The 57,671-nt window shown below is 62.7% G+C and carries 46 protein-coding genes (1 of these 46 running past the window's edge); 16 read left to right on the top strand and 30 right to left on the bottom strand.

Annotated features, from left to right (window positions below; translation table 11 throughout):
* Nucleotides 1-552, top strand: the 3' portion of a protein-coding gene (locus tag ACX80E_RS04355; protein ID WP_459300687.1) for a DnaJ C-terminal domain-containing protein. The gene continues 438 nt to the left of window position 1, outside the view; the window shows 552 of its 990 coding nt (coding positions 439-990); its start codon lies beyond the left edge, outside the window; its stop codon occupies nucleotides 550-552.
* A gap of 36 nt (nucleotides 553-588) precedes the next feature.
* Nucleotides 589-1,029: a heat shock protein transcriptional repressor HspR gene (locus ACX80E_RS04350; RefSeq protein WP_459300686.1), complete on the top strand. Its 441-nt coding sequence runs from the start codon at nucleotides 589-591 to the stop codon at nucleotides 1,027-1,029.
* Between the two features lie 93 nt (nucleotides 1,030-1,122).
* Here the strand turns inward: ACX80E_RS04350 and ACX80E_RS04345 are convergent, their stop codons facing one another.
* The 7 genes from ACX80E_RS04345 to trmB form a co-directional block, all read right to left on the bottom strand.
* Entirely contained in the window at nucleotides 1,123-4,542 is a 3,420-nt protein-coding gene (locus ACX80E_RS04345; protein WP_459300738.1) for a DEAD/DEAH box helicase, read from the bottom strand.
* 236 nt (nucleotides 4,543-4,778) lie between these two features.
* Entirely contained in the window at nucleotides 4,779-6,008 is a 1,230-nt protein-coding gene (locus ACX80E_RS04340) for an MFS transporter (RefSeq protein WP_459300685.1), read from the bottom strand.
* A gap of 19 nt (nucleotides 6,009-6,027) precedes the next feature.
* Nucleotides 6,028-6,774, bottom strand: coding sequence for a respiratory nitrate reductase subunit gamma (gene narI / locus ACX80E_RS04335; RefSeq protein ID WP_459300684.1), 747 nt, complete (start codon nucleotides 6,772-6,774; stop codon nucleotides 6,028-6,030).
* Nucleotides 6,775-6,777: 3 nt separating this feature from the next.
* Nucleotides 6,778-7,398 carry a nitrate reductase molybdenum cofactor assembly chaperone gene (gene narJ, locus ACX80E_RS04330; protein WP_459300683.1) on the bottom strand — a complete coding sequence of 207 codons (621 nt, stop codon included), beginning with the start codon at nucleotides 7,396-7,398 and terminating at the stop codon, nucleotides 6,778-6,780.
* 8 nt (nucleotides 7,399-7,406) lie between these two features.
* Nucleotides 7,407-9,125 (bottom strand): nitrate reductase subunit beta, encoded by a 1,719-nt coding sequence (gene narH / locus ACX80E_RS04325; protein ID WP_459300682.1) that lies wholly within the window; start codon nucleotides 9,123-9,125, stop codon nucleotides 7,407-7,409.
* Nucleotides 9,125-12,838, bottom strand: a complete 3,714-nt coding sequence (locus ACX80E_RS04320; RefSeq protein WP_459300681.1) for a nitrate reductase subunit alpha — start codon at nucleotides 12,836-12,838, stop codon at nucleotides 9,125-9,127. The genes narH and ACX80E_RS04320 overlap by 1 nt, the downstream gene beginning before the upstream one ends.
* Before the next feature lie 250 nt (nucleotides 12,839-13,088).
* Nucleotides 13,089-14,021, bottom strand: a complete 933-nt coding sequence (gene trmB / locus ACX80E_RS04315; RefSeq protein WP_459300680.1) for a tRNA (guanosine(46)-N7)-methyltransferase TrmB — start codon at nucleotides 14,019-14,021, stop codon at nucleotides 13,089-13,091.
* Nucleotides 14,022-14,399: 378 nt separating this feature from the next.
* Between trmB and ACX80E_RS04310 the strand changes: the two genes are divergently transcribed.
* On the top strand, nucleotides 14,400-16,118 hold the full coding sequence (locus ACX80E_RS04310; protein ID WP_459300679.1) for a DEAD/DEAH box helicase: 1,719 nt from the start codon (nucleotides 14,400-14,402) through the stop codon (nucleotides 16,116-16,118).
* 118 nt (nucleotides 16,119-16,236) lie between these two features.
* Here ACX80E_RS04310 and ACX80E_RS04305 read toward each other — a convergent pair whose 3' ends face one another.
* A complete protein-coding gene (locus tag ACX80E_RS04305; RefSeq protein ID WP_459300678.1) occupies nucleotides 16,237-17,019 on the bottom strand; it encodes a hypothetical protein in 783 nt (260 codons plus the stop codon).
* Between the two features lie 173 nt (nucleotides 17,020-17,192).
* On the opposite strand from ACX80E_RS04305, the gene ACX80E_RS04300 reads away from it, so the two are divergent.
* Nucleotides 17,193-18,560 (top strand): sensor histidine kinase, encoded by a 1,368-nt coding sequence (locus ACX80E_RS04300; protein WP_459300677.1) that lies wholly within the window; start codon nucleotides 17,193-17,195, stop codon nucleotides 18,558-18,560.
* On the top strand, nucleotides 18,544-19,233 hold the full coding sequence (locus tag ACX80E_RS04295; protein WP_459300676.1) for a response regulator: 690 nt from the start codon (nucleotides 18,544-18,546) through the stop codon (nucleotides 19,231-19,233). Before ACX80E_RS04300 ends, ACX80E_RS04295 begins: the two co-directional genes overlap by 17 nt.
* A 116-nt stretch (nucleotides 19,234-19,349) precedes the next feature.
* Here ACX80E_RS04295 and ACX80E_RS04290 read toward each other — a convergent pair whose 3' ends face one another.
* The 5 genes from ACX80E_RS04290 to ACX80E_RS04270 all read right to left on the bottom strand — a co-directional run bounded on the left by ACX80E_RS04290 (nucleotide 19,350) and on the right by ACX80E_RS04270 (nucleotide 22,168).
* Entirely contained in the window at nucleotides 19,350-19,943 is a 594-nt protein-coding gene (locus ACX80E_RS04290) for a HutD/Ves family protein (RefSeq protein ID WP_459300675.1), read from the bottom strand.
* Entirely contained in the window at nucleotides 19,943-20,176 is a 234-nt protein-coding gene (locus ACX80E_RS04285) for a hypothetical protein (protein WP_459300674.1), read from the bottom strand. The genes ACX80E_RS04290 and ACX80E_RS04285 overlap by 1 nt, the downstream gene beginning before the upstream one ends.
* A 26-nt stretch (nucleotides 20,177-20,202) precedes the next feature.
* Nucleotides 20,203-21,210, bottom strand: a complete 1,008-nt coding sequence (locus ACX80E_RS04280; protein ID WP_459300673.1) for an aldo/keto reductase — start codon at nucleotides 21,208-21,210, stop codon at nucleotides 20,203-20,205.
* Nucleotides 21,207-21,662, bottom strand: coding sequence for a MerR family transcriptional regulator (locus tag ACX80E_RS04275; RefSeq protein ID WP_459300672.1), 456 nt, complete (start codon nucleotides 21,660-21,662; stop codon nucleotides 21,207-21,209). The genes ACX80E_RS04280 and ACX80E_RS04275 overlap by 4 nt, the downstream gene beginning before the upstream one ends.
* Before the next feature lie 104 nt (nucleotides 21,663-21,766).
* Nucleotides 21,767-22,168 (bottom strand): YccF domain-containing protein, encoded by a 402-nt coding sequence (locus tag ACX80E_RS04270; protein WP_459300671.1) that lies wholly within the window; start codon nucleotides 22,166-22,168, stop codon nucleotides 21,767-21,769.
* 138 nt (nucleotides 22,169-22,306) lie between these two features.
* On the opposite strand from ACX80E_RS04270, the gene ACX80E_RS04265 reads away from it, so the two are divergent.
* Both ACX80E_RS04265 and ACX80E_RS04260 read left to right on the top strand, forming a co-directional pair.
* Nucleotides 22,307-22,882 (top strand): hypothetical protein, encoded by a 576-nt coding sequence (locus ACX80E_RS04265; RefSeq protein ID WP_459300670.1) that lies wholly within the window; start codon nucleotides 22,307-22,309, stop codon nucleotides 22,880-22,882.
* A 9-nt stretch (nucleotides 22,883-22,891) separates the two neighbouring features.
* Complete coding sequence (locus ACX80E_RS04260; protein ID WP_459300669.1) at nucleotides 22,892-23,395, top strand: PspA/IM30 family protein; 504 nt, start codon at nucleotides 22,892-22,894, stop codon at nucleotides 23,393-23,395.
* Here ACX80E_RS04260 and ACX80E_RS04255 read toward each other — a convergent pair.
* The 4 genes from ACX80E_RS04255 to ACX80E_RS04240 form a co-directional block, all read right to left on the bottom strand.
* Nucleotides 23,392-24,051, bottom strand: coding sequence for a pentapeptide repeat-containing protein (locus ACX80E_RS04255; protein WP_459300668.1), 660 nt, complete (start codon nucleotides 24,049-24,051; stop codon nucleotides 23,392-23,394). The two genes, ACX80E_RS04260 and ACX80E_RS04255, sit on opposite strands and share 4 nt — an antisense overlap.
* Before the next feature lie 69 nt (nucleotides 24,052-24,120).
* A complete protein-coding gene (locus tag ACX80E_RS04250) occupies nucleotides 24,121-24,546 on the bottom strand; it encodes an ASCH domain-containing protein (RefSeq protein WP_459300667.1) in 426 nt (141 codons plus the stop codon).
* On the bottom strand, nucleotides 24,543-25,451 hold the full coding sequence (locus ACX80E_RS04245) for a DUF4031 domain-containing protein (RefSeq protein ID WP_459300666.1): 909 nt from the start codon (nucleotides 25,449-25,451) through the stop codon (nucleotides 24,543-24,545). Before ACX80E_RS04245 ends, ACX80E_RS04250 begins: the two co-directional genes overlap by 4 nt.
* A gap of 214 nt (nucleotides 25,452-25,665) precedes the next feature.
* Entirely contained in the window at nucleotides 25,666-26,424 is a 759-nt protein-coding gene (locus tag ACX80E_RS04240; RefSeq protein WP_459300665.1) for a MerR family transcriptional regulator, read from the bottom strand.
* Nucleotides 26,425-26,586: 162 nt separating this feature from the next.
* On the opposite strand from ACX80E_RS04240, the gene clpB reads away from it, so the two are divergent.
* Nucleotides 26,587-29,217 carry an ATP-dependent chaperone ClpB gene (gene clpB / locus ACX80E_RS04235; RefSeq protein ID WP_459300664.1) on the top strand — a complete coding sequence of 877 codons (2,631 nt, stop codon included), beginning with the start codon at nucleotides 26,587-26,589 and terminating at the stop codon, nucleotides 29,215-29,217.
* On the opposite strand, the gene ACX80E_RS04230 is transcribed toward clpB, so the two are convergent.
* Complete coding sequence (locus ACX80E_RS04230; RefSeq protein ID WP_459300663.1) at nucleotides 29,203-30,951, bottom strand: hypothetical protein; 1,749 nt, start codon at nucleotides 30,949-30,951, stop codon at nucleotides 29,203-29,205. The genes clpB and ACX80E_RS04230 overlap by 15 nt on opposite strands.
* A gap of 328 nt (nucleotides 30,952-31,279) precedes the next feature.
* Between ACX80E_RS04230 and ACX80E_RS04225 the strand changes: the two genes are divergently transcribed.
* A complete protein-coding gene (locus ACX80E_RS04225; protein ID WP_459300662.1) occupies nucleotides 31,280-31,510 on the top strand; it encodes a DUF3073 domain-containing protein in 231 nt (76 codons plus the stop codon).
* A 111-nt stretch (nucleotides 31,511-31,621) separates the two neighbouring features.
* Here the strand turns inward: ACX80E_RS04225 and ACX80E_RS04220 are convergent, their stop codons facing one another.
* Both ACX80E_RS04220 and ACX80E_RS04215 read right to left on the bottom strand, forming a co-directional pair.
* Complete coding sequence (locus ACX80E_RS04220; RefSeq protein WP_459300661.1) at nucleotides 31,622-32,122, bottom strand: LytR C-terminal domain-containing protein; 501 nt, start codon at nucleotides 32,120-32,122, stop codon at nucleotides 31,622-31,624.
* Nucleotides 32,119-33,051: a D-alanyl-D-alanine carboxypeptidase family protein gene (locus ACX80E_RS04215; protein WP_459300660.1), complete on the bottom strand. Its 933-nt coding sequence runs from the start codon at nucleotides 33,049-33,051 to the stop codon at nucleotides 32,119-32,121. The genes ACX80E_RS04220 and ACX80E_RS04215 overlap by 4 nt, the downstream gene beginning before the upstream one ends.
* A 163-nt stretch (nucleotides 33,052-33,214) precedes the next feature.
* On the opposite strand from ACX80E_RS04215, the gene ACX80E_RS04210 reads away from it, so the two are divergent.
* Together ACX80E_RS04210 and ACX80E_RS04205 are read left to right on the top strand one after the other, a co-directional pair.
* Nucleotides 33,215-33,907, top strand: coding sequence for a winged helix-turn-helix domain-containing protein (locus ACX80E_RS04210; RefSeq protein WP_459300659.1), 693 nt, complete (start codon nucleotides 33,215-33,217; stop codon nucleotides 33,905-33,907).
* Nucleotides 33,907-35,385, top strand: a complete 1,479-nt coding sequence (locus ACX80E_RS04205) for a sensor histidine kinase (RefSeq protein ID WP_459300658.1) — start codon at nucleotides 33,907-33,909, stop codon at nucleotides 35,383-35,385. The genes ACX80E_RS04210 and ACX80E_RS04205 overlap by 1 nt, the downstream gene beginning before the upstream one ends.
* A gap of 72 nt (nucleotides 35,386-35,457) precedes the next feature.
* Here ACX80E_RS04205 and purM read toward each other — a convergent pair whose 3' ends face one another.
* Both purM and purF read right to left on the bottom strand, forming a co-directional pair.
* Nucleotides 35,458-36,606 (bottom strand): phosphoribosylformylglycinamidine cyclo-ligase, encoded by a 1,149-nt coding sequence (gene purM, locus ACX80E_RS04200; RefSeq protein ID WP_459300657.1) that lies wholly within the window; start codon nucleotides 36,604-36,606, stop codon nucleotides 35,458-35,460.
* A 25-nt stretch (nucleotides 36,607-36,631) separates the two neighbouring features.
* Nucleotides 36,632-38,197, bottom strand: coding sequence for an amidophosphoribosyltransferase (purF, locus tag ACX80E_RS04195; protein ID WP_459300656.1), 1,566 nt, complete (start codon nucleotides 38,195-38,197; stop codon nucleotides 36,632-36,634).
* 334 nt (nucleotides 38,198-38,531) lie between these two features.
* On the opposite strand from purF, the gene ACX80E_RS04190 reads away from it, so the two are divergent.
* The 3 genes from ACX80E_RS04190 (at nucleotide 38,532) to ACX80E_RS04180 (ending at nucleotide 45,864) form a co-directional block, all read left to right on the top strand.
* Nucleotides 38,532-40,943, top strand: coding sequence for a LuxR C-terminal-related transcriptional regulator (locus ACX80E_RS04190; protein WP_459300655.1), 2,412 nt, complete (start codon nucleotides 38,532-38,534; stop codon nucleotides 40,941-40,943).
* A gap of 125 nt (nucleotides 40,944-41,068) precedes the next feature.
* Nucleotides 41,069-43,699 carry a glycosyl hydrolase family 18 protein gene (locus ACX80E_RS04185; RefSeq protein WP_459300654.1) on the top strand — a complete coding sequence of 877 codons (2,631 nt, stop codon included), beginning with the start codon at nucleotides 41,069-41,071 and terminating at the stop codon, nucleotides 43,697-43,699.
* Nucleotides 43,700-43,971: 272 nt separating this feature from the next.
* On the top strand, nucleotides 43,972-45,864 hold the full coding sequence (locus ACX80E_RS04180; protein WP_459300653.1) for a glycosyl hydrolase family 18 protein: 1,893 nt from the start codon (nucleotides 43,972-43,974) through the stop codon (nucleotides 45,862-45,864).
* 169 nt (nucleotides 45,865-46,033) lie between these two features.
* Here ACX80E_RS04180 and ACX80E_RS04175 read toward each other — a convergent pair whose 3' ends face one another.
* The 5 genes from ACX80E_RS04175 to ACX80E_RS04155 all read right to left on the bottom strand — a co-directional run bounded on the left by ACX80E_RS04175 (nucleotide 46,034) and on the right by ACX80E_RS04155 (nucleotide 50,962).
* Nucleotides 46,034-46,357, bottom strand: coding sequence for a hypothetical protein (locus tag ACX80E_RS04175; RefSeq protein ID WP_459300652.1), 324 nt, complete (start codon nucleotides 46,355-46,357; stop codon nucleotides 46,034-46,036).
* A gap of 47 nt (nucleotides 46,358-46,404) precedes the next feature.
* Complete coding sequence (locus ACX80E_RS04170; protein WP_459300651.1) at nucleotides 46,405-46,767, bottom strand: sterol carrier family protein; 363 nt, start codon at nucleotides 46,765-46,767, stop codon at nucleotides 46,405-46,407.
* A gap of 53 nt (nucleotides 46,768-46,820) precedes the next feature.
* On the bottom strand, nucleotides 46,821-47,825 hold the full coding sequence (locus tag ACX80E_RS04165) for an asparaginase (protein WP_459300650.1): 1,005 nt from the start codon (nucleotides 47,823-47,825) through the stop codon (nucleotides 46,821-46,823).
* A gap of 36 nt (nucleotides 47,826-47,861) precedes the next feature.
* Entirely contained in the window at nucleotides 47,862-48,389 is a 528-nt protein-coding gene (locus ACX80E_RS04160) for a hypothetical protein (protein ID WP_459300649.1), read from the bottom strand.
* 164 nt (nucleotides 48,390-48,553) lie between these two features.
* Nucleotides 48,554-50,962 (bottom strand): S1 family peptidase, encoded by a 2,409-nt coding sequence (locus tag ACX80E_RS04155; RefSeq protein WP_459300648.1) that lies wholly within the window; start codon nucleotides 50,960-50,962, stop codon nucleotides 48,554-48,556.
* Nucleotides 50,963-51,297: 335 nt separating this feature from the next.
* Between ACX80E_RS04155 and purD the strand changes: the two genes are divergently transcribed.
* Both purD and ACX80E_RS04145 read left to right on the top strand, forming a co-directional pair.
* A complete protein-coding gene (gene purD / locus ACX80E_RS04150) occupies nucleotides 51,298-52,590 on the top strand; it encodes a phosphoribosylamine--glycine ligase (protein ID WP_459300647.1) in 1,293 nt (430 codons plus the stop codon).
* A gap of 13 nt (nucleotides 52,591-52,603) precedes the next feature.
* On the top strand, nucleotides 52,604-53,527 hold the full coding sequence (locus tag ACX80E_RS04145; protein ID WP_459300646.1) for a phosphoribosylaminoimidazolesuccinocarboxamide synthase: 924 nt from the start codon (nucleotides 52,604-52,606) through the stop codon (nucleotides 53,525-53,527).
* A 144-nt stretch (nucleotides 53,528-53,671) separates the two neighbouring features.
* Here the strand turns inward: ACX80E_RS04145 and ACX80E_RS04140 are convergent, their stop codons facing one another.
* From ACX80E_RS04140 to ACX80E_RS04130, 3 genes are all read right to left on the bottom strand, one after another.
* A complete protein-coding gene (locus tag ACX80E_RS04140; protein ID WP_459300645.1) occupies nucleotides 53,672-54,913 on the bottom strand; it encodes a helix-turn-helix domain-containing protein in 1,242 nt (413 codons plus the stop codon).
* A gap of 130 nt (nucleotides 54,914-55,043) precedes the next feature.
* On the bottom strand, nucleotides 55,044-57,038 hold the full coding sequence (locus tag ACX80E_RS04135) for a DUF6541 family protein (protein ID WP_459300644.1): 1,995 nt from the start codon (nucleotides 57,036-57,038) through the stop codon (nucleotides 55,044-55,046).
* A 32-nt stretch (nucleotides 57,039-57,070) separates the two neighbouring features.
* Nucleotides 57,071-57,421 carry a zinc ribbon domain-containing protein YjdM gene (locus ACX80E_RS04130; RefSeq protein ID WP_459300643.1) on the bottom strand — a complete coding sequence of 117 codons (351 nt, stop codon included), beginning with the start codon at nucleotides 57,419-57,421 and terminating at the stop codon, nucleotides 57,071-57,073.
* Nucleotides 57,422-57,671 lie beyond the last annotated feature (250 nt).

Below are 57,671 nucleotides of genomic sequence, written 5' to 3'. Positions count from 1 at the left end.
CCACCCACCAAGGGTGCGGACCGTACGGCGTCGACCTCCATCTCCTTTGGCGGCTCCATCAACGGCACCAAGATTGCCTTGCGCGAACCCAACGGCGAGGTGGTTGAGGTGCGCATTCCTGCCGGGATCAAAGACGGCCAGAAGGTCCGGGTCAAGGGCAAGGGCCAGCCAGGCGCTGCCGGAGCCGGGGACTTGATGGTTACCGTCAACGTCAAGGCGCACGATTTCTTTGTCCGCGATGGCAACAACATCCGCGTCCACGTCCCCGTGACATTCCCCGAAGCGGCCTTGGGCGCAGACATCAGCGTCCCCACGCTGGCCGGGGACACTGTCAGGGTTCGGGTGCCGGCCGGGACCCCGTCTGGGCGCACCTTGCGCGTCAAGGGTGCTGGTGTGAAAACGTCCAAGGGCGACGGCGACCTGCTCGTCACCATTGACGTTGCCGTGCCGCAGAAACTCAGCAAGGAAGCCGAAGAGGCCGTCCGTGCCTTCGCGGCGGCCACCGCCGACGGCGACCCCCGGGCCGCGTTGAAGGACAAGGCCAAACTGTAACCCCTGGCCCGACCCGCTGCTCGGAAGGAGATCACAGTGACTGTTGACCCGTATGCGCCCATCTTTGTGATCTCCGTTGCCGCGGAGTTGGCCGAGATGCATCCGCAAACGCTGCGCCAGTACGACCGTTTGGGGATCGTCATGCCAACCCGCGCCCCCGGCCGGGCCCGGCGGTATTCACAGCATGATGTGGACATGCTCCGGGAGGTGCAAAGGCTCTCCCATGCCGGGGTGTCCCTGGAGGGCATCCGGCGCATCATGCAGTTGGAGAACCAGGTGGAGTTGCTGCGGTCTCAGGTGCTCGAACTGGGCGAGCGACTGGAAGCCGCCACGGCGGCCATGCAGTCGAGTCCGCAGCGCTCCAGCAGCCGTGTTTTTGCTGCGGGACTGACGGGCGATGACATTGTGGCCCTGGCGCGTGGCCAGCGTCCGCGCCCGCGCAGCCAGGCCATGGTGGTCTGGCGTCCGCAGCGCTAGCCCCGGTTAATTCGAACTGACCCGCAGAAAACGCCGAAAATTCACGGTTTTACCGTGATTTTCGGCGTTTTCTGCGGGTCAGCTGTTTAAGGGCTAGTCGCGGAACAGGCCCGCAAGGTCGGTGGCCGTCAGCGCGCCGCTGGAGAGTGAATCCCCACTCATGACATCGGAGAACAGTTGGGACTTTTTCGCCTTGAGCGCCATGACCTTTTCCTCGATGGTGTCCTTGGCAACCAGACGGTACACCATAACGTTTTTCTTCTGGCCGATGCGGTGCGTACGGTCCACAGCCTGCGCCTCCGATGCGGGGTTCCACCACGGGTCCAGGATGAACACGTAGTCGGCCTCGGTAAGGTTCAAACCAAAGCCACCGGCCTTGAGGCTGATGAGGAACAACGGTGCAGTTCCGGTCTTGAATTCATCGACGACGGCGGCCCTGTTGCGGGTGCTGCCATCCAGATAGGTGAAGTCAATGCCCTCGGCGACGAGGCGGTCACGAACCTTGCCCAGGAAGCCGGTGAACTGGCTAAAGATCAAGGCCCGGTGGCCTTCCTTCACCACATCTTCAAGCTGTTCAAATAAGACATCGAGCTTGGATGAACGCACACCTGCATGGGATTCATCCACCAATGAGACGTCCAAACTGAGCTGACGCAGCAGCGTCAGAGACTGGAAGATGGTGAACCTGTTCTTGTTTACGTCCTCCAGCAAGCCCAGGATCTTGGCCCGTTCGCGCTGCAGATGTGTCTGGTAGATCTTCTGGTGCCGGGGGTTCAATTCCACTTCGAGTATTTGTTCCTGCTTGGCGGGCAGATCGGCAATGACTGCTTCCTTGGTGCGCCGCAGCATGAGCGGCTTGACCCGGGCACGGAGTTTAATCAGCAGCTCGGTGTCACTATTTTTTTCTATGGGCCGCTGGTAGAACTCGGCAAACCGCTTGGGGCTGGGGAAAAGACCCGGTGCCACAATGGACAGCAACGCCCACAGCTCCATGAGGTTGTTTTCCATCGGCGTACCCGTGACAGCCAACTTGAACGGTGCCTTGATCTTGCGGGCACATTGATACGCCTTGGACTGGTGGTTCTTGACGAACTGGGCCTCGTCCAGGATCAGTCCGGCAAACGGCTGCATTCCGTATTCGGCAAAGTCAATGCGGAACAACGCGTAGGAGGTGATGACAATGTCAGCACCGTAGAAGTAGTCCGCAGAGTTCAGGCCGCTCTTGGCGAACGTCTCGGAGACGGTGACAACCTTCAGCCCCGGGGCGAATTTCATGCTCTCACTGGCCCAGTTGCCCACCACTGAGGTGGGTGCCACCACCAGGAACGGTTTGCCGCCGGCCACGGCTCCCGGCACGGCGCCGGAATCGGGGTCAGCGGCGGCGGCAGTCTCGGCCTTGACCTGGCAGATCAAGGCCAGGGTCTGGACGGTCTTACCCAAACCCATGTCATCGGCGAGCACCCCGCCCAGACCGAAACTGTACAGGAAATGCAGCCAATTGAAACCGTCCAGCTGGTACGGGCGCAAGGTGGCGTTCAGGGTCGGTGGGGCCGGCAGCGCAACGGGTGGTCCGCCGTCGAGCAGCCCGGAAATCGCCTTGCTCCAGGCCTGCGCCTGCTCATCCACAATCCCCAACTGGGCCAGCTCATCCCACAAGCCAGCCTGGAAGCGGCTGATGCGCAGCTCGGCGTCCTTGTTGTCGTTGAGGCCGCGGGCCTCGTCGATGAGCGCCCGCAGCTGGTGAAGTTCCGGGCGGTCCAAGGAGAAGTAAGCGCCGCTGGGCAGCAGCATGCGGGTGTTCCCGGCGGCCAGGGCGGAGAAAATGGCGGCGAAGGACACGTACTGGCCCTCCAAGGTGATGACGATGCCCAAATCAAACCAGTCACGCTCATCGGTGGCCTGGGTGGAGATGGTGACAACCGGCGCCTCGGTGACCTCACGGTAGCTGGCAACGTCACCGGAGGTTTCCACGGTGACCCCGGGCAGGGCGGAGAGTCCGGGCGCCACCACTTCGGTGAAGGTGAGGGTGTCAAGGTCCGTCAACTGCGCGGACGCCGCCAAAACGGGGTCCCCCCACGCGTTGTTCGCCGCCACACCCATGGCGGTAATCTCTTCCCACGGCTGTCCAACACTGGCAATGAGCCTGGCCTCGGCCCCTGCATCACGAACGGCACCCTCGCCCAATTCCGGCCAGAGCGGCAAGGATGTGACGCGGCTGCCCACCGGGTAGTGCCATTCCCAATGCAAACGCACCGTGTGGTCGGTGCCGTACGCCGCCAGAAGCGACAACGTCGGTTCCACATACGCCGGCAATTCCACCGAGTGATCCGCGGAAACCACGGCAGCTGCCTGCTTGAGCTGAGGGTAGAACTGGGTGAGGAACTTTTCCTTCGCCAGCTCGGGGACGTGAACATGCTCCTTGCGCAGCGCAAAGTCCAGGAGCTGTGCGGAGGTGTCGGCCGGCAGGGGTGCCACCGTGATACTGCCGCGCACGACGCCGTTGCGCGCCAACGACGTGGTGCCAGAGCTGGGTGCCGGCTCGGCCTGGTCGCTGAGAAACAGCCCACTGACGGGCGTGCCAATCCGGCCCACGATCTCCTGCGCGACGGGCACGCCGTCCACCTCAATCCGCGGGCCAACGTCCAGGCCGCCGGTTTCGGGGCGGGTCACGTCAAGGGACAGTGCCGCCTCGTCCGTGCTGACGCGGACGGGATCGCCAGTGCCCGACTGGATCAAGGCCACGCCATTCTTGTGGGCACTGGCCAGTAGCTGCCACAGGTTCCGGCCGGCAAAGTCGTTTAATGCCAGCCAGGAGCTTGCATTGCCGTGGCTGTACTGGCGTGGGCTGTGCGAGGACAAGAACTCACTGAGCCACTCCAGCTGGGTTCTGTCGTGGACGCCGCCATACGCAAGATAGCCCAGGGTTGCCCAGCTGACGCCGGACTTGACCCATTTTCCGCGCGTGCCCATAACCACGGGGCGGACATTGAGGACAGCTTCGGCGGGGACTGTGCTGCCTCGGCCGCGGTAGGAAAACCGGGGCGGTGGCACATGCAGCTCAAATTGCAGGCCCAGGGCTGGTGTGTCGGGGCTGGGTGCTGCCGTGGTTGGCGGCAACAACGCCGACAACGCCGCTTCCCACGAATCGGGAGCCAGTTCCACTCCGCGGTCGGCGGGGGCGGGGGCTGCGGACTTGCCGACCTTGGCCTTTGCCAGCAACGTTTCAAGATAGGTGGGTTCGCGGGGGGCTTCCTCCGGAACAAAGAAGTCGGTGAATGCTTGCTCCGCCTCGGCGGCAGCAATCAACGCCACAACGTGCTTGCAGTTTTGGCGCACGGGGCAGTTGCAGATACCCACCCGGCAGGCGATCACGCCGTCGTGCTCGCGCACAAGTTTGGCTGTCGTCTTATACTTTTGGGCGCCAATCACTGTGCCAGAGAGCAAGCCTGTAGCTGGTTCCAAGGCGATGTCGGTGACACGGTCCTCATCAGCATACGCACGGCCAGCGGCAATGGAATTCTCGGTGAACTCGGCGATTCGCGTTAGTAAACGTGAACCGGCGGAGGAGTACGTCACGGAACTTTTCCACCTGTCGGTTGGGGATGATCCAAGGCCAAGGACCACATCTATCAATCCTACGCAGTATTGGGGCCCACGATTACCCCAAGAATCCCCTGACACACAGCAACGGCGGCCAAGACCTGCCCTGATGCAGGTCGTGGCCGCCTTCCCGGATGAAAAGTGCCTCTTTATGTGGCCGGCTGAGTCGCTGGACCCCTGGCAGGAGTTTTCACAAAGAACAAGGCGAAGATTAACGCCACAATGGCCGTAACCACCAGCAGGGACAGCCCAATGGCGTACTTGTAGTGCTCTGCGTTGGGGTTGTACGTCCAGCCCATAATCAGCGGCGGGAAGTAGCCGCCCAAACCGCCGGCAGCACTGACTATGCCGCTAATGGTGCCCACCTTGCCCTCGGGGGAAAGCGCGCCAACCCACGCAAATACGCCGCCTGTGCCCAACCCAAGTGCGCCCGCCAGACCGATGAAAATGGGTCCCGCCTGAACGTCGGCGGCCGGTTCAAGGGCCACCAACAAACCCAGGACCGCCACACCCGCCAGGGACGCCAGCACAACAGGTTTGGAGCCGATCTTGTCCGCCAGTGCCCCGCCAATGGGACGGGCAATCACGGCCGCAAGGGCGAACCCGGCGGTCCGGGCGCCGGCAGCGCTTGGGTCAAAGGCATACACGTCACGCAGGTACGTGGGCAGGTAGGTGGCGAAGGAAACGAAGCCGCCAAAGACGACTGCGTAGAGGAAACACATTTTCCAGGTGACAGCCAGCTTGGCGGCCTCGACAAGCCTGGGCATGACAGGCGCCGTGCTGGGCTGCCAACCGGGGGCGTTCTTCATGAAGCGCCAGACAAGCACAGCCATGACTGCCAGCAGCCCGGCGATCACCAAGTGGGTTGGCACGTAGCCAATGGACTTCACCAAGCGCGGGTTGAGGAACGCGGCCAACGCGGTGCCGCCCATGCCTGCACCAAAAATGCCGGTGGCAAAGCCGCGCCGGGCCGGCGGGTACCAGGCGCTGACAAAGGGGATGCCCACGGCAAACACTGTGCCCGCAATACCCAGCAGGAAACCTGCAACAAGCACCAGGGCAAGGGAGTTCAGGGCGCCACCCAACGCGACCAACAACACGGTGGGGATCGTGGAAACCAAAACAATGGTGAAGAGGGCCCGACCGCCGTACTTGTCGGTCATGATGCCCACAACAATGCGGCCCAGGGAGCCCACAAAGATGGGCATGGCCACCAGAATGCCCATGGTTCCGGCGGACAATTCTAGATTCCTGGCATAATAGGAGCTTAGGGTGGCGATCGCGTTCCAGGCCCAAAACCCCACCACGGAGGCGGCGGTGGCAAGGGCCAGGTTTAACGCCTGACCCTTCAGCGCGGGTGCTGCTTTGGTCTGTGCCATTCTCTACTCCTGTTGTCAGTTAGCGGTTGCGGGTGTCGCGGTCCCGCGTACCCACGTTCGACCAGCCGTCACGGTTGGCAACACTGGCACCCTTGTCCCTGGAGCGGTACACAATGTAGGGCCGGAACAGGTAGTGCAGGGGTGCGGTGAAGGCGTGGACCAGCCGGGTGAACGGCCACACCATGAACAGCAGCATGCCCACCAGTGTGTGGAGGTGGAACGACGTCGGAGCGGCAGCCATGGCGGCTACGTCAGGTTGGAAGATAAACAGCGAGCGGAACCATGGGGAGACGGTGTCGCGGTACGTCACCCCGTGTTCGTCAAAGAACACGCTGGCCAAGGTGGTCCACAGACCAAACAGAATGGCGGCCACCAGCACGACGTACATGAGCTTGTCATTCTTGGTGGTTGCCATGAAGACCGGGCCGGTCTTGCGGCGGCGGTAAATCAGCAAGGCGATGCCGACCAGGGTACCCACGCCTGCAATGGTGCCCACGAACAAGGCATTGAAATGGTAAAGGTCCTCACTCATGCCCACAGCTTCTGTCCACGACTTAGGGATGATCAGGCCAAAGACGTGCCCGGCAATGACGGCCAGCAAACCAAAATGGAATAGCGGGGAACCAATCCGCAAAAGCCTGGATTCATAGAGTTGGGAGGACCTGGTGGTCCAGCCAAATTGATCGTATTTGTAACGCCAGATGGTGCCGCTGACCAGGATGACCACCATGACGTAGGGCAGCACACCCCACAAGAAAATGTCCATTGCTCAGGCGCCTTTCATGGGCAGCAGCCGCGGATCGTAAGGATCTAGGCCCACGGATTCGGTGGGTGGGCCGTATCCGGCCATCCGCATGACAGCTTGTTCGTCTGCAGGGGACGCCCCGGGCAGGGTGTTGCAAACTGCCTGCACTACGGCAGTGTGGGCCAGGTTGTCCCGCAGCAGCCCAAACTTGATCAGTTCAAGGCTGGGCCGGTACTGCTGCAACAACTCCTTGCCGGCGGTCAGGTCCACGGTGGCCGCATATTCCAACACCATGGGCAGGTAATCCGGTAGTTCCCCTCGCGTGTCCACCAGGGTGTCGGAGGCGCGGTACACCTTCTTGAACGCCCCCAACACTTCCCCGCGGCGGCGGGTGTCACCGTCTGTCCAGTAGGAAAGGTGCAAGGCGTGACGCTTACCCAGGTCAAACTCCTGGACGTACTGGGTTTGCAACTCCATCAAGTCGGTGCCCTCCAGCAGGTCCAGTACGACGGCGAACGGCCGGCTTGCGCCCGGAAACTCGCCCAGTGCCGCCCGCATGAGCGGCACCCTGGCCAGTAGTTCGGCGTCGGGATAGGAAAGGCACCAGGCGGCGGCCAGAAACGTAATCTGGTCCCTTTTGTTCACGAAACTGCTCATGGGGTGCCGCCGCCGTCATGGGCATCCGCCCGGGCGTCGACGGCCGGCCCCGCGGGGCGGTTTTGCGGGAACAGCCCGGGCGGCGCACCGTTGCCGTCCCAATTGAGCAGGTTAACCCGGCCACGCAACGTCTCTGCTCCCGCCACGGAATCCGAGGTTTGCCGATCCTGGAGCGCATGGAAAGTTTCCACTGCCACGGGGGTGGGGCGTCCGCTGGCCTCGCCGAAGGGGGAGTTGCCCATGGCACCCATGCCGGGTCCGCCGTCGAAATCCAGGGAACAGCCCATCTCCTCAAGATCGTGCGCCTGCTCGGCGTGCGCCTTGGGAATCACGTAGCGCTCGCTGTACTTGGCGATGGCCATGAGCCTGTACATCTCATACATGGTGGCCCCGTCCATGCCCACACTGGCCGGGATGGACTCGTCGGGGTCATTGCCCAGAGAAATGCCACGCATATAGGCGCGCATGGCCGCCAACTTACGCAGCACCTCCGTGACACGCTCGGTGTCCCCGGCCGTAAACAGCTCGGCCAAATACTCCACGGGGATGCGCAAGGCCTCGATGGCGCCAAAGAGCACGTCCTGGTTTTCGGCGTCGTGCCCCTGGTCGCGGAGCAAATCAACCACGGGGGAGAGCGGGGGGATGTACCAAACCATGGGCATGGTCCGGTACTCGGGGTGAAGTGGCAGGGCCAGCTTGTACACCTTGGTCAGCGCATACACGGGCGACTTTTGGGCTGCCTCAATCCAGTCCTCCTGGATTCCCTGCTCGCGGGCCGCTTGGATGACGGCAGGATCGTTGGGGTCCAGCAGCACATCCATCTGCGACTCGTACAGATCCCTGGGGTCGGTGACCGAGGCCGCGGCGGTGACGGCGTCGGCGTCGTACAGGAAGAGCCCCAAATACCGCAGCCGGCCCACGCAGGTTTCCGAGCACACGGTGGGCAGGCCCACCTCGATGCGCGGGTAGCAGAAGGTGCACTTCTCGGCCTTGCCGGTCTTGTGGTTGAAGTAAATTTTCTTGTACGGGCAGCCGGTCACGCACTGACGCCAACCGCGGCACTGGTCCTGGTCCACCAGCACAATGCCGTCTTCAACGCGCTTATAGATGGCGCCGGACGGGCAGGAGGCCATGCAGGACGGGTTCAGGCAGTGCTCACAAATGCGGGGCAGGTAAAACATGAACGTCTGCTCGTACTCAAACTTGATCTTGTCCTCTGACTCGCGGCGCACCTTCTCCACGATGGGATCCAGATGACCCAGCTCGCTGGTGCCGCCCAAATTGTCATCCCAGTTGGCGCTCCAGGTGATCTTGGTGTCCTTGCCGGTGATCAGGCTCTTGGGCCGGGCCACGGGGAAGTCATCACCCAGGGGTGCGTCCACAAGAGTCTTATAGTCATAGGTCCACGGCTCGTAGTAGTCCTTGAGCTCGGGCTGGATGGGGTTGGCGAACAGACCGAACAGCTTCTTCACGCGCCCGCCGGCCTTGAGCTTGAGGCGGCCGCGCTTGTTCAGCTCCCAGCCGCCCTTCCACTTCTCCTGATCCTCATAGCGGCGCGGATAGCCCTGCCCGGGGCGCGTCTCCACATTGTTGAACCAGACGTACTCCACGCCTGCCCGGTTGGTCCAGGCCTGCTTGCAGGTGACGGAGCAGGTGTGGCAGCCAATGCACTTGTCCAGATTCATGACCATGCCCATTTGAGCCATTACACGCATTAGTACTGCACCTCCTGGGAGCGACGGCGGATGGTGGATACGTTGTCCCGCTGGTTTCCGGTGGGGCCAAGGTAGTTGAACGCGTACGTTTGCTGGGCGTACCCGCCAATCAGGTGGGAGGGCTTGACCAGCAGGCGGGTCACCGAGTTGTGGATGCCGCCGCGCCGGCCCGTGGCTTCAGACTTGGGCACGTCGATGGTGCGCTCCTGGGCATGGTGGATGAAGGCAACACCTGCCGGCATGCGGTGGCTGACCACCGCCCGGCCCACGAACACGCCGTTCATGTTCACGCACTCAACCCATTCGTTGTCTTTTACAGTGATGGAGTCGGCGTCCTGCGGGCTCATCCAGACGGTGGGGCCGCCGCGCGAGAGCGACAGCATGAGCAGGTTGTCCTGGTATTCGGAATGGATGGACCACTTGGAGTGCGGGGTCAGGTAGCGGACCACAATCTCCTTCTCACCCGTGGGTCCCAACTTGGGTTCGCCAAAAAGTTTATGCATGTCCAGCGGTGGCCGGTAGATGGGCAGCGCCTCGCCAATGTCGATGATCCAGTCGTGGTCAAGGAAGAAGTGCATGCGCCCGGTGAGCGTATGAAAGGGCTTGAGCCGCTCAATGTTGATGGTGAACGGTGCATAGCGCCGCCCGCCCGTCTCCGACCCCGACCACTCCGGGGACGTGATGACGGGAACGGGTCCGGCCTGGGTCATGGCAAAGGAAATGTGCTTTTCCTCGCTGCCCTCGGCCAGGTCCACCAGCTTCACGCCCGTGCGCTTTTCCAGCTCCCTGAACCCGCTGACGGCCAGCTGGCCGTTGGTGGTGCCGGAGAACGTCAGGATGGCCTCGGCCAGCTTCGCGTCGGTGTCAATGGCTGGCCGGCCGTGTGCCGCGCCGCCCAGCATGACCCCGTTCGCCTTGGCCAGGTGTGTGAGGGCTTTGTCCAGCTTGTAGTTGACGTCCTTGACGGTGAAGCCCAGCTTGTCCGCCAGCGGGCCCACGGCCGTGAGCTTGTTGGCGATGGCTGTGTAATCGCGCTCCACCACCATGAAGTTGGGCATGTTCTGCCCGGGAATACCCTCAATGCCGTCCTCGCGCCAGTCGCGCACCACCCCGCCTGGCTGGGCGATCTGCCCCGCGGTGTCGTGGATGAGCGGGATGCTGACCAGGTCCTTGCGGGTGCCCAAGTGCTTGACCGCTTGGCGCGAGAACTCCTCGGCCAGCAGCTGGAACATCTCAAAGTCGGTCTTGGTCTCCCATGGCGGGTCAATGGCCGGAGTGAAGGCGTGCACAAAGGGGTGCATGTCGGTCGAGGAGAGATCGTGCTTCTCGTACCAGGTTGCCGCCGGGAAGACGACGTCGGACAGCAGGGTTGTGCTGGTCATGCGGAAGTCGGCGGAGACCAGGAAATCAAGCTTGCCCTCGGGGCCCTGCTCATGCCATTTCACGTCCTTGGGCTTGAGCGATGCCTCGCTGTCCTGGCCCATGACGTTGTTGTGGGTGCCGAGCAGGTTGCGCAGGAAGTACTCGTTGCCCTTGGCCGAGGAGCCAAACAGGTTCGAACGCCACAGCACCAGGGTGCGCGGCCAGTTCGCCGGGGCGTCAACATCCTCAATGGCCGGGTTAATGGTCCTGCTTTGCAGGGACCGTGCCACCCACGTCTTCTCATCCGGCGCCTCGCCGGCCGCCACCGCTGCGATTGCCGCATCGGCCAGATCCAGCGGGTTGGCGTCAAACTGCGGGTAGAACGGCATCCAGCCAAGCCGTGCCGACTGCGCCAGCGCATCGGCCGTGTGCATGCCGTCCAGATTGCCCGTGGATAGTGGGGACTTCAACGCGTCAGCAGAATAGCCGTCCTGGCGCCACTGGTCTGTATGCATGTACCAGTAGCCGGTACCGATCATGGTCCGCGGCGGGCGGGACCAGTCAAGGGCGTTGGCCAGCGACACCCAGCCGGTGATGGGGCGGCACTTTTCCTGGCCCACATAGTGGGCCCAGCCGCCGCCGTTGCGGCCCATGCACCCGGTCAGCATGACGAGCGCCAGAATGGCCCGGTAGGTGGTGTCTCCGTGGAACCACTGGCAGATGCCGGCGCCCATGATGATCATGGAACGGCCCTTGGACTGCTCCGCGTTGCGCGCAAATTCGCGGGCGATCCGGATGCACGCCTGAGCGGGGACTGAGGTGATTTCTTCCTGCCAGGCGGGGGTGTAGGGGGTGGCTGCATCGTTGTAGTCTGTGGCCCAATCACCCGGCAGGCCGGCGCGGCCCACACCGTACTGGGCCAGCATCAGGTCATACACGGTGGTGACCAGGTGGCCATCAACAATCTTGATGGGCACCCCGCGCTTGAGGATGGAGCCGGCACCTTCGGGGTCCTCAAAGCACGGCAGCAGGACTTCGGCCGATTCGGTGGATACCTCCGCCATGCTCAGGGCCGGTTCAATGCCGGTTAGGTCGAGGTTCCATTTGCCTTCGCCGGTTTTGGAGTACCTGTGCCCCAGGGTGCCGTTGGGGACAAGGGCCTTGCCCGTCACCTTGTCAAAGAGCATCGTCTTGAACGCGGCATCCTCCTGGTTTTCCTGACCGGGGACGAACGCGGCGGTGAGGAATTTGCCGGGACTGTACGTCCCGTCGTCGCGCTTCACCAGCCTGATGAGGAACGGCAGGTCGGTGAACTGGCGGACGTAGCTCTGGAAGAACGGCACCTGGCGGTCCACGAAGAATTCCTTGAGCATCACGTGGCCCATGCCCATGGCCAGGGCGGCGTCGGTGCCGGCCGCGGCGGGCAGCCACTCATCGGCGAACTTGGTGTTGTCCGCATAGTCGGGGCTGACGGCGATGACCTTGGTGCCCCGATACCGCACCTCGGTCATCCAGTGAGCGTCGGGGGTGCGGGTGACGGGGACGTTGGAGCCCCACATCATCAGGTAGGTGGCATCCCACCAGTCGCCGGACTCCGGGACGTCTGTCTGGTCGCCAAAAACCTGCGGGCTGGCCACGGGAAGGTCCGCGTACCAGTCATAGAAGGAGGTCATGACCCCGCCAATGAGCTGCACAAAGCGGGTGCCAATCGCGTGGCTGACAATGGACATGGCCGGGATGGGTGAGAAGCCCGCAACCCGGTCCGGGCCGTACGTCTTGATGGTGTTCACGTGCGCGGCGGCGGCAATCTCCAGTGCCTCAGCCCAGGAAATGCGGACCAGGCCGCCCTTGCCGCGGGCATTTTGGTACCTTTTGCGCTTTTCTGGATCGGCAGCGACTTCGGCAAACGCCAGCACGGGGTCCTTCAGGCGCGTCTTGGCCTCGCGGTACATTTCCACGAGCACACCACGGGCATAGGGGAAGCGGACACGCGTGGGAGAGTAGGTGTACCAGGAGAACGCCGCGCCGCGAGGGCAGCCGCGCGGCTCATACTCGGGGCTGTCCGGACCCACGCTGGGGTAATCGGTCTGCTGGGATTCCCAGGTGATGATGCCGTCCTTGACGTACACCTTCCACGAGCACGATCCTGTGCAGTTCACGCCGTGGGTGGACCGCACCACCTTGTCATGGCTCCACCTGTCGCGATAAAAGATGTCGCCGGCCCGTCCGCCCTCCCGGAAAACCACACGGGAGTCATCGCTCGTATCCCACTTGGTGAAGAAACGGCCCAGCTTCAACATCACATCCGACGCCGGTCCATCGACTCCAGCAACAAAAGGTTCAGCAGTCATGGCCCCACCCTAGGTGGTCGGTGCGGTGGTTTCTAGAGTCGGCGGATTAGTCAACAAAGGGCTGCGCTAATGGTTGCCAGCCCTAGGCGACTTTTATGTTTTGTGATCACTTTTGTGTCCTGGGTGTGCGCCTATATGACGCAGGAAGCGGCCCTAGGCTTAAGCCCAACTGGCCCAAAGAAAACACCGAAAGTTCGCGTTTTTGACGCGGTTTTTGGTTTTTTCTGCGGGCCAGTTGAGTAAGGGGTGGCTAGTTGCGGCGGAAGGCCAAGTCGAAGATGACGCGGCCAGCCTTGTGAGCCTTGTTCTCAAAACTGGTCAGGACGCGGCCGTCAAAGCGCGGCGCCCAACCGCCCACCTGATCGGGCTCCGCACTTTGCTCGCAATCAACTCCGCTGAGCCGTGCCTGGGTGAGGGGGCTCTCCGAACCCGAGCGCTCGCCGTCGTACAGGTTCGTGAAGTCGAGGGACGCCGCGCCCACCTGGTGCATCTGCTCGGCGTAGGTGGACCAGTCGGTGGCCAGGCGCCAGATGCCGCCGGGGGCCAGCACCCGGGCAACCAGCGGAGCGAAGGTGTCCTTGACCATGCGGCGCTTATTGTGCTTGGACTTGTGCCACGGGTCCGGGAAGAACACCCAAACCTGGCTGACGGAACCGGCCGGGAGCATGGTGCTCAGCACCTCGGGCGCATTGGCCTGCACCACGCGGACGTTGCTCAGCTCATTGGCAACAATCTTTTGGATGGTCTGCGCCAGGCCCGGTGTGTAAACCTCAACGGCAAGGAAATCCTTGTCGGGGTTTTCCTTGGCCGCGTAGACCACAGCATCTCCCAGTCCGGAGCCAATCTCCACCACCAGGGGTGCCGTACGGCCAAACTCAGCGGCGGCGTCGAAAACGTACTCCGGGTGAACGGAGGTGTCAGCAATATGTCGCGGAACGTCGACCGCGAGGGTGTCGGAGTGATCGTCCCACGCCTGCTGGCGACGACCCTGCAGGCGCGTGCCGCGGCGCACGAAGGACACCGGCTGGGCGCGGTAGGTGCCCTCGGCGGCCTGGCTGCCCGGGGTGACGGGCCGGGCTGAACCGTCCTGCGTGCGGGGCGCGCGCTGCTCAACTGGCTCGGTTGCGGGCGCGTCGGGCGCAGATGCGGGGGATTCGGGCGTGGTGGCTGGAGTTTCACTCATCCCTTTAAGGGTACCGGGCTTCTTCCGGGCTCAAGGAACGGGCGGGCGCGTGCGGTGCTTGACCGCCCGCTAACAGCGAGTGCTGACCTTAGCCACCTGAAACCGGGTGCAACCATGCATCTCGCGGCTACGGTCAGCATTCGGTGCTAAAAGTGAGATGCGGCACTAAGGTGAACGTCCGGCGTCGTGCCGCTGTTAGAATGAGAATACTTAATGTGCTTCAAGCGCATTCTGCGTCGATGAACGCATGCAACTTGTCCCGCAACGATTTTGCTTCACGCAACTCGCGGTTGACACGCTCTGGCTTTGAATCGGCGAACCCGTGGTCAAAACTGCTCGCGGGACGTTGAACCGCCTTACGAAAGATTCTCTCTTTACATGACAACTTTTGCTGCCCTTGGTGCGCCCAAGGAAATCGTTGCTTCACTCGCCGCCCAGGGCATCGAGGAAGCGTTCCCCATCCAGATCAAGACCTTGCCGGACACGCTGGCAGGCCGGGACGTGTTGGGCCGCGGCCGCACAGGCTCCGGCAAGACCATTGCCTTCGCCATCCCGCTCGTTGCCCGTCTGGCCGAGCGTGAAGCCCCTTACTTCCGCAAGCCCGGCCGCCCCATGGGCCTGGTGCTGGCACCCACCCGTGAGCTGGCAACCCAGCTGAACAACACCATCGAGCCGTTGGCCAAGGCCATGGGCCTGAACACCACAGTCATTTACGGTGGTGTTTCCCAGGCTCGCCAGGAAAAGGCCCTGCGCGCCGGCGTCGACATTGTCATCGCCTGCCCGGGCCGCCTCGAAGACCTCATGAAGCAGCGCATCGTCTCGCTGGAAAGCGTTGAGATCACCGTTCTTGACGAGGCCGACCACATGGCTGATCTGGGCTTCCTGCCCGTCGTGAAGCGCCTGCTGGACACCACGCCGACCCAGGGCCAGCGCATGCTGTTCTCCGCAACGTTGGATAACGGCGTGGACAAGATTGTTCAGCGCTACCTCTCCAACCAGCTCACACACTCCGTGGATGAGCCTGTCGCCACGGTTTCCACCATGGAACACCACGTACTGGTTGTTGGCGACCAGACCATCAAGAAGCAGGTCATCGTTGAGCTGGCCTCCGGTGCCGGCCGACGCATCCTGTTCATGCGCACCAAGCACCACGCCCGCAAGCTGGCCAAGACCCTGACCGACGCCGGCATCCCCGCCGTTGATCTTCACGGAAACCTGTCACAGAACGCCCGCGATAGGAACCTGGCCGAGTTCTCCACCGGTGGCGTCCGCGTCCTGGTTGCCACCGACGTTGCCGCCCGCGGCGTGCACGTTGATGACATTGAACTGGTCATCCACGTCGACCCGCCCACAGAGCACAAGGCGTACCTGCACCGTTCAGGCCGTACGGCTCGCGCCGGGTCCGATGGCGTTGTTGTCACCTTGACGCTTCCCGAGCAGCAGAGCGACGTCAAGAAGCTCATGAAGGCAGCCGGAGTTGACGTGAACTTTGAGCGCGTCAACGCCAGCTCACCGACCATCGCGAACCTGGTGGGCGATGTTGCCGACAAGATTGACCCGCGCACCCGTGCAGCCTTGCTCGCAGCCAAGCAGCCGGCACAAGGCGGTGGCACCTCAACCGGCGCCAACGCTCAGCGCAAGCGTGCCCGCACCGGCGCAGCCCCCACAGCCGGTGGCCGTGGCGGCCGTGGCGGACGCGGTCGCGTATCCGCCGACTCTTCCGAGCGTCCGGCAGCTGCCGGAAACCGTTCCGAGCGTCGCGAAGGCCAGCCTCAGGGCGGTCGCCCCGCCGGTCAGGGCCGTCCGGCACGCTCGGGTGAGGGCCGTCCGGCACGCTCGGGTGAGGGCCGTCCGGCCCGTGACGGCGACGTGGCCCGCGGCAACCGCGCAGGCCAGGGTTCTGCTCCCCGCAGCTCCTCGCACACCAACGACGCCCCGCGCAGCAGCTCACGCGGCGCAGGCCAGGGTGGCGCCGTGTGGTCCTCCAACACGGGCGGCAACTCCGGTGGTAGCTTCAACTCCAACGGTGGTGGCGCACGCTCCGGCGGACCGCGCCGCGCCTCAGCACCGGCCTCCAACCAGCGCCGTGGCCGCTAACTAGCGTTTCTTTGAAACTGACCCGCAGTAAACGGCGAAAAATCGATGAAAATCGAGTATTTTCGCCGTTTACTGCGGGTCAGTTTTCCTTTAAGGGCATGATGCGCGACGGCGGGACTCAGTCTGAAGTGGTGGCTTCCGGCGGGGTCAAGCCCATAAACGGTTCCAAGGCCTGCTTGAGTGCGGGCAGATCATCCCGTGCCACTGTGGCGACACCGTAGCTGATGGAGATGGAGCGTGCTGGGAGCTTGAGTTCTTGATATTCCGTGGCTGCCCTGCCTGTGGTGTCCCTGTCAACATTGACCATGGTGACGGCGAGCCACTGCGAGCCCGAATACGCTGTGCCGTTCCACCAATACAGTTGTTGCGGATCAGCTGTGCCGTACTTTTCCACAAGCTTCTTTTGCCACGCGGGGTCGTTGTTGAAGAAACCGCTGTCCTGGGTGAGCTTCACGGGACCCAATCCGCGGGCAGCGGTAAGCCCGCTGATCGTGCCCATGATCTTCTTCCACTCCGTCGTGGCAGCGGGAAGCGTGGTGCTTCTCCACTCATGGGAGTTGTAGGAGGTGGTCATGGTTTCGCCGCCGTAGCCGTTGCCCGTGGTGGGAAACCAGCCGGCTTCGCCAGCGGACTCCCACGCCATTCCATATTCTGCGGTGAGGGCTGTTTTGATTTCCCCGAGCAGGCCCGCGGAGATTGCCTCGGCGTCTTCACTGACAGGTGTCAGCGCCAGATCGTCGGGCAGTGAGCCGGCACTCAGGGGGTAGTCCCGCCAGTTCACTGTGACGTCCTGTCCGGCACCATTGGGGTAGGTGGTGGTGGGCGGGGCAGAGCACGCAGCGAGGCTGAATAAAGTAGCCAGTGCCACCGAAGCCACCGTTGCACGAATCGAAATTCTCACAGCCAAATCCTTTCCCCAGAATGGCCATTCTAGGGAGAATATGGGTCAAGGAGCATCAGACTGAGGGATGACATTGGCTTGAAAGATGAAACTTCTCATCTTTCAGGCGGAACTTGGCGTTAATCGACCTGATTGGCGAAAGCCGGACTGGGGCCGTGGTTAGTGTTGCAGTCATGGAAAAACTCTTGAAAGTCTTGCGCATTTGGGGCGCCCCCGCGGCGGCACTGATCTTCATGGTGCTTTGGTGTGTGGCGGAGGCTGGCCGGATGGGGCCGTGGCTCGGATTTCCCACGTGGAACGGAACTCTGCCGTTGGTGTTCGTGTCGGCGGCTATCGCCGTATCCGTCTGGAAACCATACGTTTCGCTGGGGTTGGTGGCAGCGTTGCTGGTAGGGCAGCTGTTCCACGTCGTCCCAGGCATGGAGTCGAACCACTGGGCCATCTACTTCGGTTCGTTCATCTCTTTGGGGTTTATCCAGTGGACGGGAAACCGCCGGGTGCGCCTCATCTCGGGAGTCGCCAACGCGGTGTTTATCCTGATCATGATGGTGGTCATGCTGTCGTGGCGCTACGGTGCCGGCGTGGGTTGGTTCGGCTACCCCTACAAGGGCGACGCTGTGATGTTCAGAATGTACGGCTGGCAGTTGCTCACGCCGTTCTTGCTAATAGCTGTGGCTTGCGCTGCGGCAGGCCTGGTGCTTTCCCTGTACGAGGAGAAGCGAGGTTTGTTCCAAGATCGCAATCTGGCCCGGGTGACCCTGCAGCAGACAGAAGTTGACTTGATCATCGAGCAGGAGAGAACTCGGATTTCCCGGGACCTCCACGACGTGCTGGCCCATTCACTGGCTGTCATCGCGGCCCAAGCCGATGGTGCCCGTTATGTCGGTGAGGGTCAGCCGAAACCTGTCTTGAACGCGCTGGAAAACATTGCCCGTTCAGCCCGCAGTGCCTTGGTGGATGCCCAGCGAGTCATCGAAGGGGTGGACGACGGCGGCTTGTCGGCTCCCGCGCCCCGGCTCAGTGACGTGAAGCCTCTTTTGGAGAGAATGCAGCAAGGCAGTTTGAAAATCGCCCACAGCGAGTCCGGAGACCCTGTGGGGCTGACAACAGGGGCTCAAGTTGCCGTTTTCCGAATTGTGCAGGAGTGCCTCACCAACGCACTCAAACATGGCGGCCGAGGGACAGCTGTCCGCGTGCACTTCGACTGGAGCGGCCCGGGATTGACGCTTCACATTTCCTCTGACGTTCCGGCCACCGTGGCTGGCGAGCCAACAGAACCACAGGAAACGCGCCCGGGAAGAGGAATAGCGGGCATGCGTGAGCGGGCGCATCTGGCTGGCGGCTGGCTGACAGCCGGACCTGACGGAGAACAGTTCAGGGTCACCGTCTTGATCCCCTATGAAATCCACAAGGATCAGCTCCATGATGTGGCTCAGTTTGTCGAAATCTCAACCGTGCAGGGTAGCGCGGGTACAGGCACGGCCGGGCACGCCATGCAGGCGCTGGCCCCCGTTCCGCAGGGAGATGGCAATCGTGGCTGATGCGGCCAGCCGCATCAAGGTGGCGCTGGTTGACGACCAGGAGCTCTTCCGCGCGGGCATCCGCATGCTCATTGAAAGTCAGCCGGACATGGAGCTGGTGGGTGAGGCGGGGGACGGCGAACAAGCGGTGGCCCTGGCCACCACGCACCGTCCCGACGTCATGCTCATGGACTTGCGGATGCCAGTCATGGACGGTGTCACCGCAACGAGCCGCATTGTTGAAGAATCCCGGACGGCCGGAACTGACACGCCACGGATTATCGCGTTGACAACTTTCAACCGTGATCAAGCAGTGGTTGAGGCGGTGCAGGCGGGGGCCAGCGGCTATTTGCTCAAGAGTGCGGAGCCCGAATTCTTGTTGGCTGCGATTCGCACCGTGTACTCGGGATATTCGGTCATTGCGCCCGGATCCATTCACGATCTCTTTGCGCACGCGGCCCGTTCTTTTCCCACAGCTGGGCCGGACCTGTCAGTGTTGGAAGCACTTTCGGCCCGGGAACGGGATGTGTTTCTTCTGGCCGCCAAGGGATTGGGCAATGCTGAAATAGCCGGAAGCTTGTTTGTTTCAGAGGCAACGGTCAAGACTCACTTGCGCAGCGTGCTGGACAAGCTCGACCTCCGTACCCGCATACAGCTGGTGGCTTTTGCCTACGAACGCCGCCTGTTGGGGTGAGATTGCTGCCACAGGCGACGAGGACTTAATCAACTGACCCGCAGAAAACGCCGAAAAATCATTCAAAATCGTGATTTTTCGGCGTTTTCTGCGGGTCAGATGAGGAGTGGGTGGGGCTACGCGGCCGGGTCAATACTCAGCACGGCGATGAAACCCCGGCCGGAAATCTCGGGAGCGTCCTTGGAACCCACCACTGTGTCGAACTTGCCCAGAGCCTCGGCTGAGGTGACCGGCGCGGCGGAGGAGGCTCCGGCGTCGTCCGTGCTGGCAGGGGAAACGGTTGCCGAGCCCTGCAGCAGCACGGCGAACTGGTCAGCAAAGACGGGGTGCGGGCGTTTCTTGGACAGCTCAATGATGGCCGCGTAGCCCTTGAAAGCGCCCCGGCGGGTGATCAGGTTCAGGTCCGTCAGGGCCCCGGTGGGCAGTGTCGCCGAGGTGTCGGAATCGCCGGAAAAACGGAACGGCCGGAACTTTTCCAGCGCCTGCTCGGCACCGTCGACACTCAGGGCAATGAGCTCGCCGTCGATAACGGTGATGATCCGGTCCATCCCGGGCATGGCCGAAAACGGGCCCGCCTTGGCAACCTCGGCAATGCTGATGCGCCAGTCAACGCCGCCGTCGGTGGCGGGCGCCGCAGCGAGCTGCCGGCTCACCCCGCCCCCGTTGGCCCAGGGCATGGTCTTGAGTGAGGCGTAGCGAATGATTTCCACTATTTGTCGTCCTCATTCTTGACGCTGTACACGTGCAGGCGTTTGGGGTCTGAGGGGCGACGGCGGATCTTGCGTTTGTAGTAGGACCAGCCCCCCGTGATGGCCAGGGACACGGCAAATGCCAGCACGATCTTCAGGGGCAGGTTGATCCGGGCAAAGGTGAGGACAAGGATCATGGCTGCAAAACTGGCGAAGTTGACAATGATGTCCAGCCAGTCGGACTTATTACGCATGGCACCAGTTTACCCGCCCCCGGCGCCTATTCACGGCCCTGGGAGACCCAGCTGGTGTCCTTTGCCCTAGATCCGACGACGCCGGATGCCGCCTTCTCCAGCACCTCACGGTGGGCGGCGGTGAGGTTCAAAGACAGCGCTCCGAGGTTTTCATCGATGCGCGCGGCCCTGCGGGTGCCCGGGATGGGGACCACCGGCAGGCCGAACCGTGTGCCTTGGGCGTAGAGCCAAGCTAACGCAACCTTGGCGGGGGTCGTTAGCTGCCCGCTCGCCGCCGTGAGTTCGGCGGCCACCTGCCGGACGGTGTCGACCACTGACTGGTTGGCGTCGATGGCGCCCTCGGCGAAGCGCGGAATGTTGTGGCGGAAGTCGCCGGTGCCAAGATCGGCGGCGTGGATGGTTCCTGTCAGGAAGCCGCGGCCCAGGGGCGAGTAGGGGACCATCCCCACTCCCAGTTCCGCTGCGGCCGGAACCACGTGGGCCTCAACGTCGCGGCTCCAAATGGACCATTCACTTTGCACCGCTGCGATTGGGTGCACCGCATGGGCCGCCCGAAGCTCGGCAGCCGTGACCTCGGACAGGCCAAGGTGGCGGACCTTTCCGGCCTTGACCAGCTCCGCCATGGCGCCCACTGTTTCCTCGATGGGCACCCGCACGTCTCTGCGGTGCATGTAGTAGATATCAAGGTAGTCAGTTCCGAGACGGCTCAGGGATTCGTCAATGGCCGCACGGATGTGGGGTCCGTCGCCGCGAATATCCGTGTAACCTGTGGCCGGATTGCCGAGCAGCGCGAACTTGCTGGCGAGTTGGACCTCGCCGCGGCGGTCCTTGAGCAATTTCGCAATGAGTTCCTCGTTGGAGCCGCCGCCATAAATGTTGGCAGTGTCGATGAAGGTGACACCAACGTCCACGCCATGGTGCAAGGTTTTCAGGGCCTCCACGGGGTCCACTTCACCGTACACAGGCGTCAACGCCATGGCGCCAAAGCCAAGCGGGCTCACGTTAAGGCCGTCGCCGAGCAGGGTCTTGTTCATTTCTTCGCTCCATCTGAGTCTCCGGGCAGGGGGTCAGGAGCGGCCGCTTCACAGTCGAGGCCGCTCGCGATCAACCCCTCATAGTGGGCAATTTTTCGCTCGAGGGCCCCTAAATCGGCCTGGATTTGGGCCAGTTGCGCCAACACGCCCGCCCTGTGCTCGGCCAGGAGCAACAGGCGTTCGGGGTGCGTTTCTGGGCCGTCCCTCAGAAGCTCGGCAAAGCGCTGCATGTTGGCAACGGACATCCCGGTCCGCCGGAGCTTGACCACCAACATGATGCGTGCGACGTCGGAACTTGAGTAAGCGCGACGGTGATCGGTGCGGCGGGCCACGGGAGGGAACAACCCCTGGCGCTCATACCAGCGCAGGGTGTCCTGCGTTAGCCCGGTAGTCCGGGCAAGCTCTGCGATGCTCAGCCACGGCACCGAAACTGACTGGGTAGTTGTGCTCATGGAACCAGCGTAAGTCTTGGAGTGCACTCCAACGCAAGCGCTCGTAGGCGCGGTAGCGAGCGGCACCATGAACGCTGCCCGGCTTGCGGGCCAAGGCCACCTGGCTAGTGGTAGCTGCGCACAAAGGGCTGGTTGGTGGGCACAATTTCCTTGCCCAGGGGCATCAGCGAGATCGGGATCATTTTGATGTTGGCGATGGCCAGCGGGATGCCAATGATGGTCACGGCCATGGCAATGGCTGTCGTGATGTGGCCGATGACAATCCAGATGCCGGCCACCAGAATCCAAATGACGTTGCCCAGGGTGCTGGCAACACTTGTGCCGCCGGGCTTATCCACCACTGTCCGGCCAAACGGCCACAATGCGTATCCGGCGATGCGGAACGACGCTATGCCCCACGGGATGGTGATGATGAGAAGGCAGCACACGATTCCGGCCAAAAAGTAGCTCAGCGCCAGCCACAAGCCGCCAAATACCAGCCAAATAACATTCAAGATTGTCTTCATCACCCCATTCTGCCCTGCCGGGCGCCACAAAAGCATCAGGGATAACCCTGAGCTTTCACCTGGCTTCCCCAGCGGCCGGTGCTAGGCTGATTTGCACCAATCGGCAGCGTCTTCCACCGTCAGGAAAATGAAGAAACCATGGACTTACCCACAGTCTTTTTGATCCTCATGTTGGTCATCATCGCCATCGTGGTGGGCGTCGCGATCACCGTCGGGGTGTTGGTTCGCCGCGGCGTTGTGGGCCTGGTGAAAATTTCCAAACCCAAATATGAGTCCGCCAAGCGCAGTGCCCTCAAGGCTCGGGCCGATGCCAGCACCGGGCCGGTGGCCGAGATCCTCAAACAGCGCGTGGCCCTGGCTGAATCGTTGGAGGCCACCCGCCGCTCCTTGGGTGTCGCCCAGAGCGCCGGCCAGTACACGGGCAATCTTGAGTCGATCTTCAACACCCTGCAACAGGCCGGATCAGTCATGGAGCATCAGCTTGTGGTGGCCCAGCAGGAGCCCGATCCCGCCGTGCAGAGCCTCTACGCGAAGACCCTCGGCGGCCAGGTGGAGCAGGTCACGCAGACAGCCAAGGGTGTGCGCAACGCCTTGGCCAGTGCAGCCGCACCGAGCGGTGACGTGGATCTGAAGGACCTCACACGAACGCTGGAAATTGAGGCGACCATGCTCAAGAACTGGTCCACCACGTACACGGATCTCGGCAAGGACTAGCCTGCCGCCATGAGCTTTTTTGCCCGGATCGCAGCTTTTCTCAGTCCCACGCGGGCCAAGGAGATGTCCGACGCCGGTACCTCCGCGAACAATCAGCTCACCTTGGCGGAGGCGCAGATTAAGCAGCAGGCAGCCGTTCAGAAGATGCGCCGTGGAGTGGCCGACGTGTCGGTGAGCCGGCAGCGGCTGGACCTTCAAGCCAGCCATCTGCAAGGGGCCATGGACCAGTTGTCCGGCCACGCCGGTGAAGCCCAAGCCGCCGGAGACGATGCGGCGGCGCAAACAGCCCTGGGCCGCCACCTCATCATGGGCGAACAACTGGCTGACCTGATCTCCCAGCGTGACGCCCTCGCCGAACAAGAAACCATGCTCATGGCCGCCTTGACCCAGCTGCAGGCCCGGGTTGCCGGGTTCAACGTCACGGCGGAAACGCTCAAAGCCGCGCACACAGCAGCTGACGCCCGCCGCAGCATCGCCAGCTCCCTGGAGGACCTGGACGGGCCGGCACGCTAGCCGACGACGATGCCCACATGCGCCGCGAGAATGGGCGCCAGCAGACCCAGCTGGTAGTCATCGATCACGACGCCGGACATGGAACCGACACCGTTGAGGGTGCGGAACTCTGTGCCACGCAGGTCAAGGTCCTTCAACGTGGCCTGCTGCAGGTCAAGGGTGCCAATCCGGCAATTCCGCAAGGCCATGCGTGTCACCGTGGCCCCGCCAAGGTCCAGCTCGCCAATGATGGCGTCGCTGATGAGCAGGTCGGTGATTTTGGCGGCGCGCAAGTTCAGGAAGTCGATCTTGCCGCCGTCAATGCGCACCGCCTGCCAGCTGCTGTCGTACAGTTCTGCCGATCCCCAACGCGGAGAAGTTATTTCGGTGTCGCGCCAGCTGGTCCGGGCGCCGTGCAGTACGGGGGCAAAGCTGTCGTTGACCACTGTGCCGCGGAAGCGCACACCGCGCAGTTGGGTGTTGTTCAAGGTTGGCCCGTTGAGCCGGCACTCCAGGAAGTCCGTGGAGGTCAAGTCCGCGTCGTCAAAGCCTGGCTTCTCGAAGAGCTGCCCGTCATAAGTGTCGCCCGCACCAAAAAACGCATCGCCGTTTTCCACCAGGTCATGGAGCTGCCGCGGGGTGAGACGGGGTTCGCGGAGTTCTTTTTTCGGGGCCATGGCACCAGCCTAGCCAGCTGCGGCAACCAAGAATTTCTGCTACCGCACTGGGGTGGTGCCAGCTCCGCGCTAGGATAGCCGCGCCACGACCTTGAAGCGCTGAAGTACCAAGGTGGTGTCGTCATCCACGGTGAAGTGGGGGTCGCCCATGGCCTCGCGCATGTCCTGCGAATGCCAAAAATCCTCGTGGCCGGCCCGCCACTGGGCCACAGTGCTGAACCCCTCGCCCTCATCGATGGCATGCTGGCGGTCCACATCTGCGAGCCGGGCAGTGCGGACCTCGGTCATCTCAATGACGGCCACGGGCTTGCCCGCGGAATCGATGACCACTTCCCGCAAGCCGACAAAGGGAAGCGCCTGCCGCTCAATGTCGTATTCAATGCGCGTGGCGGTTGTTGAGGTCTTGGAGCCGTCAAGAACAGCGGCAACAAGTTGGTCCCGCAGGGGGGCGGGGAAGGCAAATTCACACACGGGCAGGGCGCTGTAGTCGGTCATGGTGCCAGCCTAGCGCCGCCTGCCTGGATGCTGTTGCTGTCCAGGTGTGCCAGTTCCGTGGACATGTTGGTCCGGGCCTGAGCCGCCCACAGTTCACGCCCCGTTTCTGTGCGGAAGAGTGGCGCCAAATTCAGGAGCTGGCGCAGCACGGCTGCCCGGCCCTGCGTGAACTGATCGTGGGGAATGTGCGCGTAGTCCTTGCGTACACCAGTCACATACTGCCCATAGCGCAAGGGCGTTGAACCCAGGATGGCGAGGTCGGCGTCGCACAACAGGGCGCCGGCGTCATCATCTGCGGCAGGCGCGTGCGACGCCGTCAGGAGCACCAGGCGGTCCACCTCGGTGACCACGGCTGGTGGCACCAGACCTGTTAGCCGCTGCCGGGCTAAATCTGCTGATTCTTCCTCGTCGGTTCCCGGCACGCCGTTGTAGACGGCATCGTGAAACCAGGCCGCCAGAGCCACCGCCGGCGGAGGGTCATTTGCCGTAAGTAAGTCCAACGCCTCCAAAACTGCTAGAAGGTGGCTGCTCGAATGGTAGTGGCGGTGAGGTTCGGCCCAGCGGCGCAACAACTCAGCACCCAGCGCCCGCTGCCCGGGCAGAAGTGCATCCCAGCGCAATGCCAAAACCGATCCGGCTGACTTGACCCGGTACTTCGCTTTGATCCGCAGCCCCGACGCCACCAGGGTGCGGGCCAAGTCCTTGCCTGACACCGGCGTGGCTCCGGCTGCCACCAGATCCTCGTAGCGGCGCGCCGGGACGTCGTAGTGGTCCAGGTCAAAGGCGCGCTGGTGCACGTCATTGGCCGCAGCAAAGTCATGCAGCTCTGCCAGAGCGCTGTCGGAGATCAGGTGCGAGAACACTGTCCCGTGCGCTGGCCAATACGGCGGATCGATGAAGATCATGGCCTAAGTTTAGGCCCCAGTGGTGCTCCACTCCGCTCCTCCCGCAGCTCCGGAGGCCGTTGTGGACATTCGCCCATGGTCGACCAGCATCGAATGTCCACAACGGCCTCCGCGGCTGCGGGAAAGTGTCCGGAGCGGCCTCCGTGGTCCGTTTCAGTCCCGTGAGGTGTCCGCCATTGCCCGTGAGGTGTCCGACATTGCGACGAAAGGCTCGCTACAGCTCTCTAGCGGCATAAACGGCCAGCGCGTCCCGCACCAACGTGGCCCCGGCGGTGCCGCCGAAGTTGGCTGCGAAGCGTGGATCTGCCACGTACATCTCGCCCAGGCCCAAAATATAGTCCTTGAGGTTGCCCCCGGGCGCGGAGGCTGGCGTCCCCGGGATGGAGCGCAGCCACTGAACGTGGCGTTGCGCCAGTTCCTGTGCGGTGTGCGCATCGGCCGCCAGGTGGGCCGACGCCGCGGCGATCCAGTCGCTGTTCAGTGTGGCAAGCCGGTCCTGCCAGGTCCGCTTCGAGGCGCCGTCCATGCCGCGCCACCACGAGTCGCCGCGCTGGTACGCGTCCTTGCCCCAGCGTTGTTCCACCTCTTCCTTGTAGTGGGTGTGGTCAAAGCCGTCAAACATGGTCTCAGCCATGATTTCCACTCCTTCTTGCTGTGCTGTCATGGTTTTTTCGACGGACGCAATCAACCGCACCAGCCGCCCCTGCTCCGCCCGCAGCATGACGAGGTGCCCCTGCAGCGCCGCCGTGGGCGAAGTCTCATGGGCCAACACCGAGGCGATGGCGGGCAGGCCCAGGCCGAGCTCGCGCAGCAGCAAAATGCGCTGCAGCTGCACCAACGCGGCTCGGTCATAGTGCCTGTAACCGTTGTTGGCGATGCGGCTTGGTGGCAGTAGCCCAATGTCGTCATAGTGACGTAGAGTGCGGCTTGTAGTGCCACTGAGCTGGGCAAGCTGCTGTATTGAAAGGTCCATAAACACCACGGTAAAGGTTGACGCAGCGTCAATGTCAAGAATTTTTCGCTGTCACCAAAAATTCCGGAATAAGTTTACGCAACGCTAAGTTGAGCGTAATAGACTCAACTTTGCAGGAGTCGAGTCGCGACCCATTATCACACACGAACGAAGGGACCCCTCTTGGACGCCAAATTCACCACAAAGAGCCAGGAGGCTCTTTCCTCCGCAGCCATGAACGCCTCCACCGCCGGCAACCCCACCGTGGAGCCAGCCCATCTGCTCAAGGCCCTGATGGACCAGCGCCAGGGCGTTGCCGTTGCCTTGCTGAAGGCCGCCGGGGTTGACCCGGACGTTGTCAGTGTTGCCGCCAGCGCGGCGATCCGCGAGTTGCCGTCGTCGTCGGGAACCTCCGTGGCCCAGGCCCAACTCAGCCGCAACACCCTGCTGGCCGTGCAGGCCGCCCAGCAGGCTGCCGAAGGTATGGGGGACAGCTACGTTTCCACCGAGCACCTGCTCTTGGGTCTTGCGAACGACGCCGGCGCAACAGGACAAGCCCTGCGCCAGGCAGGTGCCTCCAGGGCTGCGCTGGACGCCGCACTGCCCACCGTTCGCGGCGACGGCAAGGTCACCACCCCCGATCCGGAAAACACCTTTGAGGCGTTGGAAAAGTTCGGCGTGGACATGACAGCCATTGCCCGCTCGGGCAAGCTCGATCCAGTCATTGGCCGCGACTCCGAGATTCGCCGCGTCATGCAGGTCCTGAGCCGCCGCACCAAGAACAACCCCGTACTCATCGGTGAGCCCGGCGTCGGCAAGACAGCCGTGGTGGAAGGTCTGGCCCAGCGCATGGTGGCAGGAGATGTGCCGGAGTCCCTGCGTGGGAAGACGCTCATCAGCCTGGACCTGGCCGCCATGGTGGCCGGGGCCAAGTATCGTGGCGAGTTTGAAGAACGCCTGAAGGCGGTGCTGGAGGAGATCAAGGCCTCCGACGGCCAGATCGTCACGTTCATCGATGAGATCCACACGGTGGTGGGTGCCGGAGCTTCGGAGGGCTCCATGGATGCGGGCAATATGCTTAAGCCCATGCTGGCCCGTGGCGAGTTGCGGCTGATTGGTGCCACCACACTGGATGAATTCCGCGAGAATATCGAGAAGGATCCGGCCCTGGAGCGCCGTTTCCAGCAGGTGTTCGTGGGGGAGCCCAGCGTCGATGACACCATCGGCATCCTGCGTGGTTTGAAGGAACGCTACGAGGCCCACCACAAGGTGGCCATCGCCGACTCCGCACTGGTTGCTGCCGCAGCGCTGTCCAACCGCTACATCAGCGGCCGTCAACTGCCCGACAAGGCGATCGACCTGGTCGATGAAGCCGCCTCACGGCTGCGCATGGAGATCGATTCCGCGCCGGAGGAGATCGACCAGCTCCGCCGCGCCGTCGACCGTTTGACCATGGAGGAGCTGGCGCTGAGCGGCGAAACCGACGCCGCATCGGTGGAACGCCTGGACGCGTTGCGTGCCGACATGGCTGACAAGAAGGAAGAGCTGGCCGGGCTCAACGCCCGCTGGGAAGCCGAGAAGGCGGGGCTGAACAGGGTTGGAGACTTGAAGGCCAAGCTGGATGAGCTGCGCTCCATTGCTGACAAGGCACAGCGCGACGGCGACCTGGAGCAAGCCTCCCGGGTGCTGTACGGGGAAATCCCGGCACTGCAGCGCGAGTTGGAGGCCGCTGCCGCCGAGGAGGAGTCGATTGACAAGCCGGAGCTCATGGTGGCCGAGGAAGTCACTGCCGATGACATCGCCGAGGTCATCTCCGCCTGGACGGGCATTCCTGCCGGGCGGATGCTGCAGGGGGAAAGTCAGAAGCTGCTGCAGATGGAGCAGGTGCTGGGGTCGCGCCTGATTGGCCAGGCCAAGGCTGTCACTGCGGTCTCCGACGCTGTCCGCCGTGCCCGGGCCGGGATTAGCGATCCGGACCGCCCCACGGGTTCCTTCTTGTTCCTGGGGCCCACAGGTGTGGGTAAGACGGAGCTGGCCAAGGCCCTTGCCGACTTCCTCTTCGACGACGAACGGTCCATGATTCGCATCGACATGAGCGAGTACTCCGAGAAGCATTCGGTGTCCCGTCTGGTGGGTGCGCCTCCGGGCTACGTTGGTTACAACGAGGGCGGCCAGCTGACCGAAGCCGTGCGGCGTCGTCCGTATTCGGTGGTGTTGCTCGATGAGGTTGAGAAGGCGCACCCGGAAGTCTTTGACATCCTCTTGCAGGTGTTCGACGACGGCCGCCTCACCGACGGGCAGGGCCGCACGGTGGACTTCCGCAACGTGATCATTGTGCTGACCTCAAACCTTGGCTCGCAATTTCTGGTGGATCAGAACTTGTCCGAGGCGCAGAAGCGCAAGGCGGTCATGGCCGTGGTGGAGTCCTCGTTCAAGCCTGAGTTCTTGAACAGGCTCGATGAGATTGTCATGTTCGACGCCCTCAGCGTGGCAGAACTGTCCCGGATTGTGGACTTGCAGGTACAGGCACTCTCCACCCGATTGCACGAACGCCGCTTGACGTTGGAGGTTACCGATGCGGCCAGGGCGTGGCTGGCGTTGACGGGCTACGATCCGGCGTACGGTGCCCGGCCCTTGCGCCGGCTGGTGCAGCGCCAGATTGGCGACCGTTTGGCGAGGGAGATCTTGGCTGGGTCCATCAGCGACGGGGACACGGTCCTGGTGGATACGGCGGCCGACTTTGACGAGTTGGACATGGAATCGCCCGGCAGCCCTGCAGTCGTTGCTGCTGAGGTTGCGCTACTTGATCAGTGAGGACAACAAGTTGTTGCCGCTGGTGTCTTGGATGAGGCAGTCCACGCGGCGGTCATCGGCTTCGTCCCAGGTGGTCTCGGACGGGTAGGCGGTGAGCTGCTTCAAGTCCTTCATGCTCTCGGCCTCGGTGGTCAGCTCCACGCCCTTGCAGACCTCGGCAGCCTTGGCCTTGAGGGCAGTGCCGCCGGGGAACGTCTCGTCCTCGCCATAGTAGAAAGTTCCAACAAGCTGCGCCGAGTGCGGACTGTTGCACAGCACAACGTCAGCGGGTGCGGAAACACCCTTGAAGTCGCGCAGGCAATCAGCTCGAAGCCAGTCCAACGGCGAGGCGGCCGGCACCACAACGTCTGCACCCGGTTCCGTGGATTCGCTGGGGTCAGGTTCCGCCGGCGATGATTGTGACTGCGTGCCGGTTGGTGTGGTGGGCTCGGCGCTGTTGATGTTCGAGGTGATGAAGTTGATGAGCAACGTCACCAAAACGCCCATCAGCACAACGGCGAGTACCACGATGCCCAGAATGATGAAGAGCTTCTTTTTGCCGTTGCCGCCGTTGCCGCCGGGGCCCTGCGGGCCCTGGGGACCGCCGGGATAGCCCGGACCTTGCGGCCCGCCCGGGTAGCCGGGACCCTGGGGGCCGCCGGGGTATGGACCGCCGTTGCCACCCGGGTATCCGGGACCTTGCGGACCTTGCGGACCTTGCGGGCCGCCGGGTGCGCCGTACGGAGGCTGTCCGCCAGGTGTTGCCGACTGCCCAAAGGGTGTTGGCGCGCCATAAGGCGGCTGCTGGCCGCCGCTGGCCTGGGCCGGCTGCTGACCGTAAGGCGGCTGGGCCTGACCATACGGTCCGGCTGCGCCAAACTGCGAGGTAGTTCCCGGCTGCTCGGTGGGCTGGTACGGCTGCTGCGCCGCTTGGGCGGGCTGGCCGTAGGGCGCGGTTGCCTGGGGCGCTGGCGGGAGCAGAGGAACCGCGGGGATTGCCCCGGTTGCTGCTGGCGGCCCGGCCGCAGCGGCGGCGCTGGCCGCATCTGCTTCACCGCGGGCAATTTGTGCCGGAGATTGCCACGCACCAGCCTTGGGCTGCCACGGCGTGGCCGACTGCTGCCACTGGGTTTCGGGGCGGTGCCAGCCGTGTCCGTCATCGACGCTGTGGCCAAGAACCGGCGCGGCAGCTGCCTCGGTGGGGGCCGCGTCGAACGGCTCCGGGGCGGACTGTGCCTGCTCAGGTTCCTGGGTGGGGGCTGCCGGCAGGGGCGTTTCGGGAACGGCCGCGGTAGTTGCTTCGGTGGCTACGGGCTCCGCGGCTGTTGGCTGCTCCTGCATTGGCTGCTCCTGGGCGGGGGCCGGGGCCGGGGATTCGGCGGGGGCCTGCGCCGGGGGCTGGCCCCAGGAGTTGCTGGCTACCGGCGGCTGGGAAAAATCGGTACGCAAAACAGTGGTGGCCGTGTCCCAGTCGGGCTCGTTGGCGGCGGGGGCTTCCCCGCCGAGACCGGAGGAGACGCCCCGCGTTGCCAGCTCGGCTTCGCGTTCGACCGCGGCAGCCTCGGCGGCAGCGGCTTCAAGGTCAACACTCTCGGCGACGTCCTCGCTGATCTCTGCATCACCAAGGGTGGGCTCGGAAAATTCGTAGTCAGAGCCGGAAAGTGTCGCTTCGGTGGTGGAGGTATCGGGCTCCCCGGAAGCGGGTGTCGGGACTTCTTCAGCGCCCTGACCGTTGGCGTCGCTGCTTTCGTTCATGGGTACTAAACCTTCCGTGTTGCGTCAGGAGCTGACGCAAAATCTATGGACGTGCCTTCGGTGACTGACAAGGAGCAGCGCCCATGTGCTGGCCGCAAAATCGCCGTCATTGCGGAACAAGAACTCCGCCTACACGTGACTCTATCGAATAATGGGTGCCGGGCGCGTCAAATTCGGTGTTTGGCTATGGGCAGAACAACCCATGGCTGCCGCGATTGCTCCAGAACTCATGTAATCTAGGAGTACGACAAATTGACCGAATATTCCGGAGCCTCGCTCTTAATCCGAGCGACCACCTCCGGTCCAAGTGTAAAAAGGGGGTCACGCCATGGGGCGCGGCCGTCAAAAGGCGAAGGCAACCAAGCAGGCTCGGGACATTAAGTACTACTCCCCGAACACTGATTATTCAGCTCTGCAGAAAGAGCTCGGTGGAACCACTCGCCGAGCCCCGAGCCAGCAAATCGAGGTTCCTGCAGAACCGGATTATTCGGCATATGAAGATACGTATGCGGATCAGTTTGAGGAAGACGACGACGTGGGCTCCCGCCGCATTGGCTAGGAACGCTTAGACACCAAACGCAACAAACCCTGCATGACGCACAGCCAGAAAATGCTGAAGCGACGTGCGGGGATTTTGTTGTGTCTTGCTCCATTCCACTGGGCGCCCCGCTCAATCCAGAACACACCGCACAGCGCTCTTGGTGGTGACGGGCGCGGCGCTAATCTTGGGCTTGGCTCGGGTGAGATAGACGCTCGGCACCGGTTCGGCGTCGTCCAACAAGAACACGGACTCGGGAAAGAGCGCTTGGAGGGCAACTGCCTCGGGAAGCTGCTTTGATGCGGCGGTGATGATGACACCGGAGGTCTCGCTGGGCGTTTCGGGCGCTGCCTTGTTGGCTACCGAAACCACCTTTATACCCTTTTTCTTGAGACTTTTTGCGGTGCCGGCCGCCAAACCCTCGACATTTGAAGAATTGTGCACCTTCACCGCCATCCCGCTCAGGGGCGCGGCCGCCACAATCTCCCCCGGACATTCTGGTACTGGCGCGGAATGCAAGTCCCCGGCAACGATGTTCACTCCCAATCCGAGCAAACCCGCCAAGGAGCCGCCCAGAAGGGCGAAAACGCCCAGGAATGCCGCCACGCCAAGCGCTGAAGGTTGCCGGGTCACCGTACTGCCGCCGCGTGCTTACCCGAGGGGAAAGTTTGGACCGAGGCAAGGAGCTTTGTGGTCTGCTGCATCGCCTCGGCCGATGAATCCCCAGCACCCATGACAGCGCCCACAACAAGTGTCTTCTGGCCCTTGATGGAGACGTTGGCAGCAAACATGAACACGCCCCCTGCCTGTGGACTGGTGCCCGTTTTCAGTCCGATGACACCGTTCGAACCCAAAAGCCAGTTGGTGTTTTGCACCGGGCCGTAGCTAGGGATGTCAGCTGATTTCTTGGCAACAACCTCGGCAATGACGGGAGTCTTCATGGCTGCACGGGCCAGCAGGGCAAGGTCGCCCGGCGTGCTGGTCGTGGCGGGGTCGTAGCCGCTGGCGTCGGAACCGATGGTGGTGGTATTCATGCCCAGGGACTTCACATAGCGGGTGGCTTCTTCTTGGTAGGCGTCCATGGAGCCGAAGGCCCAGACGGCCAGGGTGTCTGCAATATTGTTGGCCGAGGGCAGCAACATTGCCTCAAGCATGGAATGCATGCTCATGGTCATCCCGTCATAGACGGGCACGTAGCTGCCACCGTTCGCGACGTAGTTGTCGTAAAGCTTCACATCTGCGGCATCAAGGACCACCTTGTCACCGTCCTTGCCTGCTTCCAGCGGGTGCTTCTGCAGGACCGTCAAGGCGGTGATCACCTTGGCCGTGCTGGCAGTGGGCCGGGCCTTGGCGGATGGCTGGCTGACGGCCGGTGTGGTGTCCTCCAATGTTGTCAGGCTGCTGGCGGCCCGCGGCCAGACAACCTGGAGGTCCGCGGCTGGCAGAACCTCTTGATGCTGGGCAGCAGTCTCTTCTTGCATCACAGCGATCGGGGAGCAGCCGGTCAGGACAAGTATCACTGAGGCTGCCAGGGCCAATGCACGTGCTTGGAATGTTTGCATATTTCCACGCTAGGCAGAGGATATCTGGGGCGTGTTCCGGCTTTGTCACCAACGTGTCACAGATTCCCCCGACGCCGGGAATAGGTGCGGGACCCTTCGGCGGTAGCCCTAGTATGGAAGCAAGAATTGATCGGGACCATGCCACGCAACGCGGAAGGAAGCTATGGCGAGAATTCTTCTGGTGGAAGATGATCCAGACATCAATGCGGCGTTCCGTTTGGCGCTCTCACAACGCGGTCACAGTGTTGTTGGCTGTTACCTGGGCGGGGAGGGCGTGGCCCACGCCACGGCAGTTCCCGCCCCCGAGCTGGTGGTCCTTGATTTGATGCTGCCCGATCTTGACGGGCGGGAGGTGTGCCGGCAGATTCGTGCCCTCTCCCAGATCCCCATCATCATGATGACGGCCAGGGGCGACGACGCCGATGTGGTCCTGGGTCTTGAATCGGGTGCCGACGACTACGTGGTTAAACCTGTTGAGCCGTATCTGCTCGATGCCAGAATTCGGGCGTTGTTGCGGCGCAGCTCCTTCCCGGCCGCCCCGCTGGGGGAGTCCGACGTCGTTACGAGCGGCGCGCTGCGACTGGACCGCAAGTCCTTGCTCACCACAGTAAATGACATGCCCGTGCCCTTGACGGCCACGGAAACCAGACTGCTGCTGGAACTTTCCAAACACCCCGGGGAAGTTCGCAGCCGCACGCAACTGCTGCGCGAAGTGTGGGGAACCGACTACCTCAACGAATCCCGCATGGTGGACGCCTCCATCCAACGGCTGCGCAGCAAGGTGGAGACGGACCCGGCGCGCCCAAGGATCATTGCAACCGTCCGCGGCTTCGGGTACAGATTCGACGCCGGCTGATGCTTCGCTTGTTTACCGGCCTGGGAGTCAGGCTGGCGGTGTGTTGCGCCCTCATTGCCGTGGTGTGCGTGGTGGTCACCGGTGCCGTGATGTACAGCAGTGCCCGGAACAACATTTTGCAGGCCGAACAGGACAGGCTTTTCGATGAGTTTTCCGTTACGGCGGAGAAGGCCACGGAACCCATGGAGTGCAACCCCGCCGACTGCGCAAGTCTTACGGATGAGGACGTTCGTATATGGGCCGAGTCAGGGTCAAGAGGCCCCATCCAGCTGACACCGGCCGACGGAATAGACTTTGGCGCCTACGCTCAAATGCACATGATTCCGCAGTCGTTCCAGCGCCAGGTCACCAGCTCGGACAGAGTGACGTGGCTGCGCGAACGCCAGGGCCTGAACTACAGATTCCTCATTGGTGCTCCGGTGACGCTGACCCTGGTCCCTGTCAAGGATGCACAGAATCCGCCAGGGTCAGGCGCCGCGCAGACTGGTCCGGAGACCACGGCCAGTCGCACCGTCCAGGCCATCATGTACGCAAGCTACCCGCTGGACAAGCAGCAGCAACAAATTGACTCGCTTGCCGCCTCAACTATCTGGCTGGTGGCCGTCATGGCCATGGTTGCAACGTTGACAGGCGTGCTCCTGGCGCGGTGGATCGCCCGCCCCGTGCGTCAGTTGCGCACAGCTGTGGACAAGCTCGACGCCAGTGCAGGAAAGCTGGATGTCAACGTGCGGGGGGTGGCGGAACTGACGGGGCTGGTTGAGGCGTTCAATGCCGCCAACCACAGACTGCAGGGGACCCTGGCCGAGCTGACAGCCAAGGAAGCCGCGTCCCAACGTTTTGTGGCCGATGTTTCCCACGAAATCCGGACCCCTGTCACGGCCATGGTGGCCATGGCCGACGTGCTTGAGCACGGTGGCGGGGACCCGGAAACCGTGCAGGAGGCGGCTGCCGTGACAGCACGGGCGGCACGGCGGATGCACCGCCTGACGGAGGATCTACTGGAGATTTCCCGCTTTGATGCTGCCCAGAACACCGTCCACGCGGAGAAATTTGAGGTGGCCGCGCAGCTGCAACAGCTCCTTGAGGCGCGCGGACTGGAGCATTGCGTCGAGGTGGACATCCAGGGCGCGCTGCCGTTTGTGACGGATCCGCGCCGTTTTGAGTTGATCGTGGCGAACCTGCTCACCAATGCCATGGCCCATGGTGGGACCCCCATTGGGGTGCGGGCTCACAGGGACGGCGAACACCTTGTGGTGGAGGTGACCGACTGCGGGCCGGGCGTGTCCGCGGAAAGCGCCCAGCACCTGTTCGAACGGTTCTACAAGACCGACACCTCCCGGCACCGTGGTGGTACGGGTTTGGGGTTGTCGATCGCGTTGGAGAACGCCCGGCTGCTGGGCGGGACTCTTGAGCTGCGCAGCCATGGGGACCCCACGGTCTTCGCTGTGCGACTCCCGCCGCGCACCCCGGACTCCTAGGAACCGTAGCCGGCCCGACGGACGACGGCGGCCCCCACCAAGAGGTGAGGGCCGCCGTCGTGCGTTGGAAAACTAGGAGGCGTAGTTGCCCACGAGGCGGACAGCGCCACCGTCGACACCCTTGGCGCCCTGGGTGTAGTCAGAGCCTGTCTTGTCCGAATCAGAGGACTCGGCAGTGACTGTGCCCATGACCCATGACGGCAAGCCGCGCGAGTTCAGCCGGGCCACGGCGTCGTCGGCGGCGTCGGCAGAAGCCACTGCCACCATGCCCACACCGAGGTTCAACGTCCGCTCCAGGTCAGCCAACGGCACGTTGCCCAGCTGGGACACCAGGTTGAAGATGGCCGGCAGGCTCCAGGTGGAACGGTCCACCGTGCCGATGAGGCCCTGGGGGAGTACCCGTGCCAGGTTCGCGGCCAAACCGCCGCCGGTGATGTGACTGAAACCGTGAACGGCCTTTTCTTGCGTGACAGGAAGGTAGCGGGTCAGATCGAGGCAGTCGGCGGCGTAGACGCGGGTGGGCTCGAGGAGCTCCTCACCCAGGGTGCGGCCCAGCTCGGAAACCTGGCGGTCCAAGGCCCAGCCTGCGTGGTTGATGACGCGGCGAACCAGCGAGTAGCCGTTGGAATGCAGACCGGAGGAGGCCATGCCGATGATGACATCGCCGGCGCGGACCCGTTCCGGACCCAGCAACAAGTCAGCCTCGACCACGCCTGTGCAAGCACCTGCGACGTCGTACTCATCCGGAGCCAGCAGGCCCGGGTGCTCGGCGGTTTCGCCACCGACTAGGGCGGTGCCGGCAACCTTGCACGCCGCTGCGATGCCGCGGACAATGTCGGCCACGCGCTGCGGGACAACTTTGCCGGTGGCAATGTAGTCGGTCATGAACAGCGGCTCGGCGCCCACCACCACAATGTCATCGACAACCATGCCCACCAGGTCAAAACCAATGGTGTCGTGGATGTCCATGGCCTGGGCGATGGCAACCTTGGTGCCAACACCGTCGGTGGAGGTGGCCAGGTACGGCTTCTTGTAGCTCAGGAGCTTGGAGGCGTCATACAGGCCGGCGAATCCGCCGAAACCGCCAACGACGTTGGGGCCGTGAGTGGCCTTGACGGCTTCCTTCATCAGTTCAACGGCGAGGTCGCCTGCTTCGGTGTCAACACCGGCGCTGGCGTAGGTGATTGCCGTTGCGGCACGATCATGTGAGGCGTTGGTCATGGCGTCTCTTTTCTGAAAAGAAGTCTTAAGAACCGTCAGCTGCTGTGCGGTCTTGCTCGGTCAGGATTTTTTCCAGCTCCGAGTCAGGTCCCGGATCGCAACCGGTGGAGGTGGTTGAGTCGCCAGCAGTGGTGCGTTCGAGCAGGTTTTTGCCCAAACGGTCGCTGCTGGGAAGTTCAATGGGGTACGTGCCGGTGAAGCACGCCGTGCAGAGACGCTCGCGCGGCTGCAGGGTGGCTTCGATCATGCCGTCTTCGGAGATGTGGGCCAGGGAATCGGCGCCAATGGACTTGCCGATCTCTTCAATGGCAGCACCGTTGGCAATCAATTCCGCCCGGGAGGCGAAGTCGATGCCGTAAAAGCACGGCCAGCGCACGGGCGGGGAGGAGATTTTCACATGGATTTCGGCGGCTCCGGCTTCCTTGAGCATGCGGACCACTGCGCGCTGCGTGTTGCCGCGGACAATGGAGTCATCCACAACAACAATGCGCTTACCGCGGATCACCGATTCAAGGGCACTGAGCTTGAGCTTGATGCCGAGCTTGCGCAAGGTTTCGCTGGGCTGAATGAAGGTACGGCCCACATAGGCGTTCTTCACGAAGCCGTGCGCAAACGGGATGCCGGACTGCTCGGCGTAGCCGATGGCCGCGGGCGTACCGGATTCCGGCACGGGGATGACCAAATCGGCTTCGGCGTGGTTTTCGCGAGCCAGCTGGCGGCCCATCTCCACGCGGGATTCGTACACCGAACGGCCGGCGATGGTGGCGTCCGGGCGGGCCAAATAAACGTACTCAAAGACGCAACCGGCCGGGGTGGCGGGGGCAAAGTTTTGGGTGCGCACGCCGTCTTCGTCGATGGCGATGAATTCGCCGGGTTCAACCTCGCGGATGAGCGTGGCGCCAATGGTGTTCAGGGCCGCGCCCTCGGAGGCAACCACCCAGCCATTCTCCAGGCGGCCAAGGACCAGCGGGCGGACGCCGTGCGGGTCGCGGGCGGCGTAGAGGGTGTTTTCATCCATGAAGACGAAGCTGAAGGCGCCATGGATCTTGGGCAGCAGTTCCATGGCTGTTTCTTCCAGGGAACGGCCCTCGTCGCCGCGCAGCAAGGTGGTGACAAGGGCTGTGTCAGTGGTGTTGCCCTGAGCCATTTCACCCGAGGTGGGGACACCGTACCTGGCAATGACCATCTCATGGAGTTCAGCAGAGTTCGTCAGGTTGCCGTTGTGCGCCAGGGCGACAGTGCCGCTGCCTGTTGCGCCCAAGGTGGGCTGAGCGTTGGCCCAGTTGGCTGCGCCTGTGGTGGAGTACCGGCAATGGCCCACGGCCATATGCCCAGTCAGGGTGTTCAGTGTGGGTTCGTCAAAGACCTGGGAAACGAGCCCCATGTCCTTGTACACACTGATCCGCTTACCATCGCTTGTTGCGATGCCAGCGGATTCCTGACCACGGTGCTGTAGCGAATACAGTCCGTAATAGGTTAGTTTTGCAACCTCTTCACCGGGTGCCCAGATGCCCAGAACGCCACAAGCGTCCTGAGGTCCCTTTTCGCCGGGTAAAAGATCATGGGATAGTTTTCCGTCTCCGCGTGCCACCTAAAAATTATCTCATGTAATGCCCCGGGCCGTAACCGGGGGTCAGCGGCTGAGCGTGACTGAGCCGCGCAGGGGCAGTTAAACGATCTCCGCTTCGGCGTTACTGCCGTCACGGGGTAGAGATTTCACTCTTGGCACTCTCTTCCGTGCACGCCCACGGCACCCACGGCCTCCTTCTTGCTGTGGGCGGGGAACCTGGCCTTGGCGCGTGTCCACCAAAGACAGTGTCATGGGCTTTGCTGCCGGTTGACAGTCACGGTGACGTGGACCACTTTAGGGGGCTGCTAACCTACAACCAGCGCGTTACTGACGACGACTCGAATGGAGGGCTTCAATGGTGCCGGTTTTCCCTTTGGCCCACACATCTGTGGTCAAAGTTCCTGAATTGCTGGAGTTCCTGTCTCACCACGGGATCGCCGTGGCACCCCATGTGGCATCGGCCCTGTTTGCGGATCTTTCCTGCGACATCGACGCGGTGCTCGAAGTGGCTCGATTCCTCACCCCCTCCCAGCTTTCAGGCCACTCCGCACGCCCGGACCCGCTGCCGTTGCTGCCGGGCCTTTTGGCGCGGGTAGGCGCGGCCGGTGCCGAGCTCGACGCCGAGGAACGAGCAGGTCTGCTGGCTGCGGCAATCTGCGTTGAGGATCGCACCGAAGTGCTGCTGGCACAGCAGCAGGTCACCATGGGCGAACTCATAGCCGGCCGTCTGGGTACCCATCTACTCTTCGTGGCGGGACACTTTTCCTTTGTTGACCCGCGCATGCGCGTCTGGGTCCACGGTTCGGCCAGCTTAGCTGAACGGACCGACGCGCACATTGAGATGCAGCGCGCCTACGCTGCCATGGGCGACACTGACAAAGCCACCTGGCATGAGTCTTTGGCGACCCTCGAGGGTGACAAGTTCCTTGTCCCGACCCTGCTGCAGCTCTCCCGCAAAGCGAATGCCGCTGACAACGCCGTCTGGGCGCATGCCATTGCCCGTGAGGCTTCCAGCCATGCCGTGGGTGCCGAATTGTTTGAATCACAACTGTGTGCCGGGGTGGCCGCACTCAACCTCGGGTTGGTGGCAGATGCCGCCAACTGGTTGGGTGGGGCCCTGTCATCGCCGGACGTGATGGTGGCTGCCCGGGCGCTGCCGCTGTTCGTCCATGCCGAGTCACTGCTGGCCGGGGAGGCGCACACTGTGGCCCTGGCCCGCCACGGTAAAGCGTTCCTCAAAAGAGCCGAGGCGCTGGATGCTGCGGGGTTCGCCACCGTTGCCCGCCACGTTGCCAAGGCTACCGGGCTGGCAGCCGGGTTGTGCGCGGCACGGGGCATGCTCGAAGAAGCCGCGCGACTGCTGGATGAGGCGGAACGGCTCGTGGAAGTACACCACCTCGACGGCTTGCCGCTGTGCGCGGCACGGCTCTGGTGCGCCATTTTCGGAGGACCAGCCGTGCAGCCCGAACACGCCTGCCGGTGCCGTCAGTGCCTTGAGGGGTTGCATGACTTTTCAGATGCCCGCGTGGTCATGGATGCGTTGACGCTTGGACTTGATGACGATGTTCCTGCTGGTCTGCGCTTATTGCACGACGGTCCGGAAGCCGGACGGGCTGTGACAGGCAGTAACCGTGGCGGCGCAGTGCGCTGGACACCAACTCCGCTGGGACGGGCTTACCGAGCAGTCGTGGCCGCGCTGCTCCAGCTTTGGTTGGGCGATGTCTCGCGGGCAGAGGCGGAACTGGGACAGGCAGCCGTTTCCGTGCCCGTGGGGCTGCCGTTCTTCGGTCTCGGTGTCGTCTTGGCCCGCCGTCTTGATGTGCTGACCACAGGTGAGGTCGGTACCGTGGCGCATGCCATGGAAGCCAGTTATCCGGCTGCCAGCTCTGCATTCATCCGGACCGGAGACCTCATGGACCGGACGCTGACCGCGTACCTGGATGGCCGGGTCGAAGAGGCATCCACGTTGGGCAGGCTTGCCGCTGAGCGGGCGTTGCGCGGTGCGGCGTCGCCACTGTATGTCCCTGGTTTTGATGAGATGGCACCGCGCGGAAGTGCCGCCGCCGACGCTGGAACAGGCGCGCAGCACGGCGGCGCTGCGCCCGGTCCGCGAATGCCGTCAGGGCATCGCCGAGCCAGCTCCGCCCGTATGGCACTGTGCTCCACCGACAACTCCCGGTTTGCCAAGGACTATGAATACGCAGCGAAGGTCAGCGTGACGTTGCGGTCCCACTACGAACGGGCCCGCACCGAATTCGTCATTGGCCGGGCCTGCCTGTTGCACGGCACCGTCGCTATGGCGCGGGAACATCTTGTCGTAGCGGCAGACCTGTTTCGGGAAGTAGGTGCCATGGCGTGGCTGCGTTGCGTGGAAAACACTCTCAGCAGTGTGCCAGAGTCGGAATCCGGCGGCGTGAGTGCCACACCGCGACCAGTAGTGGGCGCCAAGACAGCATCGGATCCGCTCCGCGGACTGCCTGGCGTTTTTCCGGAACCAGGCGAGCCCTTGAAAGTGCGCGGCGACGGCCCGCTGCAACGCTGCCGTCAAGAGTGGGGTGAGCTGTTGACCGAGCGGGAACTCGAGGTGGCCATGTTGGTCGTTGACGGTGCACCAAACCGTCAGGTGGCAGCACAGTTGCATGTTTCTGTGCGTACGGTGGAGGTCCACCTGGGCCATGTTTTCACCAAACTCATTGTGCGGTCCCGAGTGGAGTTGAGCGTGTTGGCGCACCGCATGGGTAGCGAATGGCTGCAGGCGGATACGTAGTGGCACCTATGCGTGATTGTGCTGATGTGCAGTGGCTGTGGCCATGGATAGCCTTGGGCCAGCAAGCGTAGGAGTATATTTCCTGCGCTGCAGCGGTCACCTTCGCACAGCAGAACAGGAAATTCATGCAGACACCAACATTGCCACGATGGCAGCAGCGTAGCGCAGCCATCGTGACGGGGTTCGCCCTCGTTGCCTCGATCGGCATAACGACGCAGATGGCTTACGCCGCCCCGACCGAAACACCGACCACGACGGCATGCGCCGCGGCTTGGGCCCCGTCCGGCGTTTATACGGGAGGTACAGTTGTTTCCCACCAGAACGTGAATTACTCGGCCAAGTGGTGGACTCAAAACAACGTCCCGGGTGCCGATCAGTGGGGGCCGTGGAGCAATCAAGGCGCCTGTGGGACTGTGACAGATCCGACGCCGACCCCGACCCCGACGCCGACCCCGACCCCGACCCCGACGCCGACGCCGACGCCGACCGCGACGCCGACGCCGACCGCGACGCCGGCTCCCGGAACGCCTTGGACGTCCAACCCGGATGAGAAATGCCGGCCCGACGGCCTGTACCAAACGCCCGGTGTTAACGTTCCTTATTGCTCCGTCTACGACGAGGCAGGCCGGGAGCTGCTTCCCAACGGCCTAGACCAGCGCGTGATTGGCTACTTCACCAGCTGGCGCACCGGGCAGAACGGCACCCCCCGCTACCTCGCCAGTGACATCCCGTGGAACAAGCTCAGCCACATCAACTACGCGTTTGCGCACATTGACAGCAACAACAAGGTCTCCGTGGGTGAGCAAGCACCCGGCAACTCAGCGACCGAGCTGACCTGGCCCGGCGTTGCCGGGGCAGAGATGGACCCAACGTTGCCGTATAACGGGCACTTGAACCTGCTGGAGAAGTTCAAGAAGGAAAACCCGGGCGTGAAGACACTGGTTTCGGTGGGTGGATGGGCCGAGACCGGTGGCCACTTTGCTGCTGATGGCACCCGTGTTGGAGATGGTGGCTTTTATACGCTGACAGAATCCCAAGCCAAGATCGATACGTTCGCCGATTCGGCTGTGGAATTTATCCGAAAGTATGGCTTCAGCGGCGTAGACATCGACTACGAGTACGCCACAAGCAATTCCAAGGCAGGTAACCCCGATGATTTCACCATCTCTGAACCACGCCGTGCGGTGCTCTTCGAGAACTACATGAAACTGATGAAGAGCCTGCGCGAAAAGCTCGACAAAGCCAGCGTTGCGGATGGCACGTACTACCAGCTCACGGTTGCTGCCCCGGCATCAGGGTGGCTGCTGCGAGGCATGGAAGCGCACCAGGTCGTCAAGTACCTCGACTTCGTCAACATGATGAGCTATGACCTGCACGGTGCGTGGAATAACTACGTCGGCGGCAACGCAGCCCTCTATGACGACGGGAAAGACCCGGAACTCGCCGCTGGCGGCGTGTACAACGCCTATAAGGGGATCGGTTATCTGAACTCTGACTGGGCGTACCACTACTTCCGTGGCGCAATGCCGGCTGGTCGCATCAACCTCGGGGTGCCGTTCTATACCCGCGGCTGGACTAACGTGCAGGGCGGAACCAACGGTCTCTACGGCAGTTCCGTGCTTGCAGATCAGAATCAGTGTGCCCCCGGAACCGGACCCAAGGCTGGCGGAAACTCCAAGTGTGGCAGCGGCGCTGTGGGCATCGACAACCTGTGGCATGACAGCGACCCGATGGGAGGCGAACTGCCAGCAGGTGCCAACCCGATGTGGCACGTGCTGAACCTGCAAAAGGGTGTCGTGGGTGACTATGCAGCCTCCTATGGTTCACCGACGGGTGCACTGAATGGCACCTACACACACCATTTTGACACCGTCACCAAGAACGAGTGGTGGTGGAACGACACCACCAAGACGTTCCTCTCGGGCGACGCCGACCAGGCCATCCAGGCCAAAGCCGACTACGTGGCCGACAAGGGGCTGGGCGGGGTCATGATCTGGGAGCTCGCAGGCGACTACCAGTACAACAGCAGCAAGGGCCAGTACGAGATGGGCTCCACGCTCGTGAACAAAATCCACTCGACCTTGTCCACATCCAAGCCCTACGGTGCCACCAAAGCCAATGTGACGATGCCCACCCAAGCCATTGATCTTGGTGTGGAACTGAAAAAATTCGCCTTGGGTGACAACAATTACCCCATCAACCCGGAAGCGCACTTCACCAACAACTCCAAGACAGCCATCCCAGCCGGTGCAACGATCACCTTCGACAGCGCAACCAGCGACACCGGCGAGATGAAAGAGCAGAGCGGCTGGTCCATCACGAAGGTATCCAGCGACCACACCGGCAACAACGTTGGAGGGCTCAAGGGCGACTTCCATACCTACACGATTAAGGTGCCCTCCGGCGGTATTGCGGCAGGGGCCACTGTCAGCACCAAGCTGGCGTGGACGCTGCCCACCTCGATGATCTCCAACTTCCGGGTCAGCATCGGTTCGGAAACGTACGCCATCTTGGCCGACCACCCGCGCGGGGTGACCGTCGTCGAGCCTTCCGCGGGCAGTGGCGGCGGCAACGGCGCCGGCCCTGGCGAAAGCTGCAGCGGTGTCACGGCCTGGTCCGCTGCCGCCGTCTACACCGGCGGGGCCGTTGTCACTCACGCAGGAGCCAGTTACAAGGCCAAGTGGTGGACCCAGGGCGAAGTCCCCGGTTCCGGCGCAGCCAACGCCTGGGGAACTCCTATCCTGTGCAGCAAGTGACACCACCTCGTCCGGCTCAAGGATCGCCAGTAACGTAACAAGGCAACATGAAATGGCGGGGTTCTTCGGAACTCCGCCATTTTTCGTCTCTACTCTGTCGTGAAATCGGCGAAGAAAACTGGAACTCACAAAAATCTAGGTACAAATACTTAGGTGACTCACAGCGGCAAAAAAGTATGTGGATGATGCTGATGTGAGCTGCGCCACTGATGGATAGCGTTGGCCCTGGACGACGCTGCGATCAGCGCACCTCACTGTTCTAAGGATTGTGAATGTCAGAAAATATTAACCGGCGCAGGCGCCTCACGAAGGTGTGGGCCGCAGTTGCTGCGGGCGCCATGGTTGCTGGATTGGCAGGTGGTGTGGGCGCCCTCGGTGCCAATGCCGCACCTGCCGACGCCCCGCTCACCTCAACTGTCAACGGTTACCGCAACGTTGGCTACTTTGCGCAGTGGGGAGTGTATGGACGCGCGTTCCAAGCAAAGCAGCTCGACGTCTCCGGCACTGCGAACGATCTGACCCACATCAACTACTCCTTCGGTAATATCAACAACCAGACGTTGACCTGCTTCATGGCCAACAAGGCGCAGGGGACCGGCCCCACCGGCTCCGACGGTGCCGGCGATGCGTGGGCCGACTTCGGGATGGGCTACGCGGCGGACAAGTCCGTCTCAGGCGTGGCCGACACCTGGGATCAGCCGTTGGCGGGTTCCTTCAATCAGCTCAAGCAGCTGAAGGCCAAGAACCCGAAACTAAAGGTCATGATCTCCTTGGGTGGCTGGACCTGGTCCAAGAACTTCTCGAGGGCAGCAGCCACCGAGCAGTCCCGCCAGAAGCTGGTGTCCAGCTGCCTGGACCTGTACATCAAGGGCAACCTGCCAAACCTTGAAGGACGTGGTGGCGCTGGTGCGGCCGCAGGAATCTTTGACGGCATTGACATTGACTGGGAATGGCCGGGCACGAACTCCGGTCTGGAAGGCAATGGTGTCGACACAGTCAACGACCGCGCGAACTTCAAGGCCTTGCTGGCCGAGTTCCGCAAACAGCTTGACGCGTACGGTTCAACGAATGGTAAAAAGTACGTGCTGAGCGCCTTCTTGCCCGCCAACCCCGAGGACATTGATGCAGGCGGCTGGGATGACCCGGCCAACTTCAAGTCCTTGGACTTTGGCAACATCCAGGGCTATGACCTGCACGGTGCGTGGAACCCCACGCTCACCGGTCACCAGGCCAACCTGTACGACGACCCGGCCGATCCTCGGGACGCCAACAAGAAGTTCAGTGCCGACAAGGCAGTGAAGAAGTACCTTGCCGCTGGAATTGACCCGAAGCAGCTGGGCCTGGGCCTGGCAGCATACGGTCGCGGCTGGACAGGTGCCACGAGCGTTGCCCCCTGGGGACCGGCCACTGATGGTGCCCCGGGCACCTACGAAAAGGCCAACGAGGATTACGACAAGCTAAAGACGCTTGGCACGGATCATTACAACGCCGCAACCGGTGCTGCTTGGCGCTATGACGGTACCCAGTGGTGGAGCTATGACAGCATCGCCACCACCAAGCAAAAGACTGACTACATTGTCAGCAAGGGTCTTGGCGGCGGCATGTGGTGGGAGCTCTCCGGCGACCGCAATGGTGAACTGATTGGTGCCATGTCTGACAAGTTCCGGGCAGCAGCACCGGGCCCGGTCACGGAGGCGGCCCCTCCGACAACCACTAACCCGACTCCCACTCCGAGTGCAACGACAACACCGACGCCCACTGATCCTCCCGTACCGGGAGAATGCCAGGCAACGGCATGGTCCGCAACCGCCGTGTACAGCGGCGGCAACACGGTCAGCTACAACGGCGTTGAATACAAGGCCAAGTGGTGGACGCAGGGCAATACCCCCGGCACCGATGGAGTATGGCAGAAGCTGGCCAACTGCGCGGGAGTCCCCACGGATCCGACGCCGACGCCGACACCGACTGCCACCCCGACGGTAGCTCCCACAACACCGCCCGCAGCGTCGAACTGTGGTGATGCGTGGAACGCAACCACGACGTACGTTGGCGGGTCCAAGGTCTCCCACGTAGGCACCGCCTACAAGGCCAAGTGGTGGAACGTTGGTGAGGCGCCGGGCTCTTCGCAGTGGGGCGCTTGGGAAAATCTAGGGGCCTGTACTTAGGCCAAGCTCCCCTGCGTCCCTAAAAGTTCAGCTTAGCTAAACACGCTGAGCTGACGCACAGTCGAAAGTCCCGCCCCGGCCGATCTCCACGGCTGGGCGGGACTTTCGCTTGCCGATAGTCCTGACGAACGGGCAAGTTCTTAGAGGCTTCTCGGCCGCTGAAGAAGGGCTAGGCGGTTTCGCCGTCGGCGTTGCTGTCATCGTCGGGCAAGGACTGCGCCAGCAAGGTTTTTGCGCGCCGGGTGCTCCGACGGTCAAGCACCAACGCCACCATGGCGCCAAGGCCGGCACCGGGCAGAACCAACAGCACAGCGAAGAAGCCAAAGATGCTGGAGGTTTCAAATTCCGTGCTCGGCGGGGTCATGGAGGTGAAGATTGCTGCCGTCACAATTCCGGCGAGGGCGCCGGCAATCAGGAACGGGACATACTTCGGGGCGCGGCGCACAGTGAGTTTGCGGGGCTCTCCGGAAGAGGTTTCAGGCTGGGAAGTCATGCCTCTAGGCTACCTGCCCCAGCTGGTAACCTCGCCTCACAGGCCGCCTAGGCACCCGCCAGGGGTAGTTCGGCGGACAAGTCGGCGCGCAGCCCGGACGCTGCCACCTGACCATGGTCGACGGCGTCGGCCCAGCTGGTCTTGCCGGTCACCAGCGCAAGCCAGGTTCCGGCGTCGCACTCAACAACGTTGGGCGGCGTGCCGCGGGTGTGCCGAGGGCCCGGGACGCATTGGGTCACACCGAACGGCGGCACCCTGACCTCCACGGAGTTTCCGGGCGCTCGGGCCGACAATTCCTCCAGCGAGTAGCGCACGGCGGTGGCCGTGATGTTTCGGGCGGTGTCCCCGCCCCGCCACGCGGCCAGTGCCGCCTGGCCCTCAGTAATATCAATACGACGCCGGGCACTCATGACTTGTTCCTTAGCTGCGGCTGGGGTTTGGAGGGGGCGGTGGGGGATCGGCGCTAGTCTAAAAGTGCGCTGACGGCGCGGCCCAGGCGCAAGCTGCCGGCGGGGCTGTTGCCGCCCATGACGGGGGGCACCACTTGTGCCAGCACCGCGGCCACCTCGGGAATGTCCAGGGCGCCGGCGGCGGCCAACAGCGTGAGAGCAATCAAGGTCGCTGCCCGCCCGTTGCCATCGAGGACCTTCACGGCCACGCTGGCACCTGTGGGTGTGGCCATGGCCAGCACCCCTTCGGCACCCATTTTTGCTATGACGCCAAGCTCCTCCATGACCACCGTGTTGGGTAGCCCGTGGCCCTCAACAGCCCACGGGTAGTCCAGCATGGACGTGGCAATGGTGGCCGCCCGGGCGTTGGCGAACTTGTCCGAGGGCGCCTTGGCCAGGGTGCTGAAGCCGCGCGCCAAACCCGTGAGTGTGACAGCCATGACGGGGGCGCCGCAGCCGTCAACACCTGTGTGCAGGACCGAATCGCCCGTGTATTCCTCCACCACTGTGCGTACGGCGCGCTGCATGGGGTGGTTTGGTTCAAGGTACCCGGCGGTGTCCCACCCGTTCTCCTTGCAGGCCCAGAGGAAGGCTGCGTGCTTGCCGGAGCAGTTCATGGCCAGCTTGGACTTGCCGCGTTCTGTTCGCACCAGCCAAGCGCGGGCCTGCGCATCACGGGGCCATGCGCTCGGGCACGCCAGCTGGGACTCGTTCAGGCCTGCGGCCTTGAGCATGCCAGTAACTACGTCCATGTGATCCAGTGAACCGGCGTGACTACCCGCGGCAATGGCCACCTGAACACCGCGCAGCGGCACACCCGACTGCATCGCGGCCAGGGCCTGGAACGGTTTCATGGTGGAGCGCGGATAGATGGGTGCGCTGATGTCTCCCAGTGCCGTGACCACGGATCCGTCGCCGGCCACCACAACTGCCGAACCAATATGGACCGATTCAACAAATCCGCTGCGTTCCAGGACGGCGAGTTCAACGGCGTCGTGCGCCCGGAAAGTATGGATCATGGTGTCATCTTAGCGACTTCTACCCCGTGCGAAGGGCTAGAACGGCGTGGCAAGGCCGGTGGATTTCTTGATGATCAACGCAACCGCCCCTGTGGGCTTGTCTGCGGCGGCGGCTTCGGCAACGGCGTCGAGCTGTTCCGGGGCAACAAAAATGGTGACGGTGCCGGTTTTCCCGTCGGGAATGATCTTGTGGATGGCTGTGGCTTGCTCGGAGGGGAGCTTGCTTTGCCATGCGGCGACCGCGGCAAGGGCTGCCTCCAGCTGGCCGGCGTCGACCGTTACGAGCTTGGGAATGGCGCCGGCCTTGGTCACAATGGCCGCGGCAGCCTCGGTGGTGACGGCAACGTGCAGCTTGTTGCCCTCAATCCAGGAATCTGAATATGCGTCACCGAGTTGGGTGCGCAGGGAATCATTGAGCACCAGCAGTGCACTGGTTTCGGCAGTACTTGAGGACTGGGCAGGTGAGGACGACGCGGGATCCTGCGGCGTGGCGCATCCGCTCATGCCAAGTGCTCCGCTCATTGTGGCTGCGAGCACTGCCGCCGCCATTTTCTTGCTGTTCATGGTGCCTCCCGTACTTGCTGTGGGGGTGTGGATAAAGTTTAGACGCAATTTTGATGGGCCGTAACAACAGCAGTGGGTCCCATTCATGTGAACGGGACCCACTCCTTATGTTGCTATTTCCTGCTTCTGGCGGCTGCTAGATCATTGAACGTGGTTCGCTGGGACTAGTTGGCTGAGCGGCGGCGGAACAGCAGGAACGCTGCACCACCGAGTGCCAGCACGGCTCCGGCTGCGCCGAAGGCCAATGCTGAGCTGGAAATGCCGGTGTTCGCCAGGTCGTTGTCAACCGGTGCCTGTGTTGGAGCCGGGGTGGGCTCCTGCGTTGCAGGCGCGGCCGGCGTGGTCGGAGCCGGGGTGGGCTCCTGCGTTGCCGGCGGGGCCGGGGCTGCCAGCACCTTGAAGGTGGAGCTTGCAGTTACTGAATCGATGCCGTCAACACGCTGCACAGCCGAAACTGTGTAGTCGGCGGTTGCCAAGCGGCCACCGAGTGCGACGCTCCAGGCGCCATCGACGACTACGGCGTCATACTTCTTGCCGTTGATGGTTACGGAAACCGTTGCGTCGCTCACGTTGGTGCCGGAGATGACGGACGGGCCCTGGTTGAAAGCGAATTCCTGGCCCTTGGTGGGAGAGGTGATGGCCGGAGCGGCCGGAACCACGTTGAACTTGGTGGTTGCGGCGGCGGAATCATTCCAGTCGGTCAGCGTCTGCTTGGCTGTGACGGTGTAGCTGCCAACGTTCAGGGGCTTTGCCACAGCGAATGACCATTTGCCATCGGTACCAACAACAACTGTGCCCGCGACGTCGCCGGTCAGTTCAACCGTTGCGCCAGCCTTGCCGGTACCGGAGACGGTGGTGACGGGAGCGGCAACGGTGCCGTTGTTGGCCGGCGTCGTGATTGCCGGGGCGGCCAAGGTTTCCTTGATGACTTCAATGCTGGCCTTGGTGGTTTCCGAGGTGCTGAAGCCGTTCTTTGTCTGTGCCGTCAAGTCGAACTTTCCGAACTCGTTGGGAGCCGCAACGCTCCACTTACCACCGGTGCCAACGGCAACTACTGTGGTGACGCCATTGATGGTGACGGTGACCTTGCTACCTGCCGGTGCGCCCGGGGCGGTGCCGGTGACGGTGCCCTTGCGGTAAACCGGAGCGGTGGTGGTGACCTTGGGTGCTGCCAAGAAGATCTTTACCGTGTAGCCGTCGGTGGCGGCCAGAGCGGTCTTTAGGTCGGCTGTGAACGACCATTTGCCGTCTTCGGTGCCGGCGCTGGTGATCCCAACAGCAGTAGTGCCGGAGATGACCGATCCACCTGAATCACCGTGGTCGCTCTTCATCGTCTCGGAGCCGAAGCCGCGAACTGCGCGTAGGTCTGACGGGCCTTTGCCGCCAAGAACCAGGAAGAGGCCAACTTCTTGAACCGAGCCGCACGTCCAACCAGTGGTGCGGCCCGACTTGCAAATGGGAGCACCGACGATGGCCGTGGAGACGCCTGCTACCTTGGGGCCACTGGCGCTGGGGTTCGCCGGTGTAGTCCAGTCCGTGACCATTGCGATCTGATTCAGATCCGTGTTGATGTTGTCTATGACAGATACGTCAGTACCGATGTTTCCCGGGTTGGGGCTGTCGGGGTTGGTGGCGGGGCTGTTGTTGCGGCCACCGAACTGCGAGAAGCCAAAGGTTCCAAGCTCTTTCCCGAGCGCTACGCCAGGCGTGATTGGAATGCCAGCATCGTCCTGTGCCGGAACAGTCAGTTCAGTTCCTGTCAAGGTACCGTCATTGGTGCAGTGACCTGCAGAGATGACGGCGGGATCGCCTGCCTTATTAAAGCCGTTCCAACCAATGGAGCACAGTCCGTACTCGCCGTCTGAAACTTTCGCAGCGTAGCCCTGACCGTTGACGACGTCGCTAGCCAGCGAGTTGGCCGGACCAGCTGCGGGCGCTACGACAACATTGGCGTACTGGGCGGCGAAGTCGTTGACGGAGATTTTGCTTGTTGCGGCGAGGGACTTTGCCGCAGTTGCGGTTCCGGTCGTCGCTGCTTCACCGGTGCGGATGACAATTTCACTGCCGTTACTCATGATGGACTGGAGGTTTGTGACGCCAAATTCCTTGGCGTACGCCGCGAAGACTGCATCGACGCCGGCTGCATTAACCTTGGCGGCCAACGGTGCTGCCTTGATGGTTGTCACCTTGACCTTGACCTTAGCGGTGCCTGCTGCCGTCTTGGCCGCTTCGGTGGCGGAAGTCTTGACGTTGATGGTGTCGTCGGCGATGGAGACGATAGCGCTTGGGTCAACCTTGGTGACCTCGGCCTGCACATCTGCAGCCTTGGCGGCCAGCGTGGCGTCCGCGTTGAACTCCTCCACGCTCTTGCCCAGGTCCTGCTCCACTGCCTCGGCCAGACCGCCGGGCAGTGCCGTTTCGGTGGCGGAGGCCGTGGCGACCGAGGTGGATGGTGTGTCGGTAGACGGCGCCGCTGTGGCGGCGCTGGCAGCAAAGGTGCCGCCGATCAAGACAGCAGCTGCGGCGCAGGCCGCACCGCCGCGCTTAAAAAAGGCGCGCTTGGTTGCTCGCATGTATGTAATTCCCCCTGAAGAAATAAGGATGATCCGTGATGAGATGAGGGCGCCAATGGTGCCGCTGCCTGCCTAAAAAAGCCCTGCCGAAAGAGATATCGGCTACCCCGAAAGTAAAGCTATCAAGTGGATTAGGGTGTTGCAACTTTATGTAGCGGTAGTCCCCAAGATGACCTTCGAACGCCGCCCTGGCGGCGAGGCAGAACTCCCCATTGACATGCCGCCACCCCCGAAAGGCGACCTCCCGCCGTCGTGCTTGAGTGATGCGGGACGCGAGGGTCGGGGGCGGGAAGTCATTTTGCGGCCCTGGGCGATTAGGCAAGTACCCTTGAGGGGTGAAGGTTCTAGTGATTGGCCCCGGAGGCCGCGAACACGCCATTGTCCGCTCGTTGCTTAGCGACCCCAACGTCAGTGAGGTTCATGCCGCCCCCGGTAACGCCGGAATCGCAGCCATTGTGCCTACGCACGCGCTCAATGCCAGCGATCCGGCCGCCGTTGCTGCGCTGGCGTTGAAGCTGGAAAGCGACCTTGTTGTCGTCGGGCCCGAGGCTCCGCTGGCCGCAGGTGTTGCCGACGCCGTGCGCGAGGCCGGCATTCCCGTCTTTGGCCCCAGCAAGGCCGCCGCGCAGCTGGAAGCCTCCAAGGCGTTTGCCAAGGCTGTCATGGCTGAGGCCCAGGTCCCCACGGCCATGGCCAAGATCGCCGTCAATGCCCAAGAGGCTGCCGACGCATTGGACACCTTTGGCGCCCCCTACGTTGTCAAGGATGACGGCTTGGCCGCCGGTAAGGGAGTCGTGGTCACCGATGACCGCGCCGAAGCCTTGGCCCATGCTCAGTCCTGCTTTGACGTGGGCGGCACGGTTGTCATCGAGGAGTTCCTTGACGGCCCCGAAGTTTCCCTCTTTGTCCTCGCCGACGGCCACAATGTTGTGCCGTTGGCTCCGGCCCAGGATTTCAAGCGCATTTTCGACGGCGATGAGGGCCCCAACACCGGTGGCATGGGTGCGTACTCCCCGCTCGAGTGGGCCCCCGCCGGCCTGGTCCAGGAAGTCATTGACCGTGTAGCCCAGCCCACCATTGACGAGATGGCTCGCCGGGGCACCCCCTTCGTGGGTGTTTTGTACTGCGGTTTGGCTCTGACGAGCCGCGGCACCCGCGTCATTGAATTCAACGCACGCTTCGGCGACCCGGAAACACAAGCCGTCCTGGCTCGCCTGAAGACGCCCCTGGGTGGAGTCCTCATGGCCGCGGCCAAGGGGCAGCTGGCGGACATCGATGAGTTGCGCTGGGTGCCAGAGACTGCCGTGGCAGTGGTCCTGGCCAGCGAAAACTACCCCGACGCCCCGCGCACAGGGGATAAGATTCGCGGGCTGAAGAAGGCCAACAGGCTCGACGGCGTGCACGTCCTCCATGCCGGTACGGCAGCCGACGCCGCCGGAAACACTGTCAGTGCCGGTGGCCGCGTACTCGCAGTGGTTGGTTTGGGCGTTGACTTAGTGGATGCGCGCGAGCGGGCCTATGCCGGCATCGAGGAAATCTCCTTGGAGGGCGGCCAGTACCGCAACGACATTGCGGCCAAGGCTGCGCGCGGCGAAATCACCGTCACCACCCCCTCGGCACTGGCTTAAGGACAAGAAAACCATGGCTGCAACAATTCCCGCTGCCCCCGTCCTGCCCGGCTGGGCACACATCTACTCGGGCAAGGTGCGTGACCTGTACCAGCCCGAATTCGCCGGCGAAGGCCCGTTCGCCGGCCGCACCGACGTGGTGCTGGTGGTCGCCAGTGACCGGATCAGCGCCTTTGATCACATCCTGGCCACCGAAATCCCCGACAAGGGCCGGATCCTGACCGGGTTGAGCTTGTGGTGGTTTGAGCAGCTGGATGTACCCAACCACGTGGTGGCAACAACGGTTGAGGCAGGCGTTCCGGCGCAGGTTGCCGGCCGTGCCATGGTGTGCAAACGGTTGGACATGTTCCCCATCGAGTGCATTGCCCGCGGCTACCTGACAGGCACAGGACTCATTGAGTACCGCCAGTCACAGACCGTCTGCACCCTGCCGTTGCCGGTCGGGTTGGTGGATGGCTCGCGCCTGGTCCCGGCCATCTTCACGCCGTCGGCCAAGGCCGACGTCGGTGAGCATGATGAGAACATCAGCTTCGAGGCCATGGTGGAAACCGTGGGAGTCAAGCACGCGCACGCACTGCGAAGCTTGACCCTGGAGATTTACACGCGTGCCGAAGAGATTGCCCGTGAACGCGGCATCATCTTGGCCGACACCAAGGTGGAGTTCGGCACGGATCCGGCCACCGGCGTCATCACTCTGGGTGATGAAGTCCTGACACCTGATTCCTCACGGTTCTGGGATGCTGCCCTGTGGGCTCCGGGTCAGGCCCAGCCCAGCTTTGACAAGCAGTATGTGCGCGACTGGCTGGCCGGTCCGGAATCGGGCTGGGACAAGGGGTCGGACACGCCACCGCCTGCCCTGCCGGCCGACGTCGTGGCGCGCACCAGGGCCCGCTACGTTGAAGCGTACGAGCGCCTGACAGGTGCCACCTTCAGCTAGGCCGCCCCTGAACTGACCCGCCCCTGAACTGACCCGCCCCTGAACTGACCCGCAGAAAACGCCGAAAATGTCCTCGAAATCGAGGATTTTCGGCGTTTTCTGCGGGTCAGTTCAGGTGTCGGGGCGCGGTGATGGAGTAGCCGCTTAGCCGAGGGCCGTTTGAATTTCCGCGATGTTTTCCTGCGCCACAGCTGCCCTATCAGCAGCTCCGGCCATGATGTACCTGTCTCTGGCGTTCCGGAAGGCTCCCAGCGCCTCAGCGCTGCTGTCCGCGGCTTTCAGCGCGCTACCCAGTAGCAACGCCGAGTCACCGGCAATGTGGGGGGCCAACTGCTCCTTGTTACTTTCAATATCCGCCAACAGTTCCAGCGCCCGCGGCAGTTCGCCGATGAGGTAGTGCCAACGCGCACGCAACAGCGACACCTCAAGTGTCTCCGCCGCGGTGGCACCCACCACTGAGTGCGCCAATTCGCTGCGTTCAATGGCTTGCAGGGTGGCAGGTTCCACCACCCCCGCCATCAGCCGCACCCAGGCTGTCGCCTTGTTGAACTGGGCCCAACGGGCAAGATCGGCGGCGGGGGACAGGAGTCGGCTCGCCTTGGCGTGGTGTTCCAGGCCTGTCCGGATGTCTTGGCGAATGAAGGCAACGTTGCCAATGACCCAGTGAATCTCCCCGGCCATCTGAGCGGGGGTGGAATCCGTGACGGAGTCGGCAAGAACCAGCGTGTGCGTCCAGGCCTCGTCTAGGCGGCCGGCTTCCGTGAGTGCGCCAACAAGTGTTTGAAGCGCCATCAAATAGGCGCTGAATTCTTCGGCACTGTCACCGGAACCAATTTCCACAGCCTGGGTGGCGTGCTGGATCGCCTCGGCCAGGGAGCCCTGAGCCAGCATGGCCGACGCCATGACCTGGTGCGCGCGCAGCGAGAGAGGATCACTTTCGGTAGTCAGCGAGTGATCCAGCAGCGCTGCCAACACCTCAATGGCCTGGGCATGGTTGCCGTTGCGCAAGAGTGCGTTGGCGCTCAGGAATGTCATATTCCACCAGATGACAGGGTTGTGGTGGGTGCGGGCAAGCTCGGCAGCTGCCGTGGCGTTGGTGGCTGCGCCCATGTAGTCGCGGGTATCCCAGGATTGCCGCGCGCACAGGGACAGCCGCAGATACTCGCTTTCCTGCGGCGATGAAGTGTTCACCCACTCGGCAATGGTGGAGGGGGCCATTTGGAGTTGCCGGGCCAACTGCTGGATGATGTCCGCCGTTGGCTCACGGTGGGCATTTTCCAGCAGCGAAATGTAGCTGGCGGAATAGAGGTCCCCACCAAGCTCACCCTGTGTGAGCTGACGCGACAAACGTTCCTCTTTCAGCCGATCACCAAAACTGCTGCCCACTCGATCGCTCCTTATTTGCCCGTGCCACACGTTGGTTCAACTCTAAGGCCTCAATAAAAGAACCTCGTTGAAAACTTGAAAACATGACTGAAAGGTCAAAAAGTAATATCCGGCCCCGTCTCGGCGCTGATTAGAGCCGAACCCCGCCACAAACGGTCAACTTGTACAGCTTGGCGTTTCCTTCGCTGGCCACCAGGGTGAAGGCGTCAGAGTCCGGTGCGAGCGTGATGCCGGGATAGAGCGACCGCGGATCGTCAAACGCCGGAATGTAGTCTGTGCCAAAATCCAGCAGGTGCGTCACGCCCTGCCGTTTTGCGGCCGCGCACACCTCCTGATCGCTGCCCACCCGGTTGAGCCAGAATCGCAGCGTGTACAGGTCGGCGCTCAAATCTCCTTGTGAGCTATACGGGAACAGCAATCGCCGCCCGGCCAGTGCCATCGCCAAGGCCGAACCGTTGTAAGGATTATTGGCTATAACATCCCCGGAGGTGGTGTAGCTCTCCAGCCTGTGAATCAACGCCAACTCCTGGGCGTCCACCTGAGCCAGCCCGTCCGGTTCGGCAGGCACGTTGAACATGATGGCCACCTCGTCCTTCATCTGCCACAGGCCCGGGTTGGCGAAGGCCAGTACGACGGCGAGAGCGGCCGCCGTCGTACTCCTACCCCTGCGCTCCCACAGGGCAGGGCCGGAGAAGAGTGCCGGGAGTCTGTGGTCGAGCCAGTCCACCAGCTTGACCATGCCCAGCGCCGCCAGTGGTACACCAATCAAGGGCATGAGGGCGGCAACGCGCTCGGGGTTGTCCCACCAAGGCGCCATAACAATGTTCGCGAGGGTGACATTGGTGCCGGCCGCCAGGGGATATGTGAAAGCCAACAAAAGGAGGGAAAGCGGGAGCCATTTCAGCCCTGCCCGGCGGAAACCGGCACGAACGCCCAGCAGAACCAGGGCCGTCAGGGCTAGTGCCGGGAACCAGATGGGGGCCGGTGCGTGGGTGAAATTTCGCAGCAGGGCCAGCGGGAAAAACAGGAATGCGGGGCTGGTGTAGGCAAACAGGCTGCGAATTTGCGGCAGCGCAAACATGGCTGTGGCACCCGCGACACTGACCAGGAGCAGTAAAGCTATTCGGCTCAAGCCGTGGCGACGTGTTCGCCTGAAGCCACTGCGCAGCCACGCAAAGATCAGATATACCAGCAGCGGCGTCAACACCAAGAGGATGCTGAAAATGCCGTTGGGTTGGGCCATGACGGCCCCCGGCATAAACAACACCACCAGTGCCAGGGCTTGGGCTGGCTGCAGGCCGGTGTGCGCCGACGGCCTGATAATCAGGAGCACCAGGCCAATGCCCACAGGAACCAAGGCGTTGGAGAGAGAATTGGGGTACGCGGATCCGTACTGGAGCAAGAGCCACGGGAAAGCAGGGAAGGCGGCCGCCAAGACCGCTGCTGAGATCAGTAGCGTGCGTTCGGTGCCAAACAGAACACGGGTCAAAAAGACGCAGCTCAGTGGCCATACCACCCCCGCCACGGCCAGCCAGATGATATTTGTGGCCGCGGGGGCGCTGATACCTGTGACAATAGCCAGCAGACTGGCCAGACCGTGCCACGCCCCCGGATAAAAAGCTGACTTCACCGTGGGGAGAATGAAACCGGAAATGGCAAAGGAGGACGCGTTGGATGATTCCACGGCCAACGCTGTGGCGTTGAGGTGGAAGACGGAATCATAGCCCTGCGTGAACTGTTCGGGGTTGCTGGCCACCAGAGTCAAAAGCGTCGCGGTCATCGCCAGGGCAATCAACACGCCAACAGCTGCCGCGCCCAGACCCACCCGGCTATTTAGTTCCTCGGCGGGGTCCGTGGCCCCGAGGGCGGGGATGAAGCGTCGGGCAGCCCAGCCGGCGCCAGCGGCGATGGCAGTGCCCAACAACACCACCGCCACGTTCCACGGCAGGTGGATGAGCGGGGCCACCACAGCGCTAACGGAAATGACTGAAACAGACACAGCTGGGGCCAGGCAGATAGCCATGAAACCACGCACCCGCAACGTCAACAACACTGCACCGCCGGGTAGGGCAAACATCAATAACGCCACGACAAAGGCCGGCAGCGCTTCAAACCATGAACTCACCCAAACACCCTGTCCTAGATCGTTGGGCTCGGCTATGCTTTTTTAACGACGCTGGACCTAAGCTTCATGGGGCCAAAACCGTCCACTTTAGCGTCGATGTCATGCCCATTGACAGGGGAGATCAGACGAATGTTGCGCACTTTGGTGCCGATCTTTAGATCTTGCGGGCTGCCCTTGATCTTCATGGTCTTGACAATGCTGATAGTGTCGCCGTCGCTGAGAACGTTGCCCACGGCGTCCTTCACAACAGTTTTCTGCCCGGGCTCGAAAGTATTCTCAACCGGCGACCACTCGTGGGCGCACTCGGGGCAGACCAATAGCTCACCCATCTCATAGCTGTATTCACAGGCACAGACAGGGCACGGGGGAAGGGTGTCACTCATGCCCTCCATCCTAGTCGCTAGCGATGCCTGGCGGCGGGGGCAGCCGGCCCCTTGCGTCTGGGAATTGGCTGTAAGACGTTAAAGAACAGCAGCGGCATCCAAAGTGGATACCGCTGCTGTGTTGTGGTCGGGGTGACAGTGTCTGGTTTCAGGACATAGTTGACTGCTGTGTCGCGGCATCGTTGACTCTGGTGGTGGCCGCGGAGTTGGCAGATCATTTGATGTGTCGGGACATCGTTGACTCCATGGA

The sequence above is a fragment of the Arthrobacter sp. TMN-49 genome (assembly GCF_054511095.1).
The sequence above is the reverse complement of the archived record's forward strand: the minus strand, read 5'-3'. Positions and strand labels throughout refer to the sequence as shown.

Bases quoted from the DNA above. Each gene is read 5' to 3' on its own strand.
- ACX80E_RS04340 (WP_459300685.1), bottom strand. From the start codon at position 6,008: ATGGCACAGACCAAAGCAGCACCCGCGCTGAAGGGTCAGGCGTTAAAC.
- narI (WP_459300684.1), bottom strand. From the start codon at position 6,774: ATGGACATTTTCTTGTGGGGTGTGCTGCCCTACGTCATGGTGGTCATC.
- narH (WP_459300682.1), bottom strand. From the start codon at position 9,125: ATGCGTGTAATGGCTCAAATGGGCATGGTCATGAATCTGGACAAGTGC.
- ACX80E_RS04320 (WP_459300681.1), bottom strand. From the start codon at position 12,838: ATGACTGCTGAACCTTTTGTTGCTGGAGTCGATGGACCGGCGTCGGAT.
- trmB (WP_459300680.1), bottom strand. From the start codon at position 14,021: ATGAGTGAAACTCCAGCCACCACGCCCGAATCCCCCGCATCTGCGCCC.
- ACX80E_RS04310 (WP_459300679.1), top strand. From the start codon at position 14,400: ATGACAACTTTTGCTGCCCTTGGTGCGCCCAAGGAAATCGTTGCTTCA.
- ACX80E_RS04300 (WP_459300677.1), top strand. From the start codon at position 17,193: ATGGAAAAACTCTTGAAAGTCTTGCGCATTTGGGGCGCCCCCGCGGCG.
- ACX80E_RS04295 (WP_459300676.1), top strand. From the start codon at position 18,544: ATGGCAATCGTGGCTGATGCGGCCAGCCGCATCAAGGTGGCGCTGGTT.
- ACX80E_RS04285 (WP_459300674.1), bottom strand. From the start codon at position 20,176: ATGCGTAATAAGTCCGACTGGCTGGACATCATTGTCAACTTCGCCAGT.
- ACX80E_RS04280 (WP_459300673.1), bottom strand. From the start codon at position 21,210: ATGAACAAGACCCTGCTCGGCGACGGCCTTAACGTGAGCCCGCTTGGC.
- ACX80E_RS04275 (WP_459300672.1), bottom strand. From the start codon at position 21,662: ATGAGCACAACTACCCAGTCAGTTTCGGTGCCGTGGCTGAGCATCGCA.
- ACX80E_RS04270 (WP_459300671.1), bottom strand. From the start codon at position 22,168: ATGAAGACAATCTTGAATGTTATTTGGCTGGTATTTGGCGGCTTGTGG.
- ACX80E_RS04265 (WP_459300670.1), top strand. From the start codon at position 22,307: ATGGACTTACCCACAGTCTTTTTGATCCTCATGTTGGTCATCATCGCC.
- ACX80E_RS04260 (WP_459300669.1), top strand. From the start codon at position 22,892: ATGAGCTTTTTTGCCCGGATCGCAGCTTTTCTCAGTCCCACGCGGGCC.
- ACX80E_RS04255 (WP_459300668.1), bottom strand. From the start codon at position 24,051: ATGGCCCCGAAAAAAGAACTCCGCGAACCCCGTCTCACCCCGCGGCAG.
- ACX80E_RS04250 (WP_459300667.1), bottom strand. From the start codon at position 24,546: ATGACCGACTACAGCGCCCTGCCCGTGTGTGAATTTGCCTTCCCCGCC.
- ACX80E_RS04245 (WP_459300666.1), bottom strand. From the start codon at position 25,451: ATGATCTTCATCGATCCGCCGTATTGGCCAGCGCACGGGACAGTGTTC.
- ACX80E_RS04240 (WP_459300665.1), bottom strand. From the start codon at position 26,424: ATGGACCTTTCAATACAGCAGCTTGCCCAGCTCAGTGGCACTACAAGC.
- ACX80E_RS04230 (WP_459300663.1), bottom strand. From the start codon at position 30,951: ATGAACGAAAGCAGCGACGCCAACGGTCAGGGCGCTGAAGAAGTCCCG.
- ACX80E_RS04225 (WP_459300662.1), top strand. From the start codon at position 31,280: ATGGGGCGCGGCCGTCAAAAGGCGAAGGCAACCAAGCAGGCTCGGGAC.
- ACX80E_RS04215 (WP_459300660.1), bottom strand. From the start codon at position 33,051: ATGCAAACATTCCAAGCACGTGCATTGGCCCTGGCAGCCTCAGTGATA.
- ACX80E_RS04210 (WP_459300659.1), top strand. From the start codon at position 33,215: ATGGCGAGAATTCTTCTGGTGGAAGATGATCCAGACATCAATGCGGCG.
- ACX80E_RS04205 (WP_459300658.1), top strand. From the start codon at position 33,907: ATGCTTCGCTTGTTTACCGGCCTGGGAGTCAGGCTGGCGGTGTGTTGC.
- purM (WP_459300657.1), bottom strand. From the start codon at position 36,606: ATGACCAACGCCTCACATGATCGTGCCGCAACGGCAATCACCTACGCC.
- ACX80E_RS04190 (WP_459300655.1), top strand. From the start codon at position 38,532: ATGGTGCCGGTTTTCCCTTTGGCCCACACATCTGTGGTCAAAGTTCCT.
- ACX80E_RS04185 (WP_459300654.1), top strand. From the start codon at position 41,069: ATGCAGACACCAACATTGCCACGATGGCAGCAGCGTAGCGCAGCCATC.
- ACX80E_RS04180 (WP_459300653.1), top strand. From the start codon at position 43,972: ATGTCAGAAAATATTAACCGGCGCAGGCGCCTCACGAAGGTGTGGGCC.
- ACX80E_RS04175 (WP_459300652.1), bottom strand. From the start codon at position 46,357: ATGACTTCCCAGCCTGAAACCTCTTCCGGAGAGCCCCGCAAACTCACT.
- ACX80E_RS04170 (WP_459300651.1), bottom strand. From the start codon at position 46,767: ATGAGTGCCCGGCGTCGTATTGATATTACTGAGGGCCAGGCGGCACTG.
- ACX80E_RS04165 (WP_459300650.1), bottom strand. From the start codon at position 47,825: ATGATCCATACTTTCCGGGCGCACGACGCCGTTGAACTCGCCGTCCTG.
- ACX80E_RS04160 (WP_459300649.1), bottom strand. From the start codon at position 48,389: ATGAACAGCAAGAAAATGGCGGCGGCAGTGCTCGCAGCCACAATGAGC.
- ACX80E_RS04155 (WP_459300648.1), bottom strand. From the start codon at position 50,962: ATGCGAGCAACCAAGCGCGCCTTTTTTAAGCGCGGCGGTGCGGCCTGC.
- ACX80E_RS04145 (WP_459300646.1), top strand. From the start codon at position 52,604: ATGGCTGCAACAATTCCCGCTGCCCCCGTCCTGCCCGGCTGGGCACAC.
- ACX80E_RS04130 (WP_459300643.1), bottom strand. From the start codon at position 57,421: ATGAGTGACACCCTTCCCCCGTGCCCTGTCTGTGCCTGTGAATACAGC.